Origin of the sequence: Streptomyces sp. NRRL F-5727 (genome assembly GCF_000719555.1) — a bacterium.
Taxonomy (GTDB): Bacteria; Actinomycetota; Actinomycetes; order Streptomycetales; family Streptomycetaceae; genus Streptomyces.
Map to the genome: position 1 here is coordinate 1 of NZ_JOGX01000054.1, position 54,979 is coordinate 54,979.

General features: G+C 72.5%; 55 protein-coding genes, 2 tRNA genes and 1 riboswitch (1 of these 58 cut by a window edge). Of the genes, 26 read left to right on the forward strand and 31 right to left on the reverse strand.

Annotation, left to right across the window (positions count from 1 at the left end):
* On the reverse strand, positions 1 to 840 hold an 840-nt coding region (locus IF73_RS0128505; RefSeq protein ID WP_199806735.1), incomplete at its 3' end, for a LysR family transcriptional regulator.
* Positions 841 to 1,029: 189 nt separating this feature from the next.
* Between IF73_RS0128505 and snpA the strand changes: the two genes are divergently transcribed.
* The gene (gene snpA, locus IF73_RS0128510) at positions 1,030 to 1,677 is read left to right on the forward strand and encodes a snapalysin (protein WP_031013127.1); all 648 of its coding nucleotides are present in this window, start codon (positions 1,030 to 1,032) and stop codon (positions 1,675 to 1,677) included.
* A 48-nt stretch (positions 1,678 to 1,725) separates the two neighbouring features.
* Here snpA and IF73_RS0128515 read toward each other — a convergent pair whose 3' ends face one another.
* From IF73_RS0128515 to IF73_RS0128535, 5 genes are all read right to left on the reverse strand, one after another.
* The gene (locus IF73_RS0128515) at positions 1,726 to 2,145 is read right to left on the reverse strand and encodes a DUF6304 family protein (protein ID WP_031013128.1); all 420 of its coding nucleotides are present in this window, start codon (positions 2,143 to 2,145) and stop codon (positions 1,726 to 1,728) included.
* Between the two features lie 42 nt (positions 2,146 to 2,187).
* Positions 2,188 to 2,442, reverse strand: a complete 255-nt coding sequence (locus tag IF73_RS0128520; protein WP_037880775.1) for a hypothetical protein — start codon at positions 2,440 to 2,442, stop codon at positions 2,188 to 2,190.
* A 36-nt stretch (positions 2,443 to 2,478) separates the two neighbouring features.
* Positions 2,479 to 3,066: a dihydrofolate reductase family protein gene (locus IF73_RS0128525; protein ID WP_031013132.1), complete on the reverse strand. Its 588-nt coding sequence runs from the start codon at positions 3,064 to 3,066 to the stop codon at positions 2,479 to 2,481.
* 101 nt (positions 3,067 to 3,167) lie between these two features.
* On the reverse strand, positions 3,168 to 4,217 hold the full coding sequence (locus IF73_RS0128530) for a family 2 encapsulin nanocompartment cargo protein polyprenyl transferase (protein WP_031013134.1): 1,050 nt from the start codon (positions 4,215 to 4,217) through the stop codon (positions 3,168 to 3,170).
* A gap of 113 nt (positions 4,218 to 4,330) precedes the next feature.
* Positions 4,331 to 5,746: a family 2B encapsulin nanocompartment shell protein gene (locus IF73_RS0128535; protein ID WP_031013136.1), complete on the reverse strand. Its 1,416-nt coding sequence runs from the start codon at positions 5,744 to 5,746 to the stop codon at positions 4,331 to 4,333.
* A gap of 251 nt (positions 5,747 to 5,997) precedes the next feature.
* Here IF73_RS0128535 and IF73_RS0128540 point away from each other — a divergent pair, with 251 nt between their 5' ends.
* Together IF73_RS0128540 and IF73_RS0128545 are read left to right on the forward strand one after the other, a co-directional pair.
* On the forward strand, positions 5,998 to 6,588 hold the full coding sequence (locus tag IF73_RS0128540) for an N-acetylmuramoyl-L-alanine amidase (RefSeq protein ID WP_031013137.1): 591 nt from the start codon (positions 5,998 to 6,000) through the stop codon (positions 6,586 to 6,588).
* Between the two features lie 184 nt (positions 6,589 to 6,772).
* On the forward strand, positions 6,773 to 7,663 hold the full coding sequence (locus IF73_RS0128545) for a 1-aminocyclopropane-1-carboxylate deaminase/D-cysteine desulfhydrase (RefSeq protein WP_031013138.1): 891 nt from the start codon (positions 6,773 to 6,775) through the stop codon (positions 7,661 to 7,663).
* Here the strand turns inward: IF73_RS0128545 and IF73_RS0128550 are convergent.
* Positions 7,660 to 9,255, reverse strand: coding sequence for a Na+/H+ antiporter (locus IF73_RS0128550; protein ID WP_031013139.1), 1,596 nt, complete (start codon positions 9,253 to 9,255; stop codon positions 7,660 to 7,662). The genes IF73_RS0128545 and IF73_RS0128550 overlap by 4 nt on opposite strands.
* 77 nt (positions 9,256 to 9,332) lie before the next feature.
* On the opposite strand from IF73_RS0128550, the gene IF73_RS0128555 reads away from it, so the two are divergent.
* The 3 genes from IF73_RS0128555 (at position 9,333) to IF73_RS0128565 (ending at position 11,276) form a co-directional block, all read left to right on the forward strand.
* Positions 9,333 to 9,593 carry a UBP-type zinc finger domain-containing protein gene (locus IF73_RS0128555; protein WP_031013142.1) on the forward strand — a complete coding sequence of 87 codons (261 nt, stop codon included), beginning with the start codon at positions 9,333 to 9,335 and terminating at the stop codon, positions 9,591 to 9,593.
* 286 nt (positions 9,594 to 9,879) lie between these two features.
* Complete coding sequence (locus IF73_RS0128560) at positions 9,880 to 10,293, forward strand: anti-sigma regulatory factor (protein ID WP_030492700.1); 414 nt, start codon at positions 9,880 to 9,882, stop codon at positions 10,291 to 10,293.
* Positions 10,182 to 11,276, forward strand: coding sequence for an RNA polymerase sigma factor SigF (locus IF73_RS0128565; RefSeq protein WP_107049351.1), 1,095 nt, complete (start codon positions 10,182 to 10,184; stop codon positions 11,274 to 11,276). Before IF73_RS0128560 ends, IF73_RS0128565 begins: the two co-directional genes overlap by 112 nt.
* Before the next feature lie 3 nt (positions 11,277 to 11,279).
* Here IF73_RS0128565 and IF73_RS0128570 read toward each other — a convergent pair whose 3' ends face one another.
* On the reverse strand, positions 11,280 to 11,693 hold the full coding sequence (locus tag IF73_RS0128570) for a hypothetical protein (protein WP_031013145.1): 414 nt from the start codon (positions 11,691 to 11,693) through the stop codon (positions 11,280 to 11,282).
* Between the two features lie 141 nt (positions 11,694 to 11,834).
* Between IF73_RS0128570 and IF73_RS0128575 the strand changes: the two genes are divergently transcribed.
* A complete protein-coding gene (locus IF73_RS0128575) occupies positions 11,835 to 12,803 on the forward strand; it encodes a diacylglycerol/lipid kinase family protein (protein ID WP_031013147.1) in 969 nt (322 codons plus the stop codon).
* A gap of 318 nt (positions 12,804 to 13,121) precedes the next feature.
* Positions 13,122 to 13,379 carry a WhiB family transcriptional regulator gene (locus IF73_RS0128580; protein WP_003953983.1) on the forward strand — a complete coding sequence of 86 codons (258 nt, stop codon included), beginning with the start codon at positions 13,122 to 13,124 and terminating at the stop codon, positions 13,377 to 13,379.
* 274 nt (positions 13,380 to 13,653) lie between these two features.
* Here IF73_RS0128580 and IF73_RS0128585 read toward each other — a convergent pair whose 3' ends face one another.
* On the reverse strand, positions 13,654 to 15,120 hold the full coding sequence (locus tag IF73_RS0128585; protein WP_031013148.1) for a sensor histidine kinase: 1,467 nt from the start codon (positions 15,118 to 15,120) through the stop codon (positions 13,654 to 13,656).
* 378 nt (positions 15,121 to 15,498) lie between these two features.
* Positions 15,499 to 16,095: a TetR/AcrR family transcriptional regulator gene (locus IF73_RS0128590; protein ID WP_107049350.1), complete on the reverse strand. Its 597-nt coding sequence runs from the start codon at positions 16,093 to 16,095 to the stop codon at positions 15,499 to 15,501.
* Positions 16,096 to 16,178: 83 nt separating this feature from the next.
* Between IF73_RS0128590 and IF73_RS0128595 the strand changes: the two genes are divergently transcribed.
* Together IF73_RS0128595 and nagB are read left to right on the forward strand one after the other, a co-directional pair.
* Positions 16,179 to 16,931, forward strand: a complete 753-nt coding sequence (locus tag IF73_RS0128595; protein ID WP_031013152.1) for an SDR family oxidoreductase — start codon at positions 16,179 to 16,181, stop codon at positions 16,929 to 16,931.
* Between the two features lie 295 nt (positions 16,932 to 17,226).
* Positions 17,227 to 18,012, forward strand: coding sequence for a glucosamine-6-phosphate deaminase (gene nagB, locus IF73_RS0128605; RefSeq protein ID WP_031013154.1), 786 nt, complete (start codon positions 17,227 to 17,229; stop codon positions 18,010 to 18,012).
* Between the two features lie 100 nt (positions 18,013 to 18,112).
* Here nagB and IF73_RS0128610 read toward each other — a convergent pair whose 3' ends face one another.
* The 4 genes from IF73_RS0128610 to IF73_RS0128625 form a co-directional block, all read right to left on the reverse strand.
* Complete coding sequence (locus tag IF73_RS0128610) at positions 18,113 to 19,639, reverse strand: glycoside hydrolase family 3 protein (RefSeq protein WP_031013156.1); 1,527 nt, start codon at positions 19,637 to 19,639, stop codon at positions 18,113 to 18,115.
* Between the two features lie 9 nt (positions 19,640 to 19,648).
* Positions 19,649 to 20,485, reverse strand: coding sequence for a carbohydrate ABC transporter permease (locus tag IF73_RS0128615; RefSeq protein ID WP_031013159.1), 837 nt, complete (start codon positions 20,483 to 20,485; stop codon positions 19,649 to 19,651).
* Between the two features lie 53 nt (positions 20,486 to 20,538).
* On the reverse strand, positions 20,539 to 21,561 hold the full coding sequence (locus tag IF73_RS0128620; protein ID WP_031013160.1) for a carbohydrate ABC transporter permease: 1,023 nt from the start codon (positions 21,559 to 21,561) through the stop codon (positions 20,539 to 20,541).
* Positions 21,562 to 21,688: 127 nt separating this feature from the next.
* Positions 21,689 to 22,978: an extracellular solute-binding protein gene (locus tag IF73_RS0128625; RefSeq protein WP_031013164.1), complete on the reverse strand. Its 1,290-nt coding sequence runs from the start codon at positions 22,976 to 22,978 to the stop codon at positions 21,689 to 21,691.
* Positions 22,979 to 23,260: 282 nt separating this feature from the next.
* On the opposite strand from IF73_RS0128625, the gene IF73_RS0128630 reads away from it, so the two are divergent.
* The 6 genes from IF73_RS0128630 (at position 23,261) to IF73_RS0128655 (ending at position 30,390) form a co-directional block, all read left to right on the forward strand.
* Positions 23,261 to 24,025 carry a GntR family transcriptional regulator gene (locus IF73_RS0128630; RefSeq protein WP_031013165.1) on the forward strand — a complete coding sequence of 255 codons (765 nt, stop codon included), beginning with the start codon at positions 23,261 to 23,263 and terminating at the stop codon, positions 24,023 to 24,025.
* Between the two features lie 189 nt (positions 24,026 to 24,214).
* Positions 24,215 to 24,469 carry a DUF3311 domain-containing protein gene (locus IF73_RS0128635; RefSeq protein WP_031013172.1) on the forward strand — a complete coding sequence of 85 codons (255 nt, stop codon included), beginning with the start codon at positions 24,215 to 24,217 and terminating at the stop codon, positions 24,467 to 24,469.
* The gene (gene mctP / locus IF73_RS0128640; RefSeq protein ID WP_031013173.1) at positions 24,466 to 26,091 is read left to right on the forward strand and encodes a monocarboxylate uptake permease MctP; all 1,626 of its coding nucleotides are present in this window, start codon (positions 24,466 to 24,468) and stop codon (positions 26,089 to 26,091) included. The genes IF73_RS0128635 and mctP overlap by 4 nt, the downstream gene beginning before the upstream one ends.
* Positions 26,092 to 26,173: 82 nt before the next feature.
* Entirely contained in the window at positions 26,174 to 26,677 is a 504-nt protein-coding gene (locus tag IF73_RS0128645) for a GNAT family N-acetyltransferase (protein ID WP_031013174.1), read from the forward strand.
* A 49-nt stretch (positions 26,678 to 26,726) separates the two neighbouring features.
* Positions 26,727 to 26,865, forward strand: a riboswitch (cobalamin riboswitch).
* 130 nt (positions 26,866 to 26,995) lie between these two features.
* On the forward strand, positions 26,996 to 29,374 hold the full coding sequence (locus tag IF73_RS0128650) for a ribonucleoside-diphosphate reductase subunit alpha (RefSeq protein ID WP_031013175.1): 2,379 nt from the start codon (positions 26,996 to 26,998) through the stop codon (positions 29,372 to 29,374).
* Entirely contained in the window at positions 29,374 to 30,390 is a 1,017-nt protein-coding gene (locus IF73_RS0128655; protein ID WP_031013176.1) for a ribonucleotide-diphosphate reductase subunit beta, read from the forward strand. The genes IF73_RS0128650 and IF73_RS0128655 overlap by 1 nt, the downstream gene beginning before the upstream one ends.
* A 64-nt stretch (positions 30,391 to 30,454) precedes the next feature.
* Here IF73_RS0128655 and def read toward each other — a convergent pair whose 3' ends face one another.
* From def to IF73_RS0128695, 8 genes are all read right to left on the reverse strand, one after another.
* On the reverse strand, positions 30,455 to 31,105 hold the full coding sequence (gene def / locus IF73_RS0128660) for a peptide deformylase (protein ID WP_031013186.1): 651 nt from the start codon (positions 31,103 to 31,105) through the stop codon (positions 30,455 to 30,457).
* A gap of 67 nt (positions 31,106 to 31,172) precedes the next feature.
* On the reverse strand, positions 31,173 to 32,153 hold the full coding sequence (locus tag IF73_RS0128665; RefSeq protein WP_031013187.1) for a tetratricopeptide repeat protein: 981 nt from the start codon (positions 32,151 to 32,153) through the stop codon (positions 31,173 to 31,175).
* An 80-nt stretch (positions 32,154 to 32,233) separates the two neighbouring features.
* Positions 32,234 to 33,490, reverse strand: a complete 1,257-nt coding sequence (locus IF73_RS0128670; protein WP_031013188.1) for an HD-GYP domain-containing protein — start codon at positions 33,488 to 33,490, stop codon at positions 32,234 to 32,236.
* Positions 33,487 to 34,860, reverse strand: coding sequence for an HD-GYP domain-containing protein (locus tag IF73_RS0128675; RefSeq protein WP_031013192.1), 1,374 nt, complete (start codon positions 34,858 to 34,860; stop codon positions 33,487 to 33,489). Before IF73_RS0128675 ends, IF73_RS0128670 begins: the two co-directional genes overlap by 4 nt.
* Positions 34,861 to 34,980: 120 nt before the next feature.
* The gene (gene rsrA / locus IF73_RS0128680) at positions 34,981 to 35,307 is read right to left on the reverse strand and encodes a mycothiol system anti-sigma-R factor (protein WP_031013193.1); all 327 of its coding nucleotides are present in this window, start codon (positions 35,305 to 35,307) and stop codon (positions 34,981 to 34,983) included.
* A complete protein-coding gene (locus tag IF73_RS0128685; RefSeq protein WP_030492724.1) occupies positions 35,304 to 35,960 on the reverse strand; it encodes a sigma-70 family RNA polymerase sigma factor in 657 nt (218 codons plus the stop codon). Before IF73_RS0128685 ends, rsrA begins: the two co-directional genes overlap by 4 nt.
* A gap of 251 nt (positions 35,961 to 36,211) precedes the next feature.
* Positions 36,212 to 36,847, reverse strand: a complete 636-nt coding sequence (locus IF73_RS0128690; protein ID WP_031013195.1) for an alpha/beta family hydrolase — start codon at positions 36,845 to 36,847, stop codon at positions 36,212 to 36,214.
* 38 nt (positions 36,848 to 36,885) lie between these two features.
* The gene (locus tag IF73_RS0128695) at positions 36,886 to 37,701 is read right to left on the reverse strand and encodes an SOS response-associated peptidase (protein ID WP_031013198.1); all 816 of its coding nucleotides are present in this window, start codon (positions 37,699 to 37,701) and stop codon (positions 36,886 to 36,888) included.
* 49 nt (positions 37,702 to 37,750) lie between these two features.
* Here IF73_RS0128695 and IF73_RS0128700 point away from each other — a divergent pair, with 49 nt between their 5' ends.
* The 4 genes from IF73_RS0128700 (at position 37,751) to IF73_RS0128715 (ending at position 41,236) form a co-directional block, all read left to right on the forward strand.
* Entirely contained in the window at positions 37,751 to 38,434 is a 684-nt protein-coding gene (locus tag IF73_RS0128700; RefSeq protein ID WP_031013200.1) for a M50 family metallopeptidase, read from the forward strand.
* Between the two features lie 20 nt (positions 38,435 to 38,454).
* Entirely contained in the window at positions 38,455 to 39,807 is a 1,353-nt protein-coding gene (gene aroA, locus IF73_RS0128705; protein WP_031013201.1) for a 3-phosphoshikimate 1-carboxyvinyltransferase, read from the forward strand.
* Between the two features lie 3 nt (positions 39,808 to 39,810).
* Positions 39,811 to 40,821, forward strand: coding sequence for a ribosome small subunit-dependent GTPase A (gene rsgA, locus IF73_RS0128710; protein WP_031013202.1), 1,011 nt, complete (start codon positions 39,811 to 39,813; stop codon positions 40,819 to 40,821).
* A 91-nt stretch (positions 40,822 to 40,912) separates the two neighbouring features.
* Complete coding sequence (locus IF73_RS0128715) at positions 40,913 to 41,236, forward strand: DMT family transporter (protein WP_030492730.1); 324 nt, start codon at positions 40,913 to 40,915, stop codon at positions 41,234 to 41,236.
* On the opposite strand, the gene IF73_RS0128720 is transcribed toward IF73_RS0128715, so the two are convergent.
* Positions 41,128 to 41,763, reverse strand: coding sequence for a TetR/AcrR family transcriptional regulator (locus tag IF73_RS0128720; protein WP_037880780.1), 636 nt, complete (start codon positions 41,761 to 41,763; stop codon positions 41,128 to 41,130). The genes IF73_RS0128715 and IF73_RS0128720 overlap by 109 nt on opposite strands.
* Positions 41,764 to 41,887: 124 nt before the next feature.
* Between IF73_RS0128720 and hisN the strand changes: the two genes are divergently transcribed.
* The 3 genes from hisN (at position 41,888) to IF73_RS0128735 (ending at position 43,748) form a co-directional block, all read left to right on the forward strand.
* Positions 41,888 to 42,700, forward strand: coding sequence for a histidinol-phosphatase (hisN, locus tag IF73_RS0128725; protein WP_031013206.1), 813 nt, complete (start codon positions 41,888 to 41,890; stop codon positions 42,698 to 42,700).
* Between the two features lie 140 nt (positions 42,701 to 42,840).
* On the forward strand, positions 42,841 to 43,227 hold the full coding sequence (locus IF73_RS0128730) for a cyclic nucleotide-binding/CBS domain-containing protein (RefSeq protein ID WP_031013208.1): 387 nt from the start codon (positions 42,841 to 42,843) through the stop codon (positions 43,225 to 43,227).
* A gap of 104 nt (positions 43,228 to 43,331) precedes the next feature.
* The gene (locus IF73_RS0128735) at positions 43,332 to 43,748 is read left to right on the forward strand and encodes a Fur family transcriptional regulator (protein WP_031013210.1); all 417 of its coding nucleotides are present in this window, start codon (positions 43,332 to 43,334) and stop codon (positions 43,746 to 43,748) included.
* A gap of 121 nt (positions 43,749 to 43,869) precedes the next feature.
* Here IF73_RS0128735 and IF73_RS0128740 read toward each other — a convergent pair.
* The 4 genes from IF73_RS0128740 to IF73_RS0128755 all read right to left on the reverse strand — a co-directional run bounded on the left by IF73_RS0128740 (position 43,870) and on the right by IF73_RS0128755 (position 49,144).
* Positions 43,870 to 43,943: transfer RNA gene (locus tag IF73_RS0128740), tRNA-Met, on the reverse strand.
* Entirely contained in the window at positions 43,921 to 45,918 is a 1,998-nt protein-coding gene (locus tag IF73_RS39845) for a tetratricopeptide repeat protein (RefSeq protein ID WP_031013212.1), read from the reverse strand. The genes IF73_RS0128740 and IF73_RS39845 overlap by 23 nt, the downstream gene beginning before the upstream one ends.
* 202 nt (positions 45,919 to 46,120) lie before the next feature.
* Positions 46,121 to 46,194: transfer RNA gene (locus IF73_RS0128750), tRNA-Met, on the reverse strand.
* Positions 46,195 to 46,237: 43 nt separating this feature from the next.
* Positions 46,238 to 49,144 (reverse strand): UPF0182 family protein, encoded by a 2,907-nt coding sequence (locus tag IF73_RS0128755; protein ID WP_078868300.1) that lies wholly within the window; start codon positions 49,142 to 49,144, stop codon positions 46,238 to 46,240.
* A 135-nt stretch (positions 49,145 to 49,279) separates the two neighbouring features.
* Between IF73_RS0128755 and IF73_RS0128760 the strand changes: the two genes are divergently transcribed.
* A complete protein-coding gene (locus IF73_RS0128760; RefSeq protein WP_031013215.1) occupies positions 49,280 to 49,819 on the forward strand; it encodes a PPA1309 family protein in 540 nt (179 codons plus the stop codon).
* A 60-nt stretch (positions 49,820 to 49,879) separates the two neighbouring features.
* Here the strand turns inward: IF73_RS0128760 and IF73_RS0128765 are convergent, their stop codons facing one another.
* The 4 genes from IF73_RS0128765 to IF73_RS0128780 form a co-directional block, all read right to left on the reverse strand.
* Positions 49,880 to 50,968, reverse strand: a complete 1,089-nt coding sequence (locus IF73_RS0128765; RefSeq protein ID WP_031013216.1) for a PDZ domain-containing protein — start codon at positions 50,966 to 50,968, stop codon at positions 49,880 to 49,882.
* An 84-nt stretch (positions 50,969 to 51,052) separates the two neighbouring features.
* Entirely contained in the window at positions 51,053 to 51,265 is a 213-nt protein-coding gene (locus IF73_RS42255; RefSeq protein ID WP_078868301.1) for a hypothetical protein, read from the reverse strand.
* 182 nt (positions 51,266 to 51,447) lie between these two features.
* Complete coding sequence (locus IF73_RS0128775) at positions 51,448 to 51,909, reverse strand: molybdenum cofactor biosynthesis protein MoaE (RefSeq protein ID WP_031013218.1); 462 nt, start codon at positions 51,907 to 51,909, stop codon at positions 51,448 to 51,450.
* An 80-nt stretch (positions 51,910 to 51,989) separates the two neighbouring features.
* Positions 51,990 to 53,099: an SDR family oxidoreductase gene (locus tag IF73_RS0128780; protein WP_031013220.1), complete on the reverse strand. Its 1,110-nt coding sequence runs from the start codon at positions 53,097 to 53,099 to the stop codon at positions 51,990 to 51,992.
* A gap of 191 nt (positions 53,100 to 53,290) precedes the next feature.
* Between IF73_RS0128780 and IF73_RS0128785 the strand changes: the two genes are divergently transcribed.
* A complete protein-coding gene (locus tag IF73_RS0128785; RefSeq protein WP_031013223.1) occupies positions 53,291 to 54,718 on the forward strand; it encodes a zinc-dependent metalloprotease in 1,428 nt (475 codons plus the stop codon).
* A protein-coding gene (locus IF73_RS0128790) for an NUDIX hydrolase (protein ID WP_031013226.1) crosses the window boundary here: on the forward strand, positions 54,715 to 54,979 show its 5' portion. 257 nt of this gene lie beyond the right edge of the window; 265 of the gene's 522 nt are visible here — the first part of the coding sequence; its start codon is at positions 54,715 to 54,717; the stop codon falls past the right edge of the window. Before IF73_RS0128785 ends, IF73_RS0128790 begins: the two co-directional genes overlap by 4 nt.

Genomic DNA, 54,979 nt, shown 5'->3' on the forward strand with positions numbered 1-54,979 from the left:
GGCCAGGGGGGTGGTGGGGCGGGTGTAGAGGAGGAGGCGGACGGCGAGGGGGTCGCCGCGGAGGGGGCGGACCGCCAGGTCCTCGCGGGGGACCGAGGTCGGCTGGCAGGGGGCCACCGCCTCGCCGAGCGCGATGAGGGACGCGGCGGTGTGGTAGTCGCCGTGGAGGAGGGGCGGGTCGATCCCGGCGGCCGTCAGGACGCGGCGTAACCCGTCCCACTCGCCGTCGACGGCCGGGTCGACCATCCAGTGGTCGCGGGCCAGGTCCGCGAGGTCCACCACGGGACGGGCGGCGGCCGGGTGGGCCGGCGAGAGGGAGACGAACTGGGGCTCGCGGGCGACGAGGACGCGGCGCTCCAGGCCGTCGGGGACCTGGAGGGGGCTGCCCTCGACCTCGTGGACGAAGGCCACGTCCAGGCGGCCCGCGGCCACCTCGCGCAGCAGCGTCCGCGCGGAGACGTCGACGCGCAGGCCGACGTCCGTGCCGGGGAAGCGGGCGCGCAGCCGCCGGAGCCAGCCCGGGAGGGCCCGGCTCGCGGTGGAGCCGACGCGGAGCCGGGGGCCGTCGGCGCGGGCGGCCTCGGCGCGGGTCTCGGTGACCAGCTCGGCCATGCCGTCGACCAGGGGGCGGGCGCGGGTGAGGACGGAGCGGCCGAGCGCGGTGGGGCGGCAGCCGGTGCGGCCCCGGGAGAAGAGCTCGGCGCCGAGCGCGTTCTCGATGCGGCGCAGCTGGGTGGTCAGGGAGGGCTGGCTCATGCCGAGCTGCCGTGCCGCCTTGTGCAGGCTGCCCGTGTCCGCGATGGCGCAGAGCGCGCGCAGGTGTCTCACCTCCAGCTCCATGGACCGAGCGTAGGGCGGGGTTCCGGCCTCGCACCAGACGCCCGGATCCCCTCAACTGCCATGAAACACACGCCAATTGGAGACCGCGTGAGGGTGGTGATGCGGTCGTGTTATCGGGGAGTGGCATTCTTCCCGGCGGGCTCGCGCGCCCCGAGACTCTCTCCCGACCCCGATCAGGAGGAGCCCCCCATGCGACACCCCAAGGTCCTCACCCGTACCCTGACCGCCGCCCTCGGGCTCGGTCTCGCGGTCTCGCTCGGCGCCGCCGCCCCGGCGGGCGCCGCACCGGACAGCTCCGCGAACGCGTATGCCGCCTATGCCGGTTCGGCCGAGGAGGCACGGGCGAACCAGGCGTTCTTCGACGCCGTCATGAAGTCGGTGGCGAAGAAGCGGGCCGCGAACCCGAGCGCCACCGCGGCCGTCACGGTCGTCTACAGCGCGGCCAACGCCCCCAGTTTCCGTACCCAGATCGCCCGTTCCACCCAGATATGGAACAGCTCGGTGGTGAACGTGCGGCTCGTCGAGGGCAGCAACCCGGACTTCCGCTACTACGAGGGGAACGACTCCCGGGGCTCGTACGCGAGCACCGACGGGCACGGGAGCGGCTACATCTTCCTCGACTACCGGCAGAACCAGCAGTACAACTCCACCCGGGTGACCGCCCACGAGACCGGGCACGTGCTCGGCCTGCCGGACCACTACAGCGGTCCGTGCAGCGAGCTGATGTCGGGCGGCGGCCCCGGCACGTCGTGCCAGAACGCCACTCCGAACGCCCAGGAGCGGTCCCGAGTCGACCAGTTGTGGCGTTACGGGCTCGCTTCCGCCTTCAAGGGCTGACCGGCGCCGGAGGGCCGGCCGGCGTACGATCGCCGGCCGGCCTCGTCGTCACACGGCCGACAGGAGCCGTCGGCCGAAGTCGGCGCCCTCGGGGAGCTGACGGCGCAGCCGGGCCAGCGCGCCCTCGAAGTCGCCGCCCGCGACGACCGCCTCGAAGGCGGTGCCGCCGTAGTGCAGGGTCAGGCTGAGGTCGGCGCGCTCGCCGAGGGTGAGCAGGCAGCTGAGCGTGGCCTGTTGGGCGGTGCCGTCGGTGACGACGGGGAGCGGCAGGTCCCACTCCAGGACGCAGCCGGTGAGGGCCAACCCGCCCTCGCCGGCGGCGGTGAGCGCGGCGAAGCTCGCGCCCGTGTACTCGATTCCCCTGACGCGGACGGTGACCCGTCCGCCGTCGGCCGTGATGACGATCGCTTCCGCACCGCGGCGGTCCCGGTACCAACCGGTCCAGACTTCTGTCGACTCCGATGACATGCGCGGACTGTAGCGGTATGACCGGCTCCGGCGCGCGGCCGGTCACCCTGGGGCCGGACTTCTCCCGTTCTCGCCGTTCTTGCCGGTGACCTGCGTGGTAGTGGCTTCCGTGCCGTCCGGGGCCGACGCCTCGAAGAGCGGGCAGTCGGGGTTGCGGCACGGCTGCACCTCCCACTCGGGCACCCAGGCCCCGAGGACCTTGTGCCGGGTGGCGACGGTGGCGCGGGGTCGTCCGCAGGCCGGGCAACGGGGCGCGGCCAGCGGATCCCTCAGCGTGCGGGGGGTCTCCTCACCCATGCCTCCAGGGTAGGCCGCCCGGGCGCGGGCCGCCTGCTACCGCTTCCTGGTGTACGTACGGACCAGTACGCCGTTGTCGAAGGCGCGGACGGCGCCGAGCGTGAAGTCCCGGGGCTCGAAGCCGGCGCCGAACATCGGCATGCCGGAGCCGTAGACCTGCGGGTAGGTCTTGATGACCAGCTCGTCGATCTCCTCGATGAGCTCGCCGGCGATGGTGGAGCCGCCGCAGAGCCAGATGCCGAGCCCGCCGTCCTCGGCCTTGAGCCGCCGGACGCGGCCGACGAGGTCGTCGGCGATCAGCTCGACGTTGGGGTCGGGCGACTCGGTGAGCGAGCGGGTGGCGACGTACTCGCGGAGGTGGGCGTACGGGCTGGTGACGCCCGCGTCGAGGCCGATCTGGTAAGAGCCGAGGCCCTGGATCACGGTGTCGTAGTGGCGGTTGGGGGTGCCGGGTTCGATGCCGACGACGGGCCATCCGGGCGCGGCGACGGTCTCGGGGTACTCGGTCTTGAGGAACTCCAGGTACTCGCCCATGACGTAGGAGTACGTGGAGGTGGCGTCGCCCTTCGGGTCTCCGATGAAGCCGTCGATCGTGCAGGCGACGAAGTAGGTGAGCTTGCGCAAACCGGGTCCTGTTCTGTTCGGGGCGTGACCGCGAGCGCGACCACGACAGACATAGTGCTTCATCTGTAGTGGTCGCGCAACCCCGAAATGCGCTCCGGTTCTCAGGAGGTCCTGCGGGTCACGAACTCCGCGAGCGCCAGCAGGTCCTCGGCCGCCGAGAGGTCCGGCACCGCCCGCGCCAGGTGCTCGACCGCCCGGCCCATCCGGTCGGCGGCCTGGGCCTGCGCCCAGTCCCGGCCGCCGGCCCGCTCCACGGCGTCGGCCGCGGCCCGCACCGCCCGCTCGTCCAGGACCTCGCGGGAGTACAGCTCGGCCAGCTCCTCGCCGGCGGGCGTGCCGGAGGTGAGCGCCGCGACCACGGGCAGCGACTTCTTGCGGGCGACGAGGTCGGCGCCGGCCGGCTTTCCGGTGCGGTCCGGGTCGCCCCAGATGCCGATGAGGTCGTCGATCAGCTGGAAGGCGAGCCCTGCCTCGCGGCCGAAGGAGTCGAGCGCCGCCACCTCCTCCTCCCCCGCGCCCGCGTAGAGCGCGCCGAGGGCGCAGGAGCAGCCCAGCAGGGCTCCGGTCTTGGCGGTGGCCATGGCGAGGCACTCGGCGAGGGAGACCTCGCGCGGGGCGCGCGACTCGAAGGCGCAGTCGGCCTGCTGGCCCGCGCAGAGCTCGATGACGCAGGCGGCGAGGCGCGCGGTGGCCGCCGCGGCGGCGGGGTGCGGGTCCTCGGCGAGCAGCCGGAGCGCGAGCGCGTTCATGGCGTCGCCGGCCATCAGGGCGTCGGGGATGCCGAAGACGGTCCAGGCGGTGGGCCGGTGACGGCGGGTCGGGTCCTCGTCGACGATGTCGTCGTGGAGCAGGGTGAAGTTGTGGGCCAGCTCGACGGCCGCCGCCGCCTTCACCGCCTGGGTCTCCCGGGCGCCCAGCGCGCGGGCGGCGGCGAGCACCAGGGCGGGGCGGATCGCCTTGCCGGCCTGGCCCGTGGCGGGGCTGCCGTCGGCGTCCTCCCAGCCGAAGTGGTACATCGCCACCCGGCGCACCGAGCCGGGCAGGGTCTCGACGGTGGAGCGGATCTGGGGGTCCACGGCGGCCCTCGTCCGGTCGAGGAGCGCCACGGCGCCCGGCCCGTCGGTGACGGGATCCGCGGTCGTCAGCGTCACGGTGTTGGTCGTCCTTCTTCGCGGCGGACCGCGCGGCGGGGCGCGCGGGCCGGTGGGCGGGGGGCGGTGGCCGGCCGGGACCGGGGGTGGGGCCCCGGACCGGCCGGGGCCTGTCAGTGCCGGCGGCTGATCTCGACGTTCTCCAGGACGCCGAGGGCGTCGGGCACGAGGACCGCCGCGGAGTAGTAGGCCGTGACCAGGTAGGAGGTGATCGCCTGCTCGTCGATGCCCATGAAGCGGACGGAGAGGCCGGGCTCGACCTCGTCCGGGAGGCCGGTCTGGTGCAGGCCGATGACGCCCTGGTCGGACTCGCCGGTGCGCATGCAGATGATCGAGCTGGTGCCGGCGGCGGTCACCGGGATCTTGTCGCAGGGGAGGATCGGGACCCCGCGCCAGGTCTGGATCCGGGTGCCGTCCAGGTCGATGGTGTCCGGCACCAGGCCCCGCCGGTTGAGCTCCCGGCCGATGGCGGCGATGGCCTTGGGATGGGCGAGGAAGAGCCTGGAGTCGCGGCGGCGGGAGAGCAGCTCGTCCAGGTCGTCGGGGCCGGGGACGCCGTCGTGCGGCTGGATCCGCTGGCCGTAGTCGCAGTTGGCGAGGAGGCCGAACTCCTTGTTGTTGACGAGCTCGTGCTCCTGGCGCTCGCGGAGCGCCTCGACGGTGAGCCGCAGCTGGTGCTCGGTCTGGTTCATCGGGTGGTTGTAGAGGTCGGCCACGCGCGTGTGGACCTTGAGCACGGTCTGGGCGAGGCTCAGCTCGTACTCGCGCGGGGCGGCCTCGTAGTCCACGAAGGTGTGCGGGACGACGGCCTCGCCGACATGGCCGGCGGAGATGTCGACGGCGGCCTCCCCGTAGCCGTTGACGGCCCGCTCGGGGCGGCCGGCGACCTCGGCGAGGTGGGAGGCGAGCGAGCCGGCGCGGGCGGCCAGCGCGGCCACGTCGGCACGGGTGAGCTCCAGGACGGTGCAGGGGGTCGTGGCGCGGGCGGTCCACTCCCAGGTGGCGTCCTCGGAGAGGAGGGCGTCCTCGCCGAAGTAGGCGCCGTCGGCGAGGACGCCGAGCACCGCCTCGTCGCCGTAGGGCCCCTCGCCGAGCTGCTCGACGCGGCCGTGGGCGAGGAGGTGGACGCGGTCGGCGGGGGTGCCGGCGACGGCGATGACCTCGCCGGCGGCGTACGCGCGCTGGGTGCAGCGGGCCGCGAGCTCGCCGAGGGCCGCCTCGTCCTCGTATCCGCGCAGCGCCGGCAGTTCGCCCAGCTCGGCGGGGATCACGGCGACCCGCTCGCCGGTCTGGACGAAGGTGACCCGGCCGTCTCCGACGGAGTGGCTGAGCCGCCGGTTGACCCGGTAGGCACCGCCCTTCGTCTCGACCCAGGGCAGCGTCCGGAGCAGCCAGCGGGAGGTGATCTCCTGCATCTGCGGGGCCGACTTGCTGGTCGAGGCGAGGTTCCGCGCGGCGGCGGTGCCGAGACTCTGCCGCGGGGCCTGCCGCTCCTCGAGGACCTCGTCGCCGACCGAACCAACGGACATGGAACTCCCTCTCGTACGTCTGGCTTGCGAAAGGAAGCCTGTCAGCACGGAGCGTGGCCGCGCCACTACACAATCGGGTGGGACTGTTCGGCGATCTTCGGGGCATGTCGTCCGATTTCCCTCCGGACGGCGGAGCACGCGAGCCGGCCGGACTGTCCGGATCGGCTCGCACACGGCCCGAACGGATGGCAGCGGAGGGACGGGCTCCGGTACTCCGGAGACCCGTTCCGTTCCGTAGGAAGGAGCACGCCATGGCCGTTCCGCTGTCCGCGAGCAGGATCCTCGGCGCACTGCGCGGCGAGGGGCTGTCGGTCGTCGAGGTCGGCGACTGGACCACCCACAACAGGAACCACAAGGGCCCCTGGGGGCCGGTGCACGGGGTGATGGTCCACCACACCGTCACCCGGGGCACCGCGCGGACCGTCCGCATCTGCCGGGACGGCTACGAGGGGCTGCCGGGCCCGCTCTGCCACGCCGTGATCGCCAAGGACGGCAGGGTCCACCTGGTCGGCCACGGGCGGGCCAACCACGCCGGGCTCGGCGACGACGAGGTGCTGCGGGCGGTGATCGCCGAGCGCGGCCTGCCGACCGACGACGAGGCCACCACCGACGGCAACCGGCACTTCTACGGCTTCGAGTGCGAGAACCTGGGCGACGGCGAGGACCCCTGGCCCAAGGTGCAGCTGGAGGCGATCGCGAAGGCGTCGGCGGCGCTCTGCCGGGCGCACGGCTGGACCCAGCGCTCGGTCATCGGGCACCGGGAGTGGCAGCCGGGGAAGGTGGACCCGCGCGGCTTCAGCATGGCGTCGATGCGCGAGCGCATCGCCGACCTGCTGCGCTGACCGGCACCGCCGAGGCACGCGCGCGTGCGGGTGGGCCCGCTGCCGCCGGGGCACACGCGTGAGCCGTGGGGCCCGCTGCCCCGGGTGGGCGCGCGTGCGGGGGCCCGCTGCCCCCGAGGTACGCACGCGCGCGTGCCCGGCGGGCCCCGCTCCCGGGGCTGCCGCCGGCCGCGAGAATGGACGGGTGGACACGTACGACCTCTCCGCCCTGCGGCCCCGGCTGCCCTCGCCGCTGGAGCCGGTGGAGGACGAGCGGTTCGCCCGGCGCGGGCTGACGCTGCTGCTCAAGCGGGACGACCTCATCCACCCCGACCTGCCCGGCAACAAGTGGCGCAAGCTCGCGCTCAACCTGCGGGCGGCCGCCGGGCGGCCGGTGCTGACCTTCGGCGGCGCCTACTCCAACCACCTGCGGGCCACCGCCGCCGCCGGCCGGCTGCTCGGCTTCCCGACGATCGGGATCGTGCGCGGCGACGAGCTGGCGGGGCGGCCGCTCAACCCCTCGCTGGCGCGGTGCGCGGCGGACGGGATGCGGCTGGAGTTCGTGGACCGTGCCACGTACCGGGCGAAGCACGAGCCGGCGGTGCTGGCGGCGCTCCTCGAACGGGCCCCGGAGGGCGCCTACGTGGTCCCCGAGGGCGGCAGCAACGCGCTCGCCGTGGAGGGGTGCACGGCGCTCGGGCGGGAGCTGTCCGGGCGGGCGGACGTGGCCGCGGTGGCCTGCGGCACCGGCGGCACCCTGGCGGGCCTCGCCGCCGGCTTCGACGGCCGGACGCTGGGGGTGCCGGTCCTGAAGGGCGGCTTCCTCGGCGGTGAGGTGCGGGCGCTCCAGGAGGCCGCATTCGGCCACCCGCGCGGGGAGTGGCGGCTGGACGAGCGGTTCCACTGCGGCGGCTACGGCCGTACGACCCCGGAGCTCGACGCGTTCGCACAGGACTTCGGGGCGCGGCATGGACTCGCCATCGAGCGGCTGTATGTGGCCAAAATGCTCCTCGCTCTGGTGTCCCTGGCCGAGGAGGGCGCCTTCCCGCCGGGGACCCGGATCGCCGCCGTGATCACCGGGTCCGGGGACGGCTAGCCGGTCTCCTCGCGGTAGGCGGCGGCCTCCTCCAGGTCGAGGCGGCGCAGCAGGCTCCGCATCATCTCGTCGTCGATCCGGCGCTCGTCGCGCAGCCGGACGAAGACCTCGCGCTCGGCCTCGATCATCTGCCGGGAGAGCCGCCGGTAGGTGTCGTCGGCGGTCTCGCCGGTGAGCTCGTTGACCGCGCCGAGGCGCTCCCAGACGCTGTTGCGGCGGCGCTCCAGCACCGTGCGGAGGCGGTCGGCGAGCGGCCCGGGCAGGGCGTTGCGCTCGTCGGCGAGGAGCTCCTCCAGGCGCGCCTCGGCGGCCCGGGACGCCTCGCTCTGGGCCTGCGCCTCGGCGAGCGTCTCCTGGTAGCGGTCGCGGCCGGGGAGCTTCAGGGCCCGGATGAGCGGGGGCAGTGTGAGGCCCTGGACGACGAGGGTGCCGATGACGGTGGTGAAGGTGAGGAAGAGGACGAGGTTGCGGGCGGGGAACTCGACGCCGTCGGTGGCGACGGGGATGGAGAAGGCGATCGCGAGGGAGACCACCCCGCGCATGCCGGCCCAGCCGACGACCACCGGCGCCCGCCAGTCGACGCCCGGCTCGCGCTCCCGGACCCGGGCCGAGAACAGGCGGGGCAGGAAGGTCGCCGGGAAGACCCAGACGAAGCGGACCACGACGACGAAGACGAAGACCCCGAAGGCGTACCAGGCGGCCTGCCCGATGCTGTACGGGCCGAGCTCCCGGACCACGTACGGCAGCTGGAGGCCGATCAGGGCGAAGACGGCGGACTCCAGGATGAAGGCGACCATCTTCCACACGGCCTCCTCCTGGAGGCGGGTGGCGAAGTCGACCTTCCACGCCTTGTGCCCGAGGAAGAGGCCGACCACGACGACGGCGAGCACCCCGGAGGCGTGCACCTCCTCGGCCGCCGCGTAGGCGATGAAGGGGATGAGGAGGGAGAGGGTGTTCTGGAGCAGCGGTTCGGTGAGCCGGGTCCGCAGCCAGTGGATGGGCACCATGAGGACCAGGCCGACGCCGACGCCGCCGACCGCGGCCAGGGCGAACTCGCCGAGGCCGCCGGCCCAGCTGATGCCCTCGCCGACGGCGGCGGCGAGGGCGACCTTGTAGGCGGTGATCGCGGTGGCGTCGTTCACCAGGGACTCGCCCTGGAGGATCGTGGTGATCCGGTGCGGCAGGCCGAGGCGGCGGGCGATGGCGGTGGCGGCCACCGCGTCCGGCGGGGCGATCACCGCGCCGAGGACGAGGGCGGCGGTGAGCGGCAGGTCGGGGACGAGGACGTAGGCGAGCCAGCCGACGGCCACGGTGGCGAAGAGGACGTATCCGACGGAGAGCAGCGCGACGGGCCGGATGTTGGCCCGCAGGTCCAGGTAGGAGGAGTCGACGGCGGCCGTGTAGAGCAGCGGCGGCAGGATCAGCGGCAGCACGATGTGCGGGTCGAGGGTGTAGTCGGGGACCCCGGGGGCGTACGAGGCGGCCAGGCCGACCGCGACGAGGAGGAGCGGGGCGGGTACGGGGGTGCGGCGGGCGAGCCCCGCCACCGCCGCGCTCGCCGCCACCAGTGCCACCAGCCGCAGTGCGTCCATGCCGCCCCTCCACCGTCCCGTCTCGCCGTTCGTCCCGTCCGCCCGGTACGGGGCGTCCGCCACGTACCCTGGCCATCATGATCGAGTGCCCGCACGTAGCAGAAATGCCGCGCCCCGAGCCGGCCCCGCTCCACGACACGTGCCCCGAGTGTCTGGCCGACGGGACGAACCCGGTGCAGCTCCGGCTCTGTCTGACCTGCGGGCACGTGGGCTGCTGCGACTCCTCGCAGGGGCGGCACGCGACCGGGCACTTCGGCGCGACCGGGCACCCGGTGATGCGGACCTTCGAGCCCGGCGAGGCGTGGCGCTGGTGCTTCGTGGACGAGGCGCTGGTCTGAGCCGGAGCGGTCCGCGGGCGGCGGCGCGGTTCGACGGGCGGGCCGGTGGGTACGTCACCCCTCCGCCGGTCGCCGCTTTTTGGCCCCCGCACACCCCTGGCCACCGTCCGCACCCATGGGCCTACCATGAGTGACGGGCCGGGATCGGGGGCCCGGGGGCTTGCGGCGACACGGCAGGATGGATCGCGATAGCGTCACGGCGGACCGCGCAGCCCCTGCGTGACCGCGCCCGGTCCGGGGTCTTCCCCCGGGCCCCGAATGAGCTTGTGCCACCTTGGAGGTGAGGGTGTCCCAGATCGCAGGCGAGCCCGGGACCCAGGACTTCGTGGAAGTCCGGCTGCCCGCTGCGGGTGCCTATCTGTCCGTGCTGCGTACGGCCACGGCCGGTCTCGCGGCGCGCTTGGACTTCACCCTCGACGAGATCGAGGACTTGCGGATCGCGGTGGACGAGGCGTGCGCGATCCTGCTCCAGCAGGCGGTGCCCGGCTCGGTCCTGAGCTGCGTCTTCCGGCTGGTGGACGACTCCCTCGACGTGACCGTGTCCGCGCCGACGACGGACGGCCGGGCGCCCGAGCGGGACACCTTCGCCTGGACGGTGCTGTCAGCGCTGGCCGGGAAGGTGGAGTCCTCGGTCGCGGAGGACAACACGGTCTCGATCAGCCTGTACAAACAGCGCGGCGCGGGGCCAGGCCCGGCGTGAGGAGCGGGGACGCGACGGCCGGCATCCCCGGTCAGCAGGCAGCAAGGCCGCATGAGGTCGCTACGGAGCAGCAGGCGGACCAGATGAGCGAGCACGAGCAGCAGCACGACGAGGCTCCCCCGGCACCGGCCCCGAGCGGGAGCACCGACACCGCGGACGCGGCGGACGCGGACGTGAACGTGAACGTGGTGGACGCGGTGGACGGTGACGGCGGGGGCGGTCACCAGCCGCAGGACCGCAGCGGCGCCCGCGCGCTCTTCGTGGAGCTGCGGGCGCTGCCGGAGGGCTCCCCGGAGAAGGCCGAGCTGCGCAACCGGCTGGTACGGATGCACCTGCCGCTGGTCGAGCACCTGGCGCGGCGCTTCCGGAACCGCGGCGAGCCGCTGGACGACCTGACGCAGGTGGCGACGATCGGCCTGATCAAGTCGGTCGACCGGTTCGACCCGGAGCGGGGCGTGGAGTTCTCCACGTACGCGACGCCGACGGTGGTCGGCGAGATCAAGCGGCACTTCCGCGACAAGGGCTGGGCGGTCCGGGTGCCGCGCCGGCTCCAGGAGCTGCGGCTGTCGCTGACGACGGCCACGGCGGAGCTGTCGCAGCAGCACGGACGGTCACCGACCGTGCACGAGCTGGCCGAGCGGCTCGGGATCTCCGAGGAGGAGGTCCTGGAGGGGCTCGAGTCGGCGAACGCCTACTCGACGCTCTCGCTGGACGTGCCGGACACCGACGACGAGTCGCCGGCGGTCGCGGACACGCTGGGCGCCGAGGACGAGGCCCTGGAGGGCGTCGAGTACCGGGAGTCGCTCAAGCCGCTCCTGGAGGACCTGCCGCCGCGGGAGAAGCGGATCCTGCTGCTGCGGTTCTTCGGGAACATGACCCAGTCGCAGATCGCGCAGGAGGTCGGCATCTCCCAGATGCACGTCTCCCGGCTGCTCGCCAGGACCCTGGCGCAGCTGCGGGAGAAGCTCCTCGTGGAGGAGTGAGGCTCAGGAGGCGTCCTGGCCGGGGCGCCGGATCCCGAGCGCCTCGGTCGTGGCCGGGTTCACCAGCAGGACGAGCCCGGTCACGGCGAGCACGGCGAGCACGATGCCGTACGGGATCACACCCTCGGACTGGAGCATCTGCCAGGCGACCGGCAGCGCCAGGACCTGGGTGATCACGGCGGGGCCGCGGCTCCAGGAGCGCATCCGCCACAGCCCACGGGCGGCGGCGAGCGGGATCAGGCCGAGCACGACGAGGGTCACCCCGCCGGTCACGCCGCCGGTCAGGTCGCCGCCGTCGGCCAGCGTCCGCACCAGCATGTACACACCGCCGGCGAGGAGCCCGAGGGCCTCGACGAGGGCCACGCCCGCGGCCGCGGCCAGGCGGGCGGGGCGGGGGGTCTGCTCCGTACTGCTCATGAGAGGCAGCGTAACGGGGAGGCCGGCCGGTCCGGGGCCCGGCGGGGGTGTCCCCCGACACGGCGGCGGTCCGGGCCGGCGGGATGTCCACCGAGCGGGCAGGAGTGGGATCGGTACCACCGGGTAGGTACGCTGGCGGTCATGCGCGCACTTCTCGTGGTCAACCCGGCAGCCACCACCACCAGTGCCCGCACCCGTGACGTACTGATCCACGCGCTGGCCAGCGAGATGAAGCTGGAGGCCGTCAGCACCGAGTACCGGGGGCACGCGCGGGACCTCGGCCGGAGAGCGGCCGAGTCGGGCGAGATCGACCTGGTCGTGGCCCTCGGCGGCGACGGCACGGTGAACGAGGTCGTGAACGGGCTGCTGCACCACGGACCCGACCCGGACCGGCTGCCCGGTCTGGCGGTCGTGCCGGGCGGTTCGACCAATGTCTTCGCCCGCGCGCTGGGGCTGCCGAACGACGCCGTGGAGGCGACCGGCGCCCTGCTCGACGCACTGCGCGAGCGGAGCGCCCGGACGGTGAGCCTCGGGCTCGCGTCGGGGACGCCGGACACCCCGGACGAGGAGGTGCCGTCCCGCTGGTTCACCTTCTGCGCCGGACTCGGCTTCGACGCCGGCGTGGTCGGCCGGGTCGAACAGCAGCGCGAACAGGGGAAGCGGTCCACGCACGCGCTCTATCTGCGCCAGGTGCTCCGCCAGTTCCTGGAGGACCCGCACCGGCGGCACGGGACGATCACCCTGGAGCGGCCCGGCGCCGAGCCGGTGGAGGACCTGGTCCTCTCCATAATCTGCAACACCTCCCCCTGGACCTACCTGGGCAATCGCCCGGTGTACGCGTCCCCGGAGGCGTCCTTCGACACCGCGCTCGACGTCCTCGGACTGAGCCGTCTCTCCACCCCGGCGGTGGCCCGCTACGCCACCCAGCTGCTCACTTCCAGCCCCGAACGGGGGCCCCGCGGCAAGCACGCCACGACTCTGCACGACCTGACCGACTTCACCTTGCATTCGAAGGTGCCCCTCCCGCTCCAGATGGACGGAGACCACCTCGGACTGCGTACGAGCGTGACGTTCACAGGCGTACGCCGTGCACTGCGTGTGATTGTGTGAGTGGAAGGGCCGAAAGTCCTTGCACTCGAACGTTTAGGCGCGCATCCACCCCTTAGAAGTACGGCTGTGACCTAGCCGACACCGAGGAATCAAAAAAAACTTTCCGGAAGGGGTTGTATCCGCTGCCGAGGTTTGCGAGTCTCTTCTTGGCGATCGGGACGGCCCGCAAGACCGGCCTCCACTGAGAGCCAGAACCCCTCCTCACACCAAGGACCACACCGGTTCATCCGGCAGTCGGCCCTTCACTTGTTGAGGGATTCGTGAAAGCGTTCACATTCACAAGCAACTTGCACGTAATAACCGAGAGAGGTAGCAGCCATGGACTGGCGTCACAACGCCGTTTGTCGTGAGGAAGACCCCGAGCTGTTCTTCCCCATCGGCAACACCGGTCCTGCGCTGCTGCAGATCGAGGAAGCCAAGGCCGTCTGCCGCCGCTGCCCCGTCATGGAGCAGTGCCTGCAGTGGGCGCTCGAGTCCGGCCAGGACTCCGGCGTCTGGGGTGGCCTCAGCGAGGACGAGCGCCGCGCGATGAAGCGCCGCGCCGCCCGCAACCGGGCGCGCAACGCCAGCGCCTGAGCCACCTGCACAGCCTGAGGCACGCGGCGCGTACACCGTGTACGCAATCACCGCCCCCCGAGCCGCAGCGCGCAGCAGTAAGCAGTACCCCACAGCATTCGAGCCCCGGACCGATTCACTTCGGTCCGGGGCTCGCTGCTGTGCGTGACCAAAGGTACGGACCACGCGGGCACGTGCTTCCGCGGGCGGGTCACTTCCGAGGACAGGTCCCTTCTGAGGACAGGTCACTCCTGAGGACAGGTCACTTCTGAGGACGGGTCACCCTGCGGGCGGGTCACTTCTGCGGGCGCACCGGGATGTCCAGGACCACCTTGGTGCCGCCCTCGCTGCCGGGCCGCATGTCGAAGGTGCCGCCCAACTCCCCTTCCACCAGGGTTCGTACGATCTGGAGGCCGAGGTTGCCGGCGGTCTGCGGGTCGAAGCCCTCGGGCAGTCCGCGGCCGTCGTCCCGGACGGTGATGAGGAGACGGGTGTCGGGGCGGGGCTCGCCGCGGACCGCGCTGACCTCCACCGTGCCGTGCTCGCCGGGGGCGAAGGCGTGCTCCAGGGCGTTCTGCAGGATCTCGGTGAGGACCATGGAGAGCGGGGTGGCGACCTCCGCGTCCAGGATGCCGAAGCGGCCGTTGCGCCGGCAGGTGACCTTGCCCGGGGAGATCTCGGCGACCATCGCGATGACCCGGTCGGCGATCTCGTCGAACTCGACCCGCTCGTCCAGGTTCTGGGACAGCGTCTCATGCACGATGGCGATCGAACCGACGCGCCGGACCGCCTCGTTGAGCGCCTCGCGGCCGCGGTCGGAGTCCATCCGGCGCGCCTGGAGCCGCAACAGGGCCGCCACGGTCTGGAGGTTGTTCTTCACCCGGTGGTGGATCTCCCGGATGGTGGCGTCCTTGGTGATCAACTCGCGCTCGCGGCGGCGCAGTTCGGTGACGTCCCGGAGCAGGACGAGCGAACCGATCCGGCTGCCCTTGGGCTTGAGCGGGATGGCCCGCAGCTGGATGACCCCTCCGCTGCCCTCCACCTCGAAGTTCCTCGGGGCGTAGCCGGAGGCGAGTTTGACCAGGGCCTCGTCGACCGGGCCGCGGGAGGGGGCCAGTTCGGCGGTGATCTGGCCGAGGTGCTGGCCGACCAGGTCGGCGGCGAGGCCGAGCCGGTGGTAGGCGGAGAGGGCGTTGGGCGAGGCGTACTGGACCATGCCGTCGGCGTCCAGGCGGACCAGGCCGTCGCCGGCCCGCGGCAGCGAGTCCATGTCGGACTGCTCGCCGGGGTACGGGAAGGAGCCGGCCGCGATCATCTGGGCGAGGTCGGAGGCCGACTGGAGGTAGGTGAGCTCGAGCCGGGAGGGGGTGCGGACGGTCAGCAGGTTGGTGTTGCGGGCGATCACGCCGAGGACGCGGCCGTCGCGGCGTACGGGGATCGACTCGACGCGGACCGGGACCTCCTCGCGCCACTCGGGGTCGCCCTCGCGGACGATGCGGCCCTCGTCGAGGGCGGCGTCCAGGAGCGGGCGGCGGCCGCGCGGGACCAGGTGCCCGACCATGTCGTCCTGGTAGGAGGTGGGGCCGGTGTTCGGGCGCATCTGGGCGACGGAGACGTACCGGGTGCCGTCGAGGGTGGGGACCCACAGGACGAGGTCGGCGAAGGAGAGGTCGGAGAGCAGCTGCCACTCCGACACCAGCAGGTGGAGCCACTCCAGATCGGAGTCGCTCAGGGCGGTGTGCTGGCGGACGAGGTCGTTCATGGAGGGCACGGTGCGAGCGTACCCGCGGAATTAACGGCTGGTGAACCTGGATCTCCCGGGCTGCGTGTTGGAGGATGGCCCCGGAAACACCGCGTTCAGGTGGATGGACAGACAAGAATGGTCTAGTCCACAATGAACGCATCGAACTTCACACAGCCTCCATCCTCCCCGCACAGGAGGATGGACGAGGTCCCCGGCGCTCTCTGCCCTGACTGCGCCGAGACCTCCCTTCACGGCCGAGGGTCCGCACACCCCCGGCCGGGCATACCCGGGCTGCGGTGCCGGGCGGGTTGAGGGTCCCGCCAGGCGCCGCGGCCCGCGGCCGTTTCCGGGCCGCGTGATCTCCCGCCCCGTCGCCTCCGGGTCCGGCCGGCCGCCTCAGGGTGTGGGCCAGGCCCGCATCGCCGACTCGGCCACCGCCGCCAGCTCCTCCGCCGTCGCCCCGTCGCGGGCCTGCTGGGACATGCCCTGGAGCACGGCCCCGCTGAAGCGCGCGAGGACGCGGGGGTCGGTGGCGGCGGGCAGCTCACCGGCCTCGACGTCCCGGCGGATCCGGTCCTCGATGGCGGCCAGATGGGCGTTGCGCCGGGCGCGGAGCGCCTCGTCGACCTCGGGGGTCGAACAGTTGACGGCGGCGGAGATCACCAGGCAGCCCGGTGGATGGCCGGCCTCCGTGTAGGCGACGGCGGCCTCGCGGAGCAGCCGCGCCACCGCGGCCCGGGCGGTGGGCTCCTCCTCGAAGGCGCGGGTGCCGAAGGCGCCGTGCGAGGCCACGTACTCGGCCACGACCTCCTCGAAGAGGGTCCGCTTGTCACCGAAGGCGGCGTAGAGGCTCGGGGCGCTGATGCCCATGGCCCGGGTGAGGTCGGAGACGGAGGTCGTCTCGTAGCCGTGCTCCCAGAAGGCCATCGTCGCCTGCTCCAGGGCCGTGGGCCGGTCGAAGGAGCGGGGGCGGCCGCGCTGTTTCGTCGCCATGGGGTGAATTCTATAGCGTGCGTTACGAATCATGGGGTACCGTCTTTCTGTAACGACCGCTAGCAAATGAGGGGGGCGTCGCCATGGGCGTGCTCACGGGGAAGACGGCACTGGTCACGGGCGGGAGCCGGGGCATCGGGCGAGGGATCGCCGAGCGGCTGGGCCGGGACGGCGCGCGGGTCGCGGTGCACTACGGGACCAACGAGGCGGCGGCGAAGGAGACGGTCGCGGCGATCGAGGCGGCGGGCGGCGAGGCGTTCGCGATCGGGCAGGAGCTGGGGGTGCCGGGCGACGCGGCGGCGCTGTGGGCGGCCTTCGACGCACGGGCGGAGGGACTGGACATCCTGGTGAACAACGCGGGCATCGCCGCCACGCAGCCCTTCGGGACGATCGGCGAGGAGGAGTTCGAGCGGGTGTTCGCGGTGAACGCGAAGGCGCCATTCTTCCTCGCGCAGCTGGGGGCGGAGCGGCTGCGGGACGGGGGCCGGATCGTGAACGTGTCGACGGGGCTGAGCAGGACGGCGCTGATGCCGGACCTGATCGCCTACTCGATGTCGAAGGCGGCGCTGGACGTCTTCACGCGGGATCTGTCCAAGGTGCTGGGCCCGCGTCGGATCACGGTCAACACGGTGGCGCCCGGGATCGTGGACACGGACATCAACGCGGACTGGCTGCGGGGCGGCGAGGAGGCGTGGGCGGGCGCGGCGGCGATGTCGGCGCTCGGCGGGGTCGGGGCGCCGGCGGAGATAGCCGACGTGGTGGCCTTCCTCGTCTCGGACGACGCGCGCTGGGTGACGGGGGCCTGGATCGACGCGACCGGGGGTTCGCTGACCTGAGGCGCCCGGGTCCGCGCCCGTACGTGCCCGGGCGGGGGTCGGGCACGTACGGGTGGGGGCGCCGTCCCCTCGGGGCCGGGCGGGCCGTGCGGAGGGGGCGTGCGGTGGTGGTGGCGGTGGGGTTCGAGTGGCTGGGGAGGGGTGTGCGGCCGACGATGGAGGAGGCCGGGAGGTGCGGGCCGTCCGGGGTGCGGAACGGCATGAGGAGACGGGCCTCCCTCTGCTAGATTGGGACTTTGATTGGTCTATACCACATGGCCCCTCCCTAGCCCCTCACCAGATCGGCAGGCACAGCGTGGAAGTTGTCATCGTCAAGGACGCCAAGGCGGGCGGAGAGCTCATCGCGGACGGCATCGCCGACCTCCTGCGCCGCAAGCCCGACGCGCTGCTCGGCGTGGCCACGGGCTCGACCCCGATCCCGATCTACGACGCCCTGATCGCCCAGGTGAACGCCGGCTCGGTGGACGCCTCCCGGGCGCGCATCGCCCAGCTCGACGAGTACGTGGGGCTGCCCGCCGGGCACCCGGAGTCGTACCGCTCGACGGTGCTGCGCCAGGTGGTGGAGCCGCTCGGTCTGCCGGAGGACCACTTCATGGGTCCCGACGGCTCCGCCGAGGACGTCCAGGCGGCCTGCGAGGCGTACGACAAGGCGCTCGTCGACGCCGGCGGTGTGGACCTCCAGATCCTCGGCATCGGCACCGACGGGCACATCGGCTTCAACGAGCCCTGCTCCTCGCTCGCCTCCCGCACCCGGATCAAGACGCTCACCGAGCAGACCCGGGTGGACAACGCCCGCTTCTTCGACGACGACATCGACCAGGTCCCGCACCACGTCATCACCCAGGGCATCGGCACCATCCTGGAGGCCCGCCACCTGGTGCTGCTCGCCACCGGCGAGGGCAAGGCCGAGGCCGTCGCGCAGACGGTCGAGGGCCCCGTCGCCGCGCTCGTCCCCGCCTCCGCGCTCCAGCTCCACCCGCACGCCACCGTGGTCGTGGACGAGGCCGCCGCCTCCAAGCTGAAGCTCGCGGACTACTTCCGCCACACCTACGCGAACAAGCCCTCCTGGCAGGGCATCTGATCCCCGGATCACCCACCGGCGCACGGCAAGGGGCCCGGCACCTGGATCAGGTGCCGGGCCCCTTGCCGTGCGCGCGTTCCCGGGCGCGTGCGGGAGTCCGTCAGGCGCCGGTGCCGACCACGGCCTCCGCCGCGGCCCGGCCGCAGACCCGGGCGGCGCCGTGGGTCGCGATGTGCAGGGCGCCGCGCGGCTCCGCCTCGTTGAGGCCCATCTCGACGACCACGGTGTCCGGGCGGACGGCGACCAGGCCGTCCAGCGCCGCGGTCATCCAGGGGTGCCGGTGGAGGTCGCGGACGACCGCGACGATCCGCCGCTCCCCCGCCGCCGCGAGCACCGACTCCACGGTGGCCTCGGCGTCGAAGGAACCGGACCCGGTGCCCGGCAGCAGCCGGTCCAGCTCGGCGGCGACGCCCCACGGGGTCTCGTCGCCGACCGCGAAGTTGGCGACCGGGGTGAAGGAGGCGACGAAGGGAGCGCTCGACACCGGGGTGTAGAGCTCCGCGCCCCGGGTGATCCGCAGCGCCCGGCGGGCCGCCACGAGTCCGATGTCGGCGCCGGGCGCGGTCCCCTCCTGCACTGCCGCGCCCGGCACCGATCCAGCCCCCCTCGCCCGGTGCGCCTGGGTCCAGGCCGCCAGGGCGCGCACGCGCGCCGCGGCGTCGGCCAGCCGCTCCTCGGGCAGTTCACCGGTCCGTACCGCGGAGACGAGCGCGTCGCGCAGCCGCAGCACGGTGTCCTCGTCGCACAGCCCGCCGCCGACGCAGATGGCGTCGGCGCCCGCGGCGATCGCGAGGACGGATCCGCGCTCGATGCCGTACGTCGCCGCGACGGCCTGCATCTCCATGCCGTCGGTGACGATCAGGCCGTCGAAGCCCAGCTCCTGGCGGAGCAGACCGGTGAGGATCTGCGGGCTCAGGGTGGCCGGACGTTCGGTGTCGAGCGCGGAGAGCAGGATATGCGCGCTCATGACCGCCTTGGTACCCGCGGCGACGGCCGCGCGGAAAGGCACCAGCTCACGGGCGTGCAGTGTGGCGAGGTCCACATCGATCCGGGGCAGCGCGTCGTGCGAGTCGACGTTGGTGTCGCCGTGTCCGGGGAAGTGCTTGGTGCAGGCCGCGACCCCGACGCCCTGGAGGCCGTCGACGTACGCCACGGTGTGCCGCGCGACCAGGTCCGGGTCCGGTCCGAAGGAGCGGACGCCGATGACCGGGTTCTCGGCGTTGGAGTTCACGTCGGCCGAGGGCGCCCAGTTGAGGTCGATCCCGCAGGCGATCAGCCGGCGGCCGAGCTCGCGGGCGACGGCCCGGGTCAGCTCGACGTCGTCGACCCGGCCCAGGGCGTAGTTGCCCGGGAAGGACGAGCCCTCGTTGACCTCCAGGCGGGTGACGTCGCCGCCCTCCTCGTCGATGGCGACGAGGACGTCCTCCCGCTCGGCGCGGAGCTGCGCGGTGAGGCGGGCGAGCTGGTCGGGGCTGACGACGTTCCGGCCGAAGAGGCCGACGGAGGACAGGCCCTCGCCGATCCGGCGGAGCAGCCAGTCGGGGGCGGTGGTGCCGACGAAGCCGGGCTGGAGCACCGTGAGCGCGTCACGGGTCAGGGTGTCCGAGCCGTGTACGAGTGTGGTCATGGGGCGCCGTTATCCCTTCACCGCGCCGGCGGTCATGCCGCCGACGGCCTTGCGCTGGAGGAAGAGGAACACGATGAGCACGGGCAGGGCGAAGAGCGTCGAGGCGGCCATGGTGGCGCCCCAGTCGTCGCCGAACGCGGTCTGGAACTGGGTGAGCCAGAGCGTCAGGGTCTGGTTCGTCTTGTCCTTGTTGAGCACCAGGACCATGGCGAACTCGTTCCAGGCCGTGATGAAGCCGAAGAGCGAGGTGGACATCAGGCCGGGGGCGAGCAGCGGGAAGATGACCTTGCGGAACGCCTGGCCGCGGGTGCAGCCGTCGATCTGGGCGGCCTCCTCCAGCTCCACCGGGACGGCGGCGATGAAGCCGCGCAGGGTCCAGATGGTGAAGGGCAGGACCATCACGAAGTAGATCGCGGTGAGCAGCGGGATGCTGTTCAGCAGGTCGTTGTCGCGGGCGATCATGTACATCGCGATGACCATGACCTCCCAGGGGGCCATCTGGGCCATCATCACGATGAGGACGATGCCCTTGCGGCCCTTGAACCTCATGCGGGCGATCGCGAAGCTCGCGGCGAGGGCGACGAGCAGGGCCAGGAGGACGGCGCCGACCGTGACGATCAGGCTGTTGGTGACGTACGTCCAGAAGAGGTCGACGCCGGTGGCCGTGGAGTAGTTCTCGAAGGTCGGTGTGAAGAAGAAGACCGGGTCCTTGGAGAGGATCTCGCTCTGCGGCTTCAGCGAGGACGAGAACATCCAGTAGACCGGGAAGACGAAGATCACGGCCAGGACGAGCGCGGCGGCGTTCTTCGCGACGGCGCCGACGGTCAGCGGCTTGCGGGTGCGCAGCTTCTGCGGGGCCCGGGCCGGCACGGGTGCCTTGGGGTTCTGTGCGGTGGTGCTCACTGCTCGTCCTCCTGCTTCAGGATCAGGCGGAAGTAGAAGGACATGGCCACGAGGAGCATCACGATGGTGAGGATCGAGATGGCCGCCGCGACGCCGTAGTGCTGCTGGCTCATGCCTTCGATGTAGGCGAAGACGGGAAGGGTCTCGGTGGCGCGGTCGGGGCCGCCCTGGTTCATGGCGTAGACCTGGGTGAACGCCTTGAAGACCCAGATGATCTCCAGGAAGGTGGTGATCATGAAGAAGGGCTTCAGGTTGGGGAAGACCACGGACCAGAAGGTCCGCCAGCCGCTGGCGCCGTCCATGCGGGCCGCCTCGTAGAGCTCGGTGCCCACCGTGGTGAGGCCGGCGTACATGTTGAGGGCGACGAAGGGGACGGAGCCCCAGACGACGAGGGCCGTGATGATCACGAAGGTGGAGAAGCCGGTCTCGAACCAGTTGTGCTGCTCGTAGCCGGCGAAGCCGAGCGTGCGCATCAGCCAGTTGGCGACGCCGAACTGCTCGTCGAAGAGCCACTGGAAGACCGTGACGGAGGCGACGATCGGCATGGCCCAGGCGAAGGCGAGCGCCAGGGAGAGCACCAGCCGCATCTTCTTGCCGAGGCGGTTGAGGAGCAGGCCGATGCCGGTGCCGATCGCCATGATCAGCGCCACGTTGGCGGCGGTGAAGGCGACCGAGCGGAGGACGACGGTCCAGAACTCGGAGTTGCCCAGCAGCTCCGTGTAGTTGTCGAAGCCGACCCAGGGGGTCTCGCGGCGGATCAGTTCACGCCGGTTGACCGACTGGAAGGAGAGGATCAGGTTGCTGATCAGGGGGTAGAGCAGCAGCACCGCCATGGACAGCAGGGCGGGCGTGACGAGCAGGTACGGCAGTAGCCCACCAGGCAGCGAACGTCTGCCGCGCGAGGGCTGAAGGGCTTCCTTCGCGCCGGAAGGGGGTGGCGGAGTCTGCGACTTCCCTGCCGCCCTCCCGGGCGCGTCCTGGGAACCGGCGGTCGCCGTCCCCTGGGAGTCCACGGTCATGGTCTTCTTCCTCGCGGTTCTGGGGCTCCCGCGCCCACCGGGGCACGGCCCGGGGGAGCGGGCCGCAATCACTGCAACGCCCAGGTGGCGTGGCCGGGGGGAAGCCGGCCACGCCACCGGGGTGGGGTTACTGCTGGTTGATGCGCTCGGCGATGACCTTGTCGGCCTCTTCGCCGGCCTTCTGCGGGTCCTCGCCCTTCAGGACCTTGGTCATGTAGCCCTTGATCGGGTTGGGCTCGGTCTCGACGTTGGCCCAGCCACCGGTGATCGGGGTGATGCGACCGACCTCGGCGACCTTCACCATGGCCTCGGCGAAGGAGCCGGCCTCAGGGGTGACCTGCGCGGAGGTGTCGACGGGGATGATGCCGCCCTTGTTGGCGGTGCCGTACGACTGCAGCTGCTTCTTGTTGGTGACGAAGGCCAGCCACTCCTTCGCGAGCTCCTGGTTCTTGGAGCGCTCGGCGACGGCGAGGTTGGAGCCGCCGAAGAAGACGGAGCCCGGCTTGTCGGCGGTCTTGCCCGGGATCGGGAAGTAGCCGAAGTCGGCCTTCTTGCCGGCCTTCTCGATGGCGGCGATCGCGCCGCCGGCCTCCCAGCCGAGACCGATCCAGGAGGCGACGCCGCCCTTGGGGACGACGTCGACGGACTGCTGCGGGGTGGCCTCGTCCTTGTCCTTCGGAGCGGTCGAGAAGGACTGCAGCTCCTTGTAGAAGTTCATGGCGGCGGCGGCCTGCGGGGTGGCCAGGCCGCCCTTCCACTTGTCGCCGTCCTTGACCGCGAGCTCGCCGCCCTCGTCCCAGAGGAAGCCGGCGAGGACGTACCAGCTCTGGCCCGGGAGGTAGATGGGCTGCGACTTGGCGTCGGCGGCCTTGAGCTTCTTCAGGCCGTCGATCCACTCGTCGCGGGTCTTCGGCGGGGTGACGCCGGCCTTCTTGTACGCGGCCTTGTCGTAGATCACGACGCGGCTGGCGGCCCACCACGGAGCGGCGTAGAGCTTGCCGTCCAGCTCGGCCGAGGGCAGCATGCCCTTGCTCCAGTTGGCGTAACCGAGCTTCTCCTTGTCACCGGTGAGGTCGGCGAGACCGCCGGTGACGGCGTAACCCGTGGTCTGGGTGTTGCCGAGCTCAAGGACGTCCGGCGGGGTGTCCTCGGAGAGGGCCGTGGTGACCTTGGTCTGGATGTCGGTCCACTGCTGGACCTCGACGTTGACCTTGACGCCGGGGTGGGCGGCCTCGAACTCCTTGTTGACGCCGTCGATCCACTCCTTGGGAGCGGAACCGTCCATGACCCAGACGGTGAGCGACTTGTCGCCGCCCTCGGCCTTGTCCTTGCCGTCACCGCTGTCGGAACCGCCACACGCAGCGATAGAGACCATCATGCCCGCGACGCCGATCGCCGCGATGAGCTTGCGCTTCACGCCACCCTCCTCAGGGATGCCTGCAACCCCTGCCCACCGCGCGAAGACATACGTCAGGTAGTGCTCGTGGGGCTGGGACCTGGTCTTTAATGGTTTAGACCAGTACCCGGAGCTTGGCCTAGACCTTTAGGGGTGTCAAGGGTGTATAAGAAGGGCAGTCGCGTCCGTTATCGGACCGACACCTGAGGGAGGCCGACGACCCGTGACCGGTCCGTGCCACCATGTGAGCCGCGACAGACGGAGGAGCCGGTGACGGCAGCAGCACAGTCGGGAAGGCAGGCCATGGCCACGGAGGCGGGCAGCACGGAGACAGAGGGCGGGGCGGCGACCCGCACCGCGCGCGTGCCCAAGTACTACCGGCTGAAAAGGCACCTCCTCGACATGACGGAGACCCTTCCGCCCGGCACCCCGGTACCGCCCGAGCGCACGCTCGCGGCCGAGTTCGACACCTCGCGCACCACCGTGCGCCAGGCCCTCCAGGAACTGGTCGTCGAGGGCCGCCTGGAGCGCATCCAGGGCAAGGGCACCTTCGTGGCGAAGCCCAAGGTCTCCCAGTCCCTCCAACTCACCTCGTACACCGAGGACATGCGCGCCCAGGGACTCGAACCCACCTCGCAGCTCCTCGACATCGGCTACGTCACCGCCGACGACACCCTCGCCGGACTGCTCGACATCACGGCCGGCGGCCGGGTGCTGCGCATCGAGCGCCTCCGCCTCGCCAACGGCGAGCCCATGGCCATCGAGACCACCCACCTTTCGGCCAAGCGCTTTCCCGCGCTGCGCCGTTCGCTGGTCAAGTACACCTCGCTCTACACCGCGCTGGCCGAGGTCTACGACGTGCACCTCGCCGAGGCCGAGGAGACCATCGAGACCTCCCTCGCCACCCCGCGCGAGGCCGGACTGCTCGGCACCGACGTCGGCCTGCCGATGCTGATGCTCTCCCGTCACTCGCTCGACGCCCAGGGCGAGCCGGTGGAGTGGGTGCGCTCGGTCTACCGCGGCGACCGCTACAAGTTCGTCGCCCGCCTCCAGCGCCCCAACGGCTGAAAATCGATCTGAACCCGCACCCCGGCACATCCGTGTGATGTGTCGGGGTTCGCCGTTTCCAGGGCCGCGGTTCGACACCGAGACCCGCCCGATACACGTCCGTTATTCGGACGAGGGTTCCCAAGGGGTGGGCGGTCCCCTACATTTCCTCGGCATTAGCCGGTGATCAGTGAGGGGACGTATTTCGCCATGTCAGAAACCGCAACCGGGAGACAACCGGTCATCACGCCCGTCAGGATCGTCATAGCGCTCTGCCTGGCGGCCCCGTTCGTGGCGATGCTCTGGGTCAGTTCCTACGCGAAGGTCGAACCCCTCTTCGCCGGCATCCCGTTCTTCTACTGGTACCAGATGCTGTGGGTGCTGGTGTCGACCGCGCTCACGATGGTCGCGTACAAGCTGTGGCAGCGTGACCAGCGCGCCCGCAAGGGAGGTGACGCGCGATGAAGGACGGCGTCAACGGCGTGGCGCTCGGCGTCTTCGTCTTCTTCTTCCTGGCCGTCACGGTCATGGGCTTCCTCGCCTCCAAGTGGCGCAGGGCCGAGAACGAGAACAGCCTCGACGAGTGGGGCCTGGGCGGCCGGTCGTTCGGCACCTGGGTCACCTGGTTCCTGCTCGGCGGCGACCTCTACACCGCGTACACCTTCGTCGCCGTCCCGGCGGCCATCTACGCGGCGGGCGCGGCCGGCTTCTTCGCCGTCCCGTACACCATCCTGGTCTACCCGCTGATCTTCACCTTCCTGCCGCGCCTCTGGTCGGTCTCGCACAAGCACGGGTACGTCACCACCTCCGACTTCGTCCGCGGCCGCTTCGGCTCCAAGGGCCTGTCGCTCGCGGTGGCGGTCACCGGCATCCTCGCCACGATGCCGTACATCGCGCTCCAGCTCGTCGGCATCCAGGCCGTCCTGGACGTGATGGGCGTCGGCGGCGGCGAGAACACCCACTGGTTCATCAAGGACCTGCCGCTGCTCATCGCCTTCGGCGTGCTCGCCGCGTACACCTACTCCTCGGGCCTGCGCGCCCCGGCGCTCATCGCCTTCGTCAAGGACACCCTGATCTACATCGTCATCGCGGTGGCGATCATCTACATCCCGATCAAGCTCGGCGGCTTCGACGAGGTCTTCGCCAAGGCCGGCGAGGCGTACGCGACGGTCAACCCGGCCACCGACAAGCCGCGCGGCGCCCTGGTGCCGGGCGAGGCCGGCCAGTGGACGTACGCGACGCTCGCGCTCGGCTCGGCCCTCGCGCTCTTCATGTACCCGCACTCGATCACGGCGACCCTGTCCTCCAAGAGCCGCGAGGTCATCCGCCGCAACACCACGATCCTGCCGCTGTACTCGCTGATGCTGGGCCTGCTCGCGCTGCTCGGCTTCATGGCGATCGCCGCCGGCGTCAAGGTCGCCAACGGCCAGCTCGCCATCCCGCAGCTCTTCGAGAACATGTTCCCGGACTGGTTCGCGGGCGTCGCCTTCGCCGCGATCGGCATCGGCGCGCTCGTCCCGGCCGCGATCATGTCGATCGCCGCGGCCAACCTCTTCACCCGCAACATCTACAAGGACTTCATCAAGAAGGACGCCACCCCGGCGCAGGAGACCAAGGTCTCCAAGCTGGTCTCGCTGCTGGTCAAGGTCGGCGCGCTCGCCTTCGTCCTCACCATGGACAAGACCGTCGCGATCAACTTCCAGCTGCTCGGCGGCATCTGGATCCTGCAGACCTTCCCGGCCCTGGTCGGCGGTCTGTTCACCCGCTGGTTCCACCGCTGGGCGCTGCTGGCCGGCTGGGCCGTCGGCATGGTCTACGGCACCGCCGCCGCGTACGGCGTCGCCAGCCCGACCCAGAAGCACTTCGGCGGCTCCTCCGCCGAGATCCCCGGCATCGGCGAGATCGGCTACATCGGTCTCACCGCCTTCGTCCTCAACGTCGTCGTGACGGTGGTCCTCACCTTCGTCCTCAAGGCCGTCAAGGCCCCCGAGGGCGTCGACGAGACCTCCCCGTCCGACTACACGGCCGACGCCGGCGACGCCGGCGTCCGCACCGAGCTCCCGAAGGTCGGCGCCGGCACGCACTGACCCGGCGGCACACGGACGGGGCGAGGGCCCGGGGCGGAAAACCCCGGGCCCTCGCCCCGTCCGGCCCGGCAGACTGCCCCGCATGGACTTCACGATCAGGGCCGTACGGCCCGAGGAGTACGAGGAGCTCGGCGAGATCACCGCGCGGGCCTACCTCGACGACGGTCACCTCACCTTCGGCGAGGACGACGACTACCTGCCGGTGATGCGGGACGTGGCCCGGCGGGCCGTCGAGGCCGAGGTGCTGGTCGCCGTCGACGGCGACGGACGGCTGCTCGGCGGGGTGACCTTCACCGCCGGCGGCGGCGAGTGGGCCGACATCGCCGGCCCCGGCGAGGCCGAGTTCCGGCTGCTTGCCGTCGCCCGCGCCGCCCGCGGCCGCGGCGTCGGCGAGGCGCTCGTCCGGGCCTGCGTCGAGCGCGCCCGGGCCCTCGACGGCTGCTCCCGGCTGGTGCTCTCCACCCAGGACCGGATGGCCGAGGCGCACCGGATCTACCGGCGGATCGGCTTCACCCGCCTGCCCGAACGGGACTGGAGCCCGGTCCCCGAGCTGTCGCCGCTGCTCGTCCTCGCCCTGGAACTCTGACCACGGGGGGCGACCGAGGACACAACATGTGGGGGGTGCCACGAGCGGCGCCCCCCACATGTATGCTCGTCCTCGCTGTCGACGCAGGGGAATCCGGTGCGAATCCGGAACTGTCCCGCAACGGTGTGCTTCGTGCGCTTTTCCGCACGTGGCGAGTCCGAGCACCTGCGCGCAGTGCGCCCGGTCCGTCCGTTCCGGGTGCCGACGACGTCCGGGCCTCGCGGAATGGGCCGGTGGACGCGGGCGCTTCCGCGCGTACGGATGCCCGCCCGCCCCTCCCCCGCCGTGGCCCCGGGCCGAGCGAGGGAGAGCCCCCACGTGACCATCGCGCCTGCGGGTCCGTCAGCCGCCGAGGCCGCCGCGATCGAGAGCGACGGCCCCGGGACCGTACTGCTGCGGACCCTGACCGACCTCACCGCCGACCTCACCGACACCGACCCCGGCCGGGTCGCCGCCGCCGCCCTGCGCGGCCGGCACGCCGGTTCGGACGAGGCGGAGCTGCGCGAACTGGCCACCGAGGCCGCCGCCGGACTCATCTCCGAGGACCCCGCCTACTCCCGGCTCGCCGCCCGCCTGCTCACCCTCACGATCGCCGAGGAGGCGGCCGGGCAGGGCGCGGTCTCCTTCTCCGCCTCGGTCGCCACCGGCCACCGCGAGGGCCTGATCGCCGACCGCACCGCCGACTTCGTCGCGCTGCACGCCGCCCGCCTGGACGCGCTGATCGACCCGGCCGCCGACGACCGCTTCGGCTACTTCGGCCTGCGCACCCTGTACTCCCGCTACCTGCTGCGCCACCCGATCACCCGCAAGGTGATCGAGACCCCGCAGCACTTCATGCTCCGGGTCGCGGCCGGCCTCGCCGAGGACGACTCGGTCCGCGCGCTGGACGAGGTCGCGGCGCTCTACGGGCTGATGAGCCGGCTCGACTACCTGCCCTCCTCCCCCACGCTCTTCAACTCCGGCACCCGCCACCCCCAGATGTCCTCCTGCTACCTCCTGGACTCCCCGCAGGACGAGCTGGACTCGATCTACGACCGCTACCACCAGGTCGCGCGCCTGTCGAAGCACGCGGGCGGCATCGGTCTGTCCTACTCGCGGATCCGCTCGCGCGGTTCGCTGATCCGCGGCACCAACGGGCACTCCAACGGCATCGTGCCGTTTCTGAAGACGCTCGACGCCTCGGTCGCCGCCGTGAACCAGGGCGGCCGCCGCAAGGGCGCCGCCGCCGTCTACCTGGAGACCTGGCACGCCGACATCGAGGAGTTCCTGGAGCTCCGCGACAACACCGGCGAGGACGCCCGCCGCACCCACAACCTGAACCTCGCCCACTGGATCCCGGACGAGTTCATGCGCCGGGTCAACGCCGACGCCGAATGGTCGCTGTTCTCCCCGGCGGACGTGCCCGAGCTGGTCGACCTGTACGGCGAGGAGTTCGACGCCGCCTACCGCAAGGCCGAGGAGGCGGGCCTGGCCCGCAGGACCATGCCGGCCCGTGACCTGTACGGCCGGATGATGCGGACCCTGGCCCAGACCGGCAACGGCTGGATGACCTTCAAGGACGCCTCCAACCGGACCGCGAACCAGACCGCCCTGCCCGGCCGCGTGGTGCACTCCTCGAACCTGTGCACCGAGATCATCGAGGTCACCAACGACGACGAGACCGCGGTGTGCAACCTCGGCTCGGTCAACCTGGGTGCCTTCGTGGCCGGTTCGGACATCGACTGGGAGCGCCTGGACGAGACCGTCCGCACGGCCGTCACCTTCCTCGACCGGGTCGTCGACATCAACTTCTACCCGACCGAGCAGGCGGGCCGCTCCAACGCCAGGTGGCGCCCGGTGGGCCTGGGCGCGATGGGCCTCCAGGACGTCTTCTTCCAGCTGAAGCTGCCCTTCGACTCCCCCGAGGCCCGCGCGCTGTCCACCCGGATCGCCGAGCGGATCATGCTCGCCGCGTACGAGGCGTCCGCCGACCTCGCCGAGCGCAGCGGCCCGCTCCCGGCCTGGGCCGAGACCCGCACCGCCCAGGGCGTCCTGCACCCCGACCACTACGACGTCGAGCTGAACTGGCCGGAGCGCTGGGCGGCGCTGCGCGAGCGGATCGCGACGACCGGCATGCGCAACTCCCTCCTCCTCGCCATCGCGCCGACCGCGACGATCGCCTCGATCGCCGGCGTCTACGAGTGCATCGAGCCGCAGGTCTCCAACCTCTTCAAGCGCGAGACGCTGTCCGGCGAGTTCCTCCAGGTCAACTCGTACCTCGTCGACGAGCTGAAGAAGCTCGGCGTGTGGGACGCGCAGACCCGGGAGGCGCTGCGCGACGCCAACGGCTCGGTGGCCGGCTTCAGCTGGGTCCCGGCCGAGGTGCGCGAGCTGTACCGCACGGCCTGGGAGATCCCGCAGCGCGGCCTCATCGACATGGCCGCGGCGCGCACCCCGTTCCTGGACCAGTCCCAGTCCCTGAACCTGTTCATGGAGACGCCGACGATCGGCAAGCTGTCGTCGATGTACGCGTACGCCTGGAAGCAGGGCCTGAAGACGACGTACTACCTGCGCTCCCGCCCGGCGACCCGGATCGCCCGCGCCGCCCAGGCGTCGACGCCGGCCGCCACCCCCGTCCCCGTCCAGCAGGCGGCCCCCGACGCCGACGCGATCGCCTGCTCCCTGGAGAACCCCGAGTCCTGCGAGGCATGCCAGTAATGAGCACCACCGAGAAGAAGAACCTCCTGGACCCGGGCTTCGAGCTGACGCTCCGCCCGATGCGCTACCCGGACTTCTACGAGCGCTACCGGGACGCCATCAAGAACACCTGGACCGTCGAGGAGGTCGACCTCCACTCGGACGTCGCCGACCTCGCCAAGCTCACCCCCGGCGAGCAGCACATGATCGGCCGGCTGGTCGCGTTCTTCGCGACGGGCGACTCGATCGTCGCGAACAACCTGGTCCTGACGCTCTACAAGCACATCAACTCCCCGGAGGCCCGCCTCTACCTGAGCCGCCAGCTCTTCGAGGAGGCCGTCCACGTCCAGTTCTACCTGACCCTCCTGGACACCTACCTCCCCGATCCGGACGACCGCGCGGCGGCCTTCGCGGCGGTCGAGAACATCCCCTCCATCCGCGAGAAGGCGCAGTTCTGCTTCACGTGGATGGACTCGGTCGAGAAGATCGAGAAGCTGGAGACGGCCGCCGACCGCCGCCGCTTCCTGCTCAACCTGATCTGCTTCGCCGCCTGCATCGAGGGCCTGTTCTTCTACGGCGCCTTCGCGTACGTCTACTGGTTCCGCAGCCGCGGCCTGCTGCACGGCCTGGCGACGGGCACCAACTGGGTCTTCCGCGACGAGACCATGCACATGAACTTCGCCTTCGAGGTCGTGGACACGGTCCGCAAGGAGGAGCCGGAGCTCTTCGACGACGCCCTCCAGCAGCAGGTCACGGACATGCTGAAGGAGGCCGTCGAGGCGGAGCTCCAGTTCGGCCGCGACCTGTGCGGCGACGGCCTGCCGGGCATGAACACCGAGTCCATGCGCGAGTACCTCCAGTGCGTCGCCGACCAGCGCCTCCAGCGCCTCGGCTTCCCCCCGGTCTACGGCTCCGAGAACCCGTTCGCCTTCATGGAGCTCCAGGGCGTCCAGGAACTCACCAACTTCTTCGAGCGCCGCCCCTCCGCCTACCAGGTGGCGGTCGAGGGCACGGTCGACCTGGACGAGGACTTCTAGTCCGTCCGGACACGCGAGAGGGCCCCGCACTCGGTCGAGTGCGGGGCCCTTCTCCGTACGCGGCTCAGTCGTTCGGGACGACCGGGTAGCGCGGGGTGCCCTCGGCCATCTGGCGGAGGGCGTCCTTGCGGTCGCGCTTGGAGAGCTTGTCGATGTACAGGAAGCCGTACAGGTGGTCCGTCTCGTGCTGGAGGCAGCGGGCGAAGTAGCCGGTGCCGCGGACCTTGATGGGGTTGCCGTGCAGGTCCTGGCCGTGGACCTCGGCGAAGTCCGGGCGGGCCAGCTCCGCGTAGGCGGTGGGGACCGAGAGGCAGCCCTCGTTGGAGTCGTCGAGGTGGCGGCGGTCGGCCGGCAGCTCCTGGAGCACCGGGTTCACCACGTGGCCGGTGTGGCGGACGCCCTCGTCGTCGGGGCAGTCGTAGACGAAGACCTTCAGGCCGACGCCGATCTGGTTGGCGGCGAGGCCGACGCCCTCGGCGGTCTTCTGGCTGGCGAACATGTCGTCGACCAGGGCCGCGAGTTCGGGGCCGAACTCGGTGACGTCCTTGCACTCGTGGTGGAGCACCGGGTTGCCGACGACCGTGATCGGACGGGAGGTGCCGCGCTCGCGGTGCGCGAGTTCGCGCGCCTCGCAGTCCTCCGTGTCCACGATGTAGCCGTCGTCGTCCAGGGCGTAGCCCGTGAAGATCTGCTCGCCCGTCTCCTGCTGCGCCATGTGCCGCCGCGCCTTCCTGAAAACCCGATTCCGTCAGGGGACAGCCTACGGGGCCGGGGCGGAAGGCTCAGCAGACCTCTTCGAGATCGCGCCATTCCCGGCTGTCGGGGCTGTCGGCGACCCAGCCGTCGAGGAGGCCGCGGACCAGGTCGGCCGGTGCCGCGATGCCGCACTCGCGCTCGGGCACCCACAGCTCGCCGGGCGAGCGGTGGCCGAGCGGTCCGGGGTGGCCGGGCTCGCTGTGGTCGTGCGGGTCGACGTGGTCGCCCTCGCCCTCGGCGCTGGGCATGGTCGACTCGGAGCAGGCGCGACAGAGGAGCCGTACGGACGACGACCAGTCCTCGGCGGCGAAGCCGGCCTCGGCGGCCAGCTGCTCCAGGGCGTCCCGGTCCGCCTCGGTGGCGGCCTCCAGGAGGACGACCCAGGTGGGGACGGGTGAGGGGGCCCACAGCTCGATCTCGTCGAAGACCGGGTAGGAGGGGCCGGCGGTGGTGGTGCGCTCGCCGTTCGGGACGCCGTCGTGGAGGACGACCTCGCCCCAGCGGCGGCCGGAGGACGGCAGCGGGATGGAGAGGACCTCGATGCGGGCCGGGTCGAGCCGGCGGCCCCACACGACCTCGGCCTCGCCCTCCGGGGAGAGCCGGACGGCGGCGCTGCCGAGCTCCATCCCGGCGGGCTCGCCGGTGGCGGAGGAGGCGCCGGGGACCTTCAGTCCGTACGCCTGCCAGGCGCGGCGGGCCAGCGGCCAGTCCTGCAGGGCGGTGGCGGCGATGCCGACGTTCCACCAGTCGGGGGCGCCGGTCTCCTTGTCGAGCAGGGCCACGGCCCGCAGTCCGGCGGCGCGGGCCTGCTCCCAGTCGTGCCGGAACTTGTGCAGCAGCGCCAGGTTGAACCAGGACTCGGAGAGCCAGGGCTCCAGATCGGCCGCCCGGGTGAGCAGCGCGCCCGCGTCCTCGTACCGGCCGTCGCCGATCAGCGTGAACGCGCGGTCGGTGGCCTGCCGCCACGAGGCGGAGGGCCGATGCCGTACCTTCCCGAAGATCCTCACGATTCCCGCCTGCCCGGTCGCTTCACCCTCTTGTTCGCATCCAACCATGCCGGGTCGGACGCGCGCTCATTACCCATGGGTTACCCCGTGGGGGCCGAGGTCACCCCAGGGGTTCCGCCGCGGGCCAGGACCCTGGCCAGGCAGGCGACGACCTCGGGGTGGTAGTCGCGGGCGGTGCCGAGCCGGAGCAGCTCCAGGGCTTCCAGGGCGGCGGCCGCGTCCTCGCCGGCGAGGTCGTCGTAGGCGTTCACGGCGCGGACGATGCGGGCGGCCCGGGGCTGCTCGCGGTACGGGTCGGCCTGCCGCTCGACGACGTGGGCGACGGCGGCGGGGACGCCGGTCATGCGGACGACCTCGCCGCCGAGGAGGGCGATCCGGCGCTGCTGGTCGGCGGGGAGGAGGGCGGTGGCGCCGCCGGCGACGGGGTCGACGAGGGAGAGCTGTCCGATGTCGTGCATGAGGGCCGCGTACTCCAGGACGGTCAGCTCGGCGCCGCCGAGGCCCAGCTCGCGGCCGACGGCGGTGGAGAGGGCGGCGACCCGGCGGGCGTGGCCGGGCGGGGTGCAGCCGGCGATCTCGGTCGCCCGGGCGAGGGAGGCGATGGTCTGCCGGTTGACGGTGCGGATGGCGGCGTACCGCCGGAAGGAGACCTGGGTGAGCAGCAGCGGTACGGCGAGGACGGGGAGCGCCCAGAGTCCGGCGGCGCCGACGCCGAGGGCCATGACGACGCCGGTGGCGCAGACGGCGGAGCCGATGCCGGGGAGGGCGCGCAGTTCGTCGCGGAGGAGGGGGCCGTACGGGTAAGCGGTGCGGGCGCGGAGCAGGAGGGCGGCGAGGACGGCGTCGCAGAGGCCGGTCAGTCCGAGGACGAGGACGAGGAAGAGGGCGTAGGCGGTGCCGAGGCCGAGGTGTCCGGTGACGGTGCCGGAGTTGTAGAGCGGCTGGAAGCAGAGGGCGGCGAAGCCGACGGTGAGGACCCGGCGGGCGAGGTGGTCGAGGTCGGGGCCGTGGCCGCGGGCGATGTGGGGCACGATGCCGGCGAGTCCGCCGGCGCAGACGACGGCGACGATCTGGAGGACGCCGTGGGTGGTGGCGGCGCCGGCGTCGTCGCCGAGGAGGGCGTAGGCGAGGGCGCCGGCGGCGGCGAGCGGGGCGGGTTCGCGTTCTCCGGGGTGGGCGCCGCGGCGGGCCAGTTCGCCGAGGGCGATGAGGGCGCCGAAGGCGAGGGCGTTGCCGGGTTCGGCGAGGCCGTGCCAGAGGGTGTGGGCGAGTCCGGCCGCGCCGAGGAGGAGGGCGGCGCCGTGGACGGCGCCGACGGTGACCGCCCCGGGTCTCATGCGGGCTCCTGGGTCTTGGCGGTGCGCGGGCCGGGGGCGCGGGGGGCGGGGACCTGGGCGCCGGGTTCGTCGGCGGTGACGGCGGTCTGCCAGCCCTCGCGGTCGAGGGCGCGGACGAGGGCGTCGACCATCCGGGGGTCGAAGTGGCTGCCGGCGCAGCGCCGCAGTTCGGCGAGGGCGGTGGCGACGGGGCGGGCGCGGCTGTAGGAGCGGGTGGAGGTCATGGCGTCGAAGGCGTCGGCGACGGCGACGACCCGGGCGCATTCGGGGATCTGCTCGCCGCGCAGCCCGTAGGGGTAGCCGCTGCCGTCGATGCGTTCGTGGTGGTGGAGGACGGCGTCGCGGGCCTCGCCGAGGAAGCCGATGCCGCGGATCATCTCGTGGCCGTACTCGGGGTGGAGTTCGATGATCCGGCGCTCCTCGGGGGTGAGCGGGCCGTCCTTGCGGAGGACGCGGGTGGGGACGCCGAGTTTGCCGACGTCGTGGAGGATGCCGGCGAAGCGGACGGTGTCGAGGCGGTCGCCGTCCATGCCGAGCTCACGGGCGATCAGGACGGAGGCGTGGCCGACGCGTTCGCTGTGGCCGCGGGTGTAGCTGTCCTTGATGTCGACGGCCTGGACGAGGGCCCGGATGGTGGCCTGGTGGGCGGCGCGCTCGCGGTGGTACTGGGCGAAGACCCAGCAGGAGAGGTACATGGGGAGCAGGACGAGGAGGGCGGCGGCGGGGCCGTGGGGGCTGCGCCAGAGGACGCCCATCATGAGTCCGGCGAGGCCGTGGACGAGGTGGGGGGCGAGGGCCCGGCCGAGGGGGCCGTGGCGCAGGGCGGCGCGGAGCGGGAGGCCGTCGGCGGTGGCGCGGACGCCGCCGTCGAGGGTGGTGAGGACGAGGCAGAAGACGAGGGCGGTCGCGAGGGCGCCGGGTAACGCGTGGCGCATGTCGGGGCCGGCGGTGGCGGTACCGAGGGCGGCGGGGGTGCCGAGGGCGCCGGCGGTGTGGGCGGCGGCCCAGGCGGCGAGGGCGGTGGCGGCGGCGCGCCAGGTGCGGCGCCAGCCGGCGGGGGGTTCGTCGACGCGGGCGAGGAGGCCGCCGGGGAGGGCGGTGAGCGCGGCGGCGGCCGGGGGCAGCAGCAGGGCGGCGGCGAGGAGGACGGGGAAGAAGGAGCCGGGGCCCAGGGGGACGGAGCCGGCGTGGGCGCGGCCGAGGAGGCGGCAGCGGGCGGGCAGCTCGCAGAGCGCGTACAGGGCGGCGAGGAGTCCGGCCGTCGCCCAGGGGGTGGGCGACGGGGGGAGGAGTGCGGGCAGGGCGCACGCTCCGGCGCCGAGGGCGGCGCAGACGATGTACGCGCGGGCCGTTCGCGGGAGGGGCTTCACGACCGTCACGCGGTCACGCTAGCGAGGACGGCGGCCGCGGAAGGCGGGCCGCCGTCGATTCCTACCATCGGGTGATACAAGCTGACGAGTGCGCGGACGGGTGCCCGCACACGCGTGCGGTCACTCCTGGGCGGCCGGGGTCTGCGGGGCCGGGCTCTCGGGGGTGACGGCGTCCTGTTCGGGGACCAGGTGTCCGGCGCGGATCAGGTCGATCCGGCCCATGACCTTGGCCCGCAGGTCGGTGGGGACGTCGTCGCTGCCGCAGCAGCGCTTGACGAGCTTCTTGACCGCCTGTTCGAGGCCGTACTTCTCCAGGCACGGGGAGCACTCCTCGAAGTGCACCTCGAACTTGGTGCATTCACCGTCGGGCATCTCTCGGTCGAGGAACTCGTAGAGATGATCCAGGACTTCCGAGCAGTCCGTCTCGTGCGGGTCTCCGCAGCTCATGAGTCCGCGCCTTTCAGATCCTTGGACGACTCTCCGGCGCCGGCGGGGACGAGGCCACGCTCGCGGGCGTAGTCCTCGAGCATGCCGCGGAGCTGGCGGCGGCCCCGGTGCAGGCGGGACATCACCGTACCGATGGGGGTCCCCATGATGTCGGCGATCTCCTTGTAGGCAAAGCCCTCGACATCGGCGAGGTAGACCGCGATGCGGAACTCCTCGGGGATCGCCTGGAGCGCTTCCTTCACGTCCGAGTCGGGGAGGTGGTCGAGCGCCTGCGACTCGGCGGAGCGCAGACCGGTCGACATGTGCGACTCGGCGCGGGCGAGCTGCCAGTCCTCGATCTCCTCGGCGGCGCTGCGCTGGGGCTCGCGCTGCTTCTTGCGGTACGAGTTGATGAAGGTGTTGGTGAGGATGCGGTACAGCCACGCCTTGAGGTTGGTGCCCTCGCGGAACTGGTGGAAGGAGCCGTACGCCTTCGCGTAGGTCTCCTGCACCAGGTCCTCGGCGTCCGCGGGGTTGCGCGTCATCCGCAGCGCGGCCGAGTACATCTGGTCGAGGTAGCCGAGGGCGTCCCGCTCGAAGCGCGCGTTGCGCTCCTCGGTCGTCTCCTCGGGGCCGTCGTCGGTCCCTGTGTCGGTCCCAGTGACCGGACCCACCTCCTCCAGCGCGGTGACGGGGCCGGTGCCGGACCCGCTCGTCTCGGAGGATAGACGAGGAACGGCTCCGCCCGCCGCCCGAACCGGGGCGGCCTTGGGGGCGGGCAGCACGGTCCAGTCGAGCTCCGCGGACCTGGCCCGCTCCGGGCAGATGGTCGAACCCATGCGACGGACTCCCTCTCTCGCTTCTCACACCGACGCTCTCCACAACAGCGCCCGCGACCCCCGCATTCCCGGGCCCGGGGCGGGTTTCAGCGCAGCGCGGCGAGCCAGTCCGCGACGCTCTCGACGATCCGCCCGACGGCCTCGTCCTGGCCGGTCGGCGCCCGCTTGGCGACGGCGAAGCCGTGGTCGCCGTACGGGATCTCGACCAGTTCGTACGCGCCTCCGGGCGGGAACTCGTCCGGCCTGCCGAACGGGTCGTTGCCGCCCTGGACGACGAGGGTGGGCAGCCCGGTGCCGAGGAGCTCCGCGGCGCGGGAGCTCTCCGGCTTCCCCGGCAGGTGGAGCGGGAAGCTCAGGGCGAGGACGGCGGCGGCGCCGAGTTCCGCGCCGGTCCGGCAGGCCACCCGGGCGCCGGCGCTGCGGCCGCCCGCGACGACCGGGAGGCCGGGCGCCGCGAGGGCCGGCCAGAGGCCGCGCCAGCCGGTGTCGAGGGTCTTCGGCGCGGGCGCGACCTTCTTCCCGGCGACCCGCCAGGGCTGCTCGACCAGGGCGACGGTGACGCCGTGGGCGGGCAGCGCGGCGGCGAGGGCGGCCAGGTCGCGGGCCTCGATGCCGCCGCCGGCGCCGTGGCCGAGGGCGAGGACGCGGCGGGCCCGGGGGGCGGTGTGCCAGGTGATGCGGGCCTCACCGGCGTCGGTGGGCACGGTCTCGATCTTCGTCACGTCCCCATCCTGCCGTCCCGGCGCGCGCCGGGCGGCGTTCAGAACAGCGTGCCGACCTCGGGTCCGGCCAGTTCGGCGAGGAGCTCGGGGCCGTTGTTGCGGACGTTGCTGACGGCGGTGGAGACCGGATAGGCCCGCATCAGGCCGCCCGGCGGCGGGGCGAGCAGGGCGCGCAGTTCGTCGAGGCCGGTGGTGGCCGGGTCGAGCCAGGCGTCCCAGCGGTCCTCGGTGAGCATCAGCGGCATCCGGGGGTGGATGTCGGCGAGCGTGCCGGGGCCCTCGGCGGGCGCCACGCCGAGCGGGCCGGTCTCCGCCTCGGTGGTGATCACGGAGCAGGTGGCCCACCAGGCGTCCGGGTGCTCGGGCGGGAGCGCGGGGTCGCGCCAGAACTCGTAGAGGCCGGCCATGGCGAAGACCGAGCCGTCCGCCGGGGTCACGAAGTACGGCTGCTTCCGGGGCCGCTTCTTCTTCCCCTCGACCTCCAGGTCGCGCTCGGCGGCGCCGGTCACCCACTCGTAATAGCCGTCGGCGGGCAGGATGCAGCGGCGGGCCTGGAAGGCGCGCTTGAAGGACGGCTTCTCGTGCACGGTCTCGGCCCGGGCGTTGATCATCCGGGCGGCGCCCTCCGGCGACTTCGACCAGGACGGGACCAGTCCCCACTTCAGGGCGCGCAGCTGGCGAACCGGCCGGCGCGTCTCCGCGTCCTTCAGAGGGCGTTCGAGGACCGCGTAGACCTCCTTGGTGGGGGCCACGTTCCAGTCCTGCTCCAGGGTCTCCTCCGGCTCCCACTTCTCGATCCCGAAGAGGCCCACGAGGTCCTCGGGCCGCCGGCTCGCCGCATAACGTCCGCACATACGTGCCACACTGCCACGATCCCCGAGCCAGAGAGGAGCGGACCGGAGGATGGACCTCTTCAGCCCGCAGGCCGCCCCGGAGGAGTGGCTGGTGATCGCCACCGGCCTCGCCGCGCTCGCCGTCACCGTGCCCCGGCGGATCTGGCTGGTCGCGCGGAACGCGATCACCATCGCCCACGAGGGCGGCCACGCCCTGGTCGCGCTCGCCTGCCGTCGCCGGCTGATGGCGATCCGGCTGCACTCCGACACCAGCGGCCTCACCGTCACCCGGGGCCGCCCGACCGGCCTCGGCGTCGTCCTCACCCTGGCCGCCGGCTACACGGCGGCCCCGCTGCTCGGCCTCGGCGGGGCGGCGCTGCTCGGCGCCGGCCTGGTCGCGGTGCTGCTGTGGGCGGCGACCGCGCTGCTGCTCGCCGTGCTGGTCATGGTCCGCAACGCGTACGGGATCCTCTCGGTCGTGCTGACCGGGGCGCTCTTCGTCCTGGTGACCTGGCTGGCGGCCCCGGAGGTGCAGGCGCTGTTCGCGTACGCGGTGGTGTGGTTCCTGCTTCTCGGCGGGGTACGGCCGCCCTTCGAGCTCCAGGGGAAGCGGCGGCACGGCGGGGCGCCCGACTCGGACGCGGACCAGCTCTCCCGGCTCACCCATGTGCCCGCCGGGGTGTGGCTGGCCTTCTTCCACACGGTGTCCCTCAGCTGCCTGATCGGCGGCGCCACCTGGCTTCTGGGCCGCTGACACCCCCGTACAGTGAGGGCATGACCGCAGCTTCCCCCGCGCACCCCGATCCGTCGCAGCCCGCCGCCCCCGCCGGCCCGGACCTCTGGCCCGCGCCGTACGCGAGCGGCCCCGTCGACGCGACCGTGACCGTGCCGGGCTCGAAGTCGGTCACCAACCGCGCCCTGGTGCTCGCCGCGCTCGCCGCCGAGCCGGGCTGGGTGCGCCGCCCGCTCCGCTCCCGCGACACCCTCCTGATGGCCGAGGGCCTGCGCACCCTGGGCGTGAAGATCGAGGAGGGCGTGGGTCCGGACGGCACGGGCGAGGCGTGGCGGATCATCCCCGCCCCGCTGCGCGGCGCCGCCACCGTCGACGTCGGCAACGCGGGCACCGTCATGCGCTTCCTGCCGCCGGTCGCCGCGCTCGCCGACGGCGCGGTCCGCTTCGACGGCGACCCGCGCTCCCACGAGCGCCCGCTGCACGGCGTGATCGACGCGCTGCGCGCCCTCGGCGCCCGGATCGACGACGAGGGCCGCGGCGCCCTCCCGATGACCGTGCACGGCGCCGGCGGCCTGGACGGCGGGACCGTCGAGATCGACGCCTCCTCGTCCTCCCAGTTCGTCAGCGCCCTGCTGCTCTCCGGCGCCCGCTTCAACCAGGGCGTCGAGGTCCGGCACGTGGGCGGCCGGCTGCCGTCGATGCCGCACATCCGGATGACGGTGGACATGCTGCGCGCGGTGGGCGCCAAGGTCGACGAGCCGGAGCACGGCGGCGAGCCGGACGTGTGGCGGGTCGCCCCGTCGGCGCTGCGCGGCCGGGACCTGGTCATCGAGCCGGACCTGTCGAACGCGCAGCCGTTCCTGGCCGCCGCGCTGGTCACCGGCGGCCGGGTGACCGTCCCGGACTGGCCGGCCCGCACCACCCAGCCCGGCGACGAGCTGCGCCGGATCTTCACCGAGATGGGCGGCGCCTGCGAGCTCACCGACGCCGGTCTCACCTTCACCGGCACCGGCCGGATCCACGGCATCGACGTGGACCTGGGCGAGGTCGGCGAGCTGACCCCCGGCATCGCGGCCGTCGCCGCCCTCGCCGACTCGCCCTCCACCCTGCGCGGGGTGGCGCACCTGCGGCTCCACGAGACCGACCGGCTGGCGGCGCTCACCCGGGAGATCAACGGCCTCGGCGGCGACGTCACCGAGACCGAGGACGGGCTGCACATCCGCCCGCGCCCGCTGCGCGGCGGCGTCTTCCACACGTACCACGACCACCGGATGGCGACCGCGGGCGCGATCATCGGCCTCGCCGTGCCGGGCGTGGAGATCGAGGACGTGGCGACCACGGCGAAGACCTTGCCGGACTTCCCGGGGATGTGGACCGAAATGCTCGGAGCCTGAACCATGCGGCGTTACGGCAAGCACACCGACGAGGACGACATCCGCCAGCGGCCCAACCGCAAGGGCACCCGGCCGCGGACCTCGATCCGCCCCAAGCACGAGGACGCCGTCGAGGGCATGGTCCTCACCGTGGACCGCGGCCGGCTGACCTGTCTGGTCGAGGACCGGACCGTGCTGGCGATGAAGGCCCGCGAGCTGGGCCGCAAGGCGGCCGTGGTCGGCGACCGGGTCTCCCTGGTGGGCGACCTCTCGGGCGAGAAGGACACGCTGGCCCGGATCGTCCGGATCGGGGAGCGGAGCTCGGTGCTGCGCCGCACGGCCGACGACGACGACCCGTACGAGCGGGTGGTCGTCGCCAACGCCGACCAGCTCGCGATCGTCACCGCGCTGGCCGACCCGGAGCCGCGCCCCCGGCTGATCGACCGCTGCCTGGTGGCCGCGTACGACGGCGGCCTGGAGCCCTTCCTGGTGCTGACCAAGTCGGACCTGGCCCCGCCCGAGAAGCTCCTGGAGCTCTACGGCGACCTGGACATCCCGCACGTGGTGGTGAACCGCGAGGAGCTGTACGACGGCGGCGCGGCGGACCGGGTCCGGGAGTACCTGGACGGCCGGGTGACGGCCTTCGTGGGCCACTCCGGCGTCGGCAAGACGACGCTGGTCAACGCGCTGGTGCCGTTGGAGCGGCGGCGGATCACCGGGCATGTGAACGCGGTGACGGGGCGCGGCCGGCACACCACCACCTCGGCGCTCGCGCTGCCGCTGGACGTGGTGGACGGCTGGGTCATCGACACCCCGGGCGTGCGTTCCTTCGGTCTGCACCACGTCGATCCGTCCCGGGTCATCCACGCCTTCCCGGACCTGGAGCCGGGCACGGAGGACTGCCCGCGCGCGTGCAGCCACGACGAGCCGGACTGCGGCCTGGACGCCTGGGTCGCGGAGGGGCACGCCGATCCGGCGCGGCTGTACTCGCTGCGGCGGCTGCTCTCCACCCGCGAGCGCCACGAGGGCGACTGACCCCCGGGCCGGGGTGTTTACTCCTGTCCTCATGCCGGTATGGACATAACCGCACAAGTGCGGATGATCCGACCGGGTGGGAGGCGGAACGATGGCGTGGCTGCTGGTGGTGGTCGCGGGGCTCCTGGAGACGGGCTTCGCGGTCTGCCTGAAGCTCTCGCACGGGTTCACCCGGCTGTGGCCGACGATCGCCTTCGCCTGTTTCGCCCTGGGCAGCTTCGGGCTGCTGACGCTCGCGCTGAAGAAGCTCGACGTGGGCCCGGCGTACGCGGTGTGGACGGGGATCGGGGCGGCCGGCACCGCCATCTACGGCATGGTGTTCCTCGGCGACCTGGTCTCGACGCTCAAGATCGTCTCGATCACCTTCGTCATCGTGGGGGTCATCGGCCTCCAGCTGTCCGGCTCCGCGCACTGACCCGCCGGCGGCAGCGCCGGGGCGACGACGTGACTGACGGCGAGCCGCAGGGCCAGTTCACACCCGGCCGCCCACCGCTCCCCCGCGCAGCGCGCGGTCGCCGCGAGGAGCTCCCCCGGCGCCGGCGGTCCGTCGTCGGCCCGCCGCTGCGCGGGTACGGGGGCGGGCGCGGCGCCCGGCCGGACCGGGCGGGGCCGGGGCAGCCCCTCGGTCCAGGCGCCGGTGAGCAGCGAGCGCAGTATCGGCCGGTCGCCGGCCCGGGCGACGGTCCACTCGGCGACGGCGGCGAGGTCGCGGGCGGACGGTTCGCGGGCGGCGAGCAGCCGGCGGACCCCGTCGAGGTAGGCGTCGGCCTCGCGCCGGACGAGGGCCCGGGCCAGTCCCTCCTTGCTGCCGAACTCGTTGTAGAGGGTCTGCCGGGAGACCCGGGCGGCGGCGGCGAGGTCGGCCATCCGGACGGCGGACCAGGGGTGGCGGGCCAGGGCGGTGAGGGCGGCGTCGAGGAGGGCCTCGCGGGCGGTCGGCATGGGCGCCTCCGGGCCGGACGGTGGTCCCCCAGGGTCGGCAGGCGCGCGGGCGGTGTCAAGAGCGCGGGCGCCGGGCGCGAGACGGTTCGCCGGGTGGTGTCGGGGCGGCGCTAGAGTGCCGGGCATGGCCGATTACCACGATGACCTGCGTCTTGCCCATGCCCTCGCGGATGCCGCCGACGCGGCCACCATGGCCCGCTTCCGGGCGCTGGACCTCAAGGTCGAGACGAAGCCGGACATGACCCCGGTGAGCGAGGCGGACCGGGCCGCCGAGGAGCTGATCCGCGCGGAGCTCCAGAAGGAGCGGCCGGGGGACGCGATCCTGGGCGAGGAGTACGGCGTGGAGGGCACCGGTCCGCGCCGCTGGGTGATCGACCCGATCGACGGCACCAAGAACTACGTGCGCGGGGTGCCGGTGTGGGCGACCCTGATCGCGCTGATGGAGGAGGACGAGACCGGCTTCCAACCGGTGGTCGGCGTGGTGTCGGCGCCCGCGCTGGGCCGCCGCTGGTGGGCGGCGAAGGGCCTGGGCGCCTTCACCGGCACCGGGCAGGACGCGGGGACCCGGATCGGCGTCTCCGGGGTGGCCTCGCTGGCCGACGCCTCGTTCGCGTACTCCTCGCTGAGCGGCTGGGAGGAGCGGGGCCGGCTCGACGCCTTCCTGGACCTGACGCGCGCGTGCTGGCGGACCCGGGCGTACGGCGACTTCTGGCCGTACATGATGGTCGCCGAGGGCTCGGTGGACCTGTGCGCGGAGCCGGAGCTGTCGCTGTGGGACATGGCGGCGGTGGCGATCGTGGTGCAGGAGGCAGGCGGCTCGTACACCGGCCTGGACGGGCGGCCCGGCCCGCACAGCGGGAACGCGGCGGCCTCGAACGGTCTGCTCCACGAGGAGCTGCTGGGACGGCTGGGGCACACGGCGACGCCGGACGCCTGAGCGCGCCCCCGGCCGCCCCCGGGGGCGCCTCGCGCGCCCCCTTGTCGGCCTCCTCCCCCGGTGCGAGTCTGAGACTCCCCCCGCTTGTGCGTTTGTGAACCGCCTCACATGGGCGGTTCGCCGAGGAGGTGGCTCCATCCATGCTCGTCCGTGACGCCATGAGCACGGTGATCCTCACCGTCGGCCCCACCCACACGCTCCGCCAGGCCGCCCGCCTGATGTCCGCCCGCCGGGTCGGCGCCGCCGTCGTCCTGGACGGCGACGCCGGGATCGGCATCCTCACCGAGCGCGACATCCTGAACTCGCTCGGCCGCGGCGAGGACCCGGACCGGGAGACCGCCGGCTCCCACACCACCCACGAGGTCGTCTTCGCGGCGCCGGGCTGGACACTGGAGGAGGCGGCCGAGGCGATGACCCGCGGCGGCTTCCGCCATCTGGTCGTCCTGGACCACCTCGGGCCGGTCGGCATGGTCTCGGTCCGCGACATCATCCGCTGCTGGCTCCCGGCGCACAGCGTGGCGGACTGAGCCGCGTTGGCCGGAGTGCGATCCGAGTGCCGCCGAGGTTGGCCGGTATCCCACTGGCCGGAAGCCCGGCCGCCCGTTTTCCGCCCGCTGTTACCCTGGCCCTCATGAGCGACCTGTTGGAACGACTGCGCGGACGCGGCTGGCGGATGACCGCGCAGCGCCGTGTCGTCGCCGAGGTCCTCGACGGCGACCACGTGCATCTCACCGCCGACGAGGTGCACGCCCGCGCCGTCGAGCGCCTGCCCGAGATCTCCCGCGCGACCGTCTACAACACGCTGGGCGAGATGGTCACGCTCGGTGAGGTGATCGAGGTCGCCACCGACGGCCGCGCCAAGCGGTACGACCCCAACGCCCACCGGCCGCACCAGCACCTGGTCTGCGCCGGCTGCGGCGCGATCCGGGACGTCCACCCGGCGGGCGACCCGCTGCGGGACCTGCCGGACGCGGAGCGCTTCGGCTTCACGATCTCGAACGTCGAGGTCACCTACCGCGGCCTCTGCCCGAACTGCGCGGCGGCCTGACCGTCGGAAAAGGGGCGCCCCCCTCGGGGGCGCCCCTTTTCGCATGCCCGTCGCCCGTACGTCGCGGGAACGCCGAAGGCCCGGATCGTATGGAGACGATCCGGGCCTTCGGGCTACTGAGTAGCGGGGACAGGATTTGAACCTGCGACCTCTGGGTTATGAGCCCAGCGAGCTACCGAGCTGCTCCACCCCGCTCGGCGACCTCGGCCGGTCCCAGCTCGACCGCGCGGGCGCACCAGACGCGGCCCTCGGACAGCTCGCCGCGGCGGGCGGCGAGCAGGCCGAGCCGGAGCGCCGCGCGGCCGTGTCCGGCCCGGGCGGCCCGGGTCCACCAGAGGGCGGCCTCCCGCTCGTTGCCCTCGCGGGCGAGCAGCAGTCCGAGGTTGAAGGCGCCGTTGCGGCTGCCGGCCTCGGCGGCCTCCCGGTACCAGCGAGCGGCCTCGGTGAGGTCGCCACGGCCGGCGGCCAGCATGCCGACCCGCACCTGGGCGCGCCGGTGGCCCTGCTGGGCGGCCCGCTCGTACCACTCCTCGCACTCGGTCTTCTGGTCCACGGGGGCGCCGAGGACCACCGGGCCGGGCTCGGGGCGGCGGGCGTCGAGGACCGTGGCCAGCCGGAAGGCCGCCTCGGCGCTGCCCCCGCCGGCGGCGCAGCGCAGGTGCCGCTCGGCGGTCTGCTCGTCGCCGTCGCGCAGGGCGGCGATGCCGACCTGGAGGGCGGCCTCGGTGTGGCCGGCGGCGGCGGCCCGCTCGTACCAGGCGAGCGCGGCGCGGTCGTCGTCTCGGCCGGCGTGCAGGATGCCGAGGTTGAAGGCGGCGTCGACCGACCCGGCCTCGGCGGCCTTGGAGAACCACGGCTCGGCGCCGTTCGCGTCGCCGGCCTGGAGGAGCAGCACGGCGAGCGCGTTGGCGGCCTCGCGGTGGCCGGCGTAGGCGGCGCGGCGGTACCACTGCTCGGCCTGCGGGAGGCGGTCCTGGGCGGCGCAGAGCAGCCCGAGGTTGTAGGCGCCGTTGACGTCGCCGGCGTCCATGGCGGCGCGGTACCAGCGCTCGGCGGTCTGCTGCTCGCCGCGGGCGGCGTGCAGGGCGCCGAGCGCGTTGGCGGCGTTGCCGTCGCCGTCCTGGGCGGCGCGCAGCCACCAGACGGCGGCGCTCTCCTCGTCGCCGGCGTCGCGCAGCAGGAAGCCGAGGGCGCAGGCGGCCTTGGCCTCACCCTCCTTGGCGGAGCTGAGGTACCAGCGTCCGGCCTCCTTCAGCTCGCCGCGGTGCTCGAGGATGGCGCCGAGGTGCAGGGCGGCCCGGCGATGTCCCCGTGCGGCGGCCTGCCGGAACCACTGCTCGGCCTCGCCGAGCAGCCCGGCGCCGGCGGCCTCGGCGGTCCGGGGCGGAGCGACGGCCGGCGGGCGGTCCTCGCCGGTGCGCGTGAGCTCGGCCGCACGGAGACGGCCGGCCGTGTCGTACGCGTGGCCGGCGCGGCCCGCGGAGGCGGCGGGGCCGTAGGCGTGCGGGCCGCGGATGGACTCGGTGGCGCGCCGCTCCAGGGCGACCGCCAGCCGGTAGGCGGCCTCGCGGTGGCCCTGCTCGGCGGCGGCGCGGAGCCAGCGCTCGGCGCCGACGTCGCTGCGGTGCTCCAGGAGGTCGGCGAGGGCGTAGGCGCCCAGCGCGTGGCCCTGCTCGGCGGCCTGGCGGAGCCAGTACTCGGCGGCGGGCTCGTCGCCGCGCTCGCGGTGGTGGCGGCCCAGCGCGTGGGCGGCGGGGGCGGAGCCGGCGACGGCGGCGACCCGCCACCAGCCGGCCGCCTCGTCGGGGTAGCCGCGCTGGTGGAGCAGGACGCCGAGGTTGTTGGCGGCGGCCCGGTCGCCCTCGGCGGTGGCGCCGCGCAGGAAGGGCTCGGCGCCGTCGAGGTCGCCGCGGCGCAGCAGCAGGGCGCCGAGGGCGCTCATGGCGTCGGTGTCGCCGCGCTCGGCGGCCTTCCGGTGCCGGCCCTCGGTCTCGGCCTCGGTCTCGGCCTCGGTCTCCGGCCCGGCGTCCGGGACGGTTCTGGCGGTGGTGTCGACGACCGCATCGACGGCGGTCACTGCCTCGATGATCTCGTCCGCGGCATTTCTGGCGTGCCGCTGCACAAACCGCCCTGTCTCCAACAGAGTTGCCCTGTCCCCCATAAATACCATCGTCGCACCACCCGCAACCCGCGCACACCCGGTATACCGCAGCCCGTGAGGTCACCTCAGCGTTTTGTCGACATGCCCACAGAGAGACAAGTCAAACACGAGACGCCTCAACTCGCCCCTTCCGTACCGCTCTTCGGCGCCCTCCGTCAGCACGACACGCGACGAGGGCCCGGATCCTTATGGATCCGAGCCCTCGTGTCAGTAGCGGGGACAGGATTTGAACCTGCGACCTCTGGGTTATGAGCCCAGCGAGCTACCGAGCTGCTCCACCCCGCGTCGGTGACGTCACACTATCACGACGCGGGGTGAAGCCCGCAGGTCAGCTGCCGGAGGCCCCCTGCGGCCGGATCTTCGCGCCGGCCTCAGCCGCCTTCTCCAGCGCGGCCTGGAGGTCGTCCTGGGCCTTGCCGTAGGCCGCCCAGTCGCCCTTCGCGAGGGCCGCCTCGCCCGCGTCGTACGCCTTCTGGGCGTCGGCGATGGCCTGCTTCAGCGCCGCGTCCGCCGAGGCCGGCGGCTGCGGGGTGGACGGCGGCTGCTCGGTGCCCGGCGGGGTGGGCGGCGGGGTCGTGCCCTCCACTCCGAAGACCGCGTTGAGGGCGTCCGTGAGGTTGTTCTCGAACACCGTGGTGTCCTTGGTGGTGTCGCCGTCCGGCTGGTCGGCGTCCACGTAGGAGACCGCGACCTTCTTCAGCAGCGGGTAGAGCGCGTTCCGCCCCTGGGCGTAGACCGGCTCCACGTAGAGGAACCCGCCGTCGAGCGGCACGGTCAGCAGGTTGCCGTACTGGATGTCCGAGTCGGCGCCCTTCATGTCGCGGACGAAGGTGGCCACGTCGGGCAGACCGTTGAGCTTGCTCTGCACCTGCGCCGGTCCCGGCACGTCCTCGGTGACCCGGAGCAGTCTCAGCCGGCCGTACTCCTTGCTGGTGGCGTCGGCGTCGACCGCCATGAAGCCGCCCAGGTTGGGCCGCCCGTTGGGGGTGAACGTCGTGGTCAGCGAGAAGCGCTGGGCCGTGTCCCCGGGCATCTTCATGCTCAGGTAGTACGGCGGCACGGCCACGTTGTCCTTGTTGGTCGGGTCGTCCGGCACCTGCCAGGCGTCCGAGCCGCTGTAGAACTGGGCCGGGTCGGTGACGTGGTAGCGGGTCAGCAGCTCGCGCTGGACCTTGAACATGTCCTGCGGGTAGCGCAGGTGCTCCAGCAGGTCGCCCTTGACCTCGGACTTGGCCTTCACCGTGCCGGGGAACGCCTTCATCCAGGTCTTGAGGACCGGGTCCTCGGTGTCCCACTGGTAGAGGGTGACGGTGCCGTCGTAGGCGTCGACCGTGGCCTTCACCGAGTTGCGGATGTAGTTGACCTGGTTCTGCTGGGCGACGACCGCGCGCTGCTGGTTGCCGACGGTCAGCGAGTCGGCCGTGGTGTCGCCGAGCGTGGTCCGCGAGGCGTACGGGTAGCCGTTGCTGGTCGTGTAGGCGTCGACGATCCACTGGATCTTCCCGTCGACGACGGCCGGGTAGGCGTCGCCGTCGATGGTCAGCCAGGGGGCGACGGCCTCGACGCGCTGCTTGGGCGTGCGGTTGTACAGGATCCGCGAGCCGTCGCCGATGGCCCCGGAGTAGAGGATCTGCGGCTCGCTGAAGGCGACGGCGTACGCGGCGCGGTTGAAGGCGTTCTCCAGGCTGACGCCGCTCTTGCCGGCGTAGCTGGTGGTCTTCTCGCCGTTCTCCTCGTAGTCCAGCTCCTTCTGGGGGCCGCCCACGATCGAGTACTGGTCGGTCTTCTCGCCGTAGTAGATCCGCTGCTGGTACTTCCCGAGGTCACCCGTGGTCGGCAGACCGGACTCGGTGAAGAGGGGGGAGCCGTTGGCGTCGGTCTGGGTGCCGCGGGCCATGATGGCGCCGTAGCCGTGGGTGTAGGTGAAGTGGTCGTTGATCCAGTTCCGCTTCGGGATGCCGCGGATGTTCAGCTCGCGCAGTCCGATGACGATGTCCTGGCCCTCGTAGCGGTCCACGTCGAGGGTGGTCGGGAACTGGTAGTACTTCCGCTTCTGCTCAAGCTGCTGGAAGGTCGGCGAGACGATGTTCGGGTCGAGGATGCGGTAGGCGGCCGCCGAGTCGGCGTCCGTGCGCAGCTTGTCCTTGGCCTTGACCGTCGACTTGCCCGAGTAGTTCTCCAGCTTGGTCCCGTCGATCGCGTACGCCTTACGGGTGGCGTCGATGTTCTTCTGGATGTACGGGGCTTCCTTGGCCTGCTCGTTCGGCTGGACCTGGAACTTCTGCACGATCGCCGGGTACAGACCGCCGATCAGCACCGCGGAGAGCACCATCAGGCCGAAGCCGATGACCGGCAGCTGCCAGGTGCGGCGCCACAGGGTGGCGAAGAAGAGCACGGCGCAGATGACGGCGATGCAGAAGAGGATCGTCTTCGCCGGCAGGTAGGCGTTGGCGTCGACGTACCGCAGGCCGGTCCAGTTGCCGGTGGCCTTGAAGTCGCTGGACTTCACCGCCAGGCCGTACCGGTCGAGCCAGTACGCCACCGCCTTCAGCGCGACGAAGACGCCGAGGAGCACCGAGAGGTGGCCGGTGGCGGCGGCGGTGGCCCGCGCGCCGGGGCTGGTGACCCGCAGTCCGCCGTACAGGTAGTGCGTGATCGCCGCGGCGATCAGCGACAGCACCACGGCGGCGAAGCCGAAGGCCAGCAGGAAGCGGTACCAGGGCAGGTCGAAGGCGTAGAACGAGACGTCCTTGCCGAACTGGGAGTCCTTCTCGCCGAAGTCCACGCCGTTGACCCACATGAGCCAGGTGCGCCACTGGCCCGAGGCGGAGGCGCCGGCGATCAGGCCCACCAGGGCGGTGACCGCGAGCAGCACCCACTTCTTGAAGGGGGCCACGCCCATCCGGTACCGGTCGAGGCTCTGCTGCTCCAGCGACATGGCGCTGAGCGGCGGCCGCAGCCGGTACGCCAGCCAGATGTTGAGGCCGACGACGAGCCCCATGAGCAGACCGAAGACCGCGAACAGGCCGATCTTGGTCCACAGGGTGGTGGTGAACACGGACGAGTAGTGGACCGAGCGGTACCAGAGCCAGTCCGTCCAGAACCCGGCGAACATCACGAACGCCATGGCCAGGACGGCCAGCACGCCCAGTGTCATCAGCAGGGTGCGGGCCCGCCGGGACGGCCGGCCGACTCTGATCCTTGGCCCGGACGGGCTGCCGCCACGGTCCGGCATCTGGAAAGCCAACGTGCGCCCCTCGGTGTTGATGCGTCGGAAAACGGGCTCCGCGATCGTAGAGCCCACTGGTGCAACTTACTGACGCTTTACCTAGTTCCCGTCTCCGGGGGAAGAGGAGGCAGGATATTGGTCATGTCCAACGTTTCCCCCTCGGGCCCGCCGATGGCCTCCAGTCCCCTCACCCGCGCGGTGCTCGAGATCGACGAGTACGCCTCGGGTCTCGGCTGGGACCGGCCCGCCCGTCTCTTCGCCCTGGTCGACACCGCCCGGCTGCGGGCCCAGGCGCCCTCGCTGAAGCTCGGCGCGGACGCCACCGCGTACACCCCGATCGAGCAGGAGGAGATCCCCAAGGGCAAGCCGCTCGACGAGTTCCTCGGCACCATCGCCTGGCCGGACGCGGTGGCCGGCTGCGCCCTGACGGTGGAGCGGCTGATGCTGCCGCCGTCGGCGGAGGCCCAGGTCCCGAAGGACCTGAGCGGCGCCAAGCTGAACAGGTGGGTGGCCGGGCACCCGGACCGGCAGGAGGTCCGGATGACGGTCGCCGTGCTGCGGGACGGGACCCGGGAGGCCGCGATCCGGCTGCGCGAGAAGGACTCGCCGACCGAGGTGCTGACCGGCCCCGACCTGGTGCCGGGGCTCGCCGACGCGCTGGCCGCGACCTTCGAGGGCTGAGCCGTACGGGCGCTGGGCCGGTCCCGTACCGGCTCAGCCCTACGACTCAGCCCTACCGGCTCAGCCCTTCGAGCAGCGCGGGAGGCCCGCCGTGTCGCCCGCGCGGAGCTTCTCCAGCGACTTCGTCGCGTCGTCGATGGTGTCGACCTTGATGAGGGTGAGGCCGTCGGGCGTGTCACCGGCGGCGGTGGCGCAGTTGTCGGCGGGGGTGAGGAAGTACTCGGCGCCCGCGTTCCGCGCGCCGACCAGCTTCATCTGGATGCCGCCGATCGGGCCGACCCTGCCGTCGTCGTCGATGGTGCCGGTGCCGGCGACGAACTTCCCGCCGGTGAGGCTCTCCGGGGTCAGCTTGTCCACGATGCCGAGCGCGAACATCAGGCCCGCGCTGGGGCCGCCGACGTCGGCCAGCTTGATGTCGATGGTGAACGGGAAGACGTGGTCGGTGCCGGCCTGGATGCCGACGATCGCCCGGTCGCCCTCCTCGGACTTCGCGGTGGTGAGGACCACCTTCCGGGTGACGGTGGCCTCCTTGTGCGCCTTCTCGGCGGCCGCCGCCTCCTTCGCCGGGACGATGGTGAACTCGACCTTCTCGCCCGGCTTCCGCTTGGTCACCTGCGCGGCGACGTCGGCCGGCTTCGTGACCCTCACCCCGTCGACGGCCTTGATCACGTCGCCGGCGTGGAGGGTGCCCTCCGCCGGGGAGTCCTTCACCACGGAGGCGACGACGACCCGGGTGGTGAAGGGGATGCCGAGCTCGTCGAGGGCGGCCACCTTGGCGCTCTCCTGCGACTGGCTGAACTCCTCGGCGTTCTCCTGGCTCGACTCCTCCTCCGTCTTCCCGTCCGGGTAGAGGGTGTCGTGCGGGACGACCACGTTGTCGTGGGTCAGCCAGCCGTAGACGGCCTCGACGGCGTTCATCTTGTAGTCCGCGCTGGTGACCCTGACCGTGGTCATGTTGAGGTGGCCGTCGGTCGGGTAGGTCTTGCGGCCGGAGATCTGGAGGACCGGCTCGCCGCGTGCCTCGCCGAGCGTGTTGACCGTGGGTCCGGGGCTCATCTCCGAGTACGGCACCGGGATCAGGACGCCGGCGATCAGCAGGCAGATCAGGACCAGGGTGGAGGCGAGCATCGTCGCGGTGCGGCGTGGCATGGAACGACAGTACGGGACTCGCCTGTGCGCGCACCCCTGGGGCGGTCCGTACGGGACGCCGTCAGGGCACGGCCGACGCGGCGGTCAGGACTCCGCGGGGGCCGGTTCGGGAGCCGGGCGGAACGGAGCGGAATCGGGCGCGGTCGGGTGGGCACGCTCCATGGCGTCCCGGAAGCGGGCGTAGCCGGCGAGTTCGGCCACGTCACCTATGGTCTTGTTCCTCTGGACCCAGCTTCCCCATATCGCCGCGCCGACGACTGCGAAAAGCGGAATCAGCAACCAGGCCAGCGCTGCCATCCCGACCTCCCATCCCCAGTGAGTTGATCAGCAGATTATTCATCTGTGCCAACAACGCTCGGGCCTGGGGGCCGGTTACGCAAATCGGGCGTTCGGCTACACCGTGTCGGCGCGCCTGCTTGCGCCGCTTTCAGGGCTTTCCGTCTTCGTACGGGGGGGACGCCCGGCCTCGGGGCGAGGGCTCAGCAGGCCCCCACCCACTCCTCGGTGCCGTCCGAGAAGGTCTGGTGCTTCCAGATGGGGACCTCGTGCTTGAGGTCGTCGATCAGCTTGCGGCACGCCTCGAACGCCTCGCCGCGGTGCGGGCAGGAGACGGCGACGACGACCGCCAGGTCGCCCACGGTGAGGTCGCCGACGCGGTGGACGGCGGCGAGGGCGCGGACCGGGTAGTCCGCCACGACCTTCTCGGCGACCCGGCGCAGCTCGGCCTCGGCGCTCGGGTGGCAGGAGTAGCCCAGCGCGTCGACGTCGGCGCCGCCGTCGTGGTTGCGCACGGTGCCGACGAACAGGGTCGTCCCGCCCGCGGCGTCGTCGCCCACGGCCCGGAAGACCTCGTCGACCGAGAGCGGGGTGTCGCGGATCGCGAGCAGCTTGATCGGGTCGTCCGCGGCCAGCTCACCGGGGTGGTCGTGCGTCGTGGTCATGCGGTCCATGGTGCCGCACGCCGCCGACATCCCGGAATAGCGTTTTCGACCGGTGGACCGGGACCCTCCGTAGGAGGGTCCTACAGGCCGCGCCGCTTCCTCATCTGCCGCACCAGGGCCGCGGTGCCGAGCAGGGCCACCGTGGCGCCCGCCGCGCCCGCGGCCGTGGCGTCCTTGCGGCCGAGCCGGCGGCCGGCGACCGTGTGCCGGCCCTGGACCTCCTCCAGGAGCGCCGCGAGGACCTCCTCGTTGGTCCACTTCGGCCGCCAGCCCGCGTCGTGGAGCCGGCCGACGCTGACCACCCAGGGGTGCATGGTGTAGGCGAGGTCCCCGGCCGGGGACGGGGTGAGGCCGATCCGGTGCAGCCGGGCCGCGGCGCCGAGGGCGACCGCGGAGGGCAGCTCCATGCGGCGGATGCCCGACAGCTCCTCGACCTCCTCCTGCTCCAGCCAGCCCTCGCAGCCGACCGCGAACTCGCCGTCGACCTTCTCCAGGGCCGCGTACTCCAGGGCACTGACCAGGTCCTCCACGTGGCAGAACTGCCAGGTGGGCCGGGAGCCGGCGACGACCAGGAGGCGGGGCGACTCGAAGTAGCGGGTCAGCGCCGTGTCCGTACCGCCGACGAGGACGGCCGGGCGGACCACCGTCACGTTGAGTCCGGGGTGGGCGCGGGAGCCGCGGCGGCCGAGCCGCTCGACCTCCAGCAGGTCGCCGACGCCGGTGGCCTCGGCGGTGGCCCGGAGCTCGGCGTCCTCGGAGAGCGGGATGTCGTTGTCGGGCAGGGCGCCGTAGACCATCGTCGAGGTGCACAGCACGACCCTGCGGACGCCGGCCGCGGCGGCGGCCGTGAGGACGGTCTGCGTGCCGCGCACGTTGTAGGCCGTCCGGGCGGCGGGGTCGGTCTCCAGGTCGAGGTCGACGGCGAGGTGCACGACGACGTCGGCGCCGCGCAGCTTCTCCGCGATGGCCGGATCCCGTACGTCGAGGACATGCCAGGTCGCCTCCGCCACCTCGCCGCGCCGCTCGTCGATGGCGACGACCTGCCGGACCTCCTCCGACTCGGCAAGATACCTGGTCAGCAGGGCGCCGACGCCGGTCGCGGCACCGGTGACCGCGACGACGGGGCCGCGCGCGGCGGACCGGGTTGAGTGGTTTCGCGCTCCGCGAACCTGCGGATCTGGGGAACTCACCGACCGACTCCAGAGGTTGTCTTCAGTACGTACGGGGATGACGCGTACGTACCAGGTGGCGTCCATCCTGCCGCAGGGCACGGCCCGGCGGAGACTTGAGCCCATATCCGACCCGGATGTCTACGCTGGTGTTGTGCAGCGGGCAGTCGCCGCCGGCAGAAGGCCGGTGGCCCTAGGAGCCGAGGAAACCTGTGAGTGACACCCCATTCGGATTCGGCCTTCCGCCGGAGGAGCCGGAGGACGGCGACGAGGGCAAGAAGAAGGACCCCGCCGGAGGTGGCCAGGGGTCCGGTGGCCAGGGCGGCAACCCGTTCGGGGCGAACCCGTTCGGTTTCGGCGTCCCCGGCATGGGCGGCCAGGGCGGCGCGGACAATCCGTTCGCCGCGATGTTCGGGTCGATGAACCCGACGGACCTGGGCGCGGCCTTCCAGCAGCTCGGGCAGATGCTCAGCTACGAGGGCGGTCCCGTGAACTGGGACATGGCCAAGCAGATCGCCCGCCAGGTGGTCGCCCAGGGCACCGCCGACGGCGTCAAGGACGCCAGCGTGGGCCCGGCCGAGAAGTCCGCGGTCGAGGAGGCGGTCCGCCTCGCCGACCTGTGGCTGGACCAGGCCACCTCGCTGCCCTCCGGGGCGAACACGTCGGTGGCGTGGAGCCGCGCGGAGTGGGTCGAGGCGACCCTCCCGGCGTGGAAGGAGCTGGTGGACCCGGTCGCCGAGCGGGTCGGCACGGCCATGGGCGACGTGCTGCCGCAGGAGATGCAGGCCATGGCCGGCCCGCTGATCGGCATGATGCGGTCGATGGGCGGCGCCATGTTCGGCCAGCAGATCGGGCAGGCCATCGGCGCGCTCGCGGGCGAGGTCGTCGGCTCGACCGACGTCGGCCTGCCGCTCGGCCCGGCCGGCCGCGCCGCGCTGCTGCCGCTGAACGTGTCGGCGTTCGGCAAGGACCTGGGCGTGCCCGCCGACGAGGTGCGGCTCTACCTGGCCCTGCGCGAGGCCGCCCACCAGCGGCTCTTCGCCCATGTGCCGTGGCTGCGGGCGCACCTGTTCGGCGCCGTCGAGTCGTACGCGCGCGGGATCAAGGTGGACACCTCGAAGCTGGAGGAGGCCGTCTCCCAGCTCGACCCGACCCACCCGGAGCAGCTCCAGGAGGCGCTCCAGTCGGGCATGTTCCAGCCGCAGGACACGCCCGAGCAGAAGGCGTCCCTGGCCCGGCTGGAGACGGCGCTCGCGCTGGTCGAGGGCTGGGTGGACGCGGTGGTCCACGAGGCCGCCAAGACCCGCCTGACCTCGGCGGACGCGCTGCGCGAGACGCTGCGCCGGCGCCGGGCCAGCGGTGGCCCCGCCGAGCAGACCTTCGCCACCCTGATCGGTCTGGAGCTGCGCCCGCGCCGGCTGCGGGACGCCTCCCGGCTGTGGGCCTCGCTCACCGACGCGCGCGGGGTCGACGGCCGCGACGCCCTGTGGGAGCACCCGGACATGCTGCCGACGGCGACCGACCTCGACGACCCGGACGGCTTCGTCCACCGCGAGCACCTGGACTTCTCCGAGCTGGACAAGATGCTCGGCGAGGCGGCCAGGGGCGACGCGCCCGAGGACGGGGACGACGCGAAGTGACGCTGCACGACGACGCGGTCCTCGTCCTCAAGGGGTACGAGGGCCAGCCGGAGCTGCGCGAGCTCTACCTGGAGCACCTGGCCGCGCATCCTGACGGCATGTACAAGCCCTGCTCGGCCGGTCACCTCACCAGCAGCGCGCTGGTGATCGACCCCTCGCGCGGGCGGGTCCTGCTCACCCTGCACCGGAAGCTGGGCATGTGGCTCCAGATGGGCGGCCACTGCGAGGAGGGCGATCCGACGGTCGAGGCGGCGGCGCTGC

Coding starts and splice junctions, on each gene's coding strand:
- IF73_RS0128550 (WP_031013139.1), bottom strand. CDS start 9,255: ATGGACGCACTGCGGCTGGTGGCACTGGTGGCGGCGAGCGCGGCGGTG.
- IF73_RS0128735 (WP_031013210.1), top strand. CDS start 43,332: ATGAGCGACCTGTTGGAACGACTGCGCGGACGCGGCTGGCGGATGACC.
- IF73_RS0128775 (WP_031013218.1), bottom strand. CDS start 51,909: ATGACCACGACGCACGACCACCCCGGTGAGCTGGCCGCGGACGACCCG.
- IF73_RS0128580 (WP_003953983.1), top strand. CDS start 13,122: ATGGACTGGCGTCACAACGCCGTTTGTCGTGAGGAAGACCCCGAGCTG.
- IF73_RS0128575 (WP_031013147.1), top strand. CDS start 11,835: ATGCGCGCACTTCTCGTGGTCAACCCGGCAGCCACCACCACCAGTGCC.
- IF73_RS0128520 (WP_037880775.1), bottom strand. CDS start 2,442: ATGGGTGAGGAGACCCCCCGCACGCTGAGGGATCCGCTGGCCGCGCCC.
- IF73_RS0128585 (WP_031013148.1), bottom strand. CDS start 15,120: ATGAACGACCTCGTCCGCCAGCACACCGCCCTGAGCGACTCCGATCTG.
- IF73_RS0128645 (WP_031013174.1), top strand. CDS start 26,174: ATGGACTTCACGATCAGGGCCGTACGGCCCGAGGAGTACGAGGAGCTC.
- IF73_RS0128535 (WP_031013136.1), bottom strand. CDS start 5,746: ATGTCCGTTGGTTCGGTCGGCGACGAGGTCCTCGAGGAGCGGCAGGCC.
- rsgA (WP_031013202.1), top strand. CDS start 39,811: ATGCGGCGTTACGGCAAGCACACCGACGAGGACGACATCCGCCAGCGG.
- snpA (WP_031013127.1), top strand. CDS start 1,030: ATGCGACACCCCAAGGTCCTCACCCGTACCCTGACCGCCGCCCTCGGG.
- hisN (WP_031013206.1), top strand. CDS start 41,888: ATGGCCGATTACCACGATGACCTGCGTCTTGCCCATGCCCTCGCGGAT.
- IF73_RS0128730 (WP_031013208.1), top strand. CDS start 42,841: ATGCTCGTCCGTGACGCCATGAGCACGGTGATCCTCACCGTCGGCCCC.
- mctP (WP_031013173.1), top strand. CDS start 24,466: ATGAAGGACGGCGTCAACGGCGTGGCGCTCGGCGTCTTCGTCTTCTTC.
- rsrA (WP_031013193.1), bottom strand. CDS start 35,307: ATGAGCTGCGGAGACCCGCACGAGACGGACTGCTCGGAAGTCCTGGAT.
- IF73_RS0128635 (WP_031013172.1), top strand. CDS start 24,215: ATGTCAGAAACCGCAACCGGGAGACAACCGGTCATCACGCCCGTCAGG.
- IF73_RS0128595 (WP_031013152.1), top strand. CDS start 16,179: ATGGGCGTGCTCACGGGGAAGACGGCACTGGTCACGGGCGGGAGCCGG.
- IF73_RS0128670 (WP_031013188.1), bottom strand. CDS start 33,490: ATGAGACCCGGGGCGGTCACCGTCGGCGCCGTCCACGGCGCCGCCCTC.
- IF73_RS0128540 (WP_031013137.1), top strand. CDS start 5,998: ATGGCCGTTCCGCTGTCCGCGAGCAGGATCCTCGGCGCACTGCGCGGC.
- IF73_RS0128720 (WP_037880780.1), bottom strand. CDS start 41,763: ATGCCGACCGCCCGCGAGGCCCTCCTCGACGCCGCCCTCACCGCCCTG.
- IF73_RS0128620 (WP_031013160.1), bottom strand. CDS start 21,561: ATGACCGTGGACTCCCAGGGGACGGCGACCGCCGGTTCCCAGGACGCG.
- IF73_RS0128715 (WP_030492730.1), top strand. CDS start 40,913: ATGGCGTGGCTGCTGGTGGTGGTCGCGGGGCTCCTGGAGACGGGCTTC.
- IF73_RS0128570 (WP_031013145.1), bottom strand. CDS start 11,693: ATGAGCAGTACGGAGCAGACCCCCCGCCCCGCCCGCCTGGCCGCGGCC.
- IF73_RS42255 (WP_078868301.1), bottom strand. CDS start 51,265: ATGGCAGCGCTGGCCTGGTTGCTGATTCCGCTTTTCGCAGTCGTCGGC.
- IF73_RS0128655 (WP_031013176.1), top strand. CDS start 29,374: ATGAGCACCACCGAGAAGAAGAACCTCCTGGACCCGGGCTTCGAGCTG.
- IF73_RS0128630 (WP_031013165.1), top strand. CDS start 23,261: ATGGCCACGGAGGCGGGCAGCACGGAGACAGAGGGCGGGGCGGCGACC.
- IF73_RS0128760 (WP_031013215.1), top strand. CDS start 49,280: ATGTCCAACGTTTCCCCCTCGGGCCCGCCGATGGCCTCCAGTCCCCTC.
- def (WP_031013186.1), bottom strand. CDS start 31,105: ATGGCGCAGCAGGAGACGGGCGAGCAGATCTTCACGGGCTACGCCCTG.
- IF73_RS39845 (WP_031013212.1), bottom strand. CDS start 45,918: ATGGTATTTATGGGGGACAGGGCAACTCTGTTGGAGACAGGGCGGTTT.
- IF73_RS0128515 (WP_031013128.1), bottom strand. CDS start 2,145: ATGTCATCGGAGTCGACAGAAGTCTGGACCGGTTGGTACCGGGACCGC.
- IF73_RS0128590 (WP_107049350.1), bottom strand. CDS start 16,095: ATGGCGACGAAACAGCGCGGCCGCCCCCGCTCCTTCGACCGGCCCACG.
- IF73_RS0128755 (WP_078868300.1), bottom strand. CDS start 49,144: ATGCCGGACCGTGGCGGCAGCCCGTCCGGGCCAAGGATCAGAGTCGGC.
- IF73_RS0128700 (WP_031013200.1), top strand. CDS start 37,751: ATGGACCTCTTCAGCCCGCAGGCCGCCCCGGAGGAGTGGCTGGTGATC.
- IF73_RS0128610 (WP_031013156.1), bottom strand. CDS start 19,639: ATGACCACACTCGTACACGGCTCGGACACCCTGACCCGTGACGCGCTC.
- IF73_RS0128695 (WP_031013198.1), bottom strand. CDS start 37,701: ATGTGCGGACGTTATGCGGCGAGCCGGCGGCCCGAGGACCTCGTGGGC.
- aroA (WP_031013201.1), top strand. CDS start 38,455: ATGACCGCAGCTTCCCCCGCGCACCCCGATCCGTCGCAGCCCGCCGCC.
- IF73_RS0128765 (WP_031013216.1), bottom strand. CDS start 50,968: ATGCCACGCCGCACCGCGACGATGCTCGCCTCCACCCTGGTCCTGATC.
- IF73_RS0128555 (WP_031013142.1), top strand. CDS start 9,333: ATGATCGAGTGCCCGCACGTAGCAGAAATGCCGCGCCCCGAGCCGGCC.